The 56,094-nt window shown below is 74.5% G+C and carries 51 protein-coding genes and 4 pseudogenes; 28 read left to right on the top strand and 27 right to left on the bottom strand.

What is annotated here, in order from left to right; all coding sequences use genetic code 11:
• Positions 1 to 125 precede the first annotated feature (125 nt).
• From AB0399_RS08380 to AB0399_RS08365, 4 genes are all read right to left on the bottom strand, one after another.
• On the bottom strand, positions 126 to 1,535 hold the full coding sequence (locus tag AB0399_RS08380; protein WP_366410691.1) for a hypothetical protein: 1,410 nt from the start codon (positions 1,533 to 1,535) through the stop codon (positions 126 to 128).
• Positions 1,536 to 1,666: 131 nt separating this feature from the next.
• Positions 1,667 to 2,425, bottom strand: a complete 759-nt coding sequence (locus AB0399_RS08375) for a cytochrome b/b6 domain-containing protein (protein ID WP_366410690.1) — start codon at positions 2,423 to 2,425, stop codon at positions 1,667 to 1,669.
• Positions 2,406 to 3,071: a molybdopterin-dependent oxidoreductase gene (locus tag AB0399_RS08370; protein ID WP_329373679.1), complete on the bottom strand. Its 666-nt coding sequence runs from the start codon at positions 3,069 to 3,071 to the stop codon at positions 2,406 to 2,408. Before AB0399_RS08370 ends, AB0399_RS08375 begins: the two co-directional genes overlap by 20 nt.
• A 730-nt stretch (positions 3,072 to 3,801) precedes the next feature.
• Positions 3,802 to 4,650, bottom strand: coding sequence for an alpha/beta fold hydrolase (locus tag AB0399_RS08365; protein WP_366410689.1), 849 nt, complete (start codon positions 4,648 to 4,650; stop codon positions 3,802 to 3,804).
• A 147-nt stretch (positions 4,651 to 4,797) separates the two neighbouring features.
• Between AB0399_RS08365 and AB0399_RS08360 the strand changes: the two genes are divergently transcribed.
• The gene (locus AB0399_RS08360) at positions 4,798 to 6,138 is read left to right on the top strand and encodes a PLP-dependent aminotransferase family protein (RefSeq protein ID WP_366410688.1); all 1,341 of its coding nucleotides are present in this window, start codon (positions 4,798 to 4,800) and stop codon (positions 6,136 to 6,138) included.
• Between the two features lie 239 nt (positions 6,139 to 6,377).
• Positions 6,378 to 6,884, top strand: a complete 507-nt coding sequence (locus AB0399_RS08355; protein WP_329373681.1) for an ATP-binding protein — start codon at positions 6,378 to 6,380, stop codon at positions 6,882 to 6,884.
• Between the two features lie 289 nt (positions 6,885 to 7,173).
• On the opposite strand, the gene AB0399_RS08350 is transcribed toward AB0399_RS08355, so the two are convergent.
• From AB0399_RS08350 to AB0399_RS08340, 3 genes are read right to left on the bottom strand one after another with little or no spacing between them, the layout of a single operon-like run.
• Positions 7,174 to 9,789, bottom strand: coding sequence for an ABC transporter permease (locus AB0399_RS08350; protein WP_366410687.1), 2,616 nt, complete (start codon positions 9,787 to 9,789; stop codon positions 7,174 to 7,176).
• Complete coding sequence (locus tag AB0399_RS08345; protein WP_366410686.1) at positions 9,786 to 10,598, bottom strand: ABC transporter ATP-binding protein; 813 nt, start codon at positions 10,596 to 10,598, stop codon at positions 9,786 to 9,788. The genes AB0399_RS08350 and AB0399_RS08345 overlap by 4 nt, the downstream gene beginning before the upstream one ends.
• The gene (locus AB0399_RS08340) at positions 10,595 to 10,927 is read right to left on the bottom strand and encodes an SHOCT domain-containing protein (protein ID WP_366410685.1); all 333 of its coding nucleotides are present in this window, start codon (positions 10,925 to 10,927) and stop codon (positions 10,595 to 10,597) included. The genes AB0399_RS08345 and AB0399_RS08340 overlap by 4 nt, the downstream gene beginning before the upstream one ends.
• A gap of 221 nt (positions 10,928 to 11,148) precedes the next feature.
• Between AB0399_RS08340 and AB0399_RS08335 the strand changes: the two genes are divergently transcribed.
• A complete protein-coding gene (locus AB0399_RS08335; protein ID WP_366410684.1) occupies positions 11,149 to 12,060 on the top strand; it encodes a DUF2797 domain-containing protein in 912 nt (303 codons plus the stop codon).
• Positions 12,061 to 12,138: 78 nt separating this feature from the next.
• Here AB0399_RS08335 and AB0399_RS08330 read toward each other — a convergent pair whose 3' ends face one another.
• A complete protein-coding gene (locus AB0399_RS08330; RefSeq protein WP_366410683.1) occupies positions 12,139 to 13,623 on the bottom strand; it encodes an MFS transporter in 1,485 nt (494 codons plus the stop codon).
• Between the two features lie 126 nt (positions 13,624 to 13,749).
• On the opposite strand from AB0399_RS08330, the gene AB0399_RS08325 reads away from it, so the two are divergent.
• Together AB0399_RS08325 and AB0399_RS08320 are read left to right on the top strand one after the other, a co-directional pair.
• Complete coding sequence (locus tag AB0399_RS08325) at positions 13,750 to 14,283, top strand: helix-turn-helix domain-containing protein (RefSeq protein ID WP_366410682.1); 534 nt, start codon at positions 13,750 to 13,752, stop codon at positions 14,281 to 14,283.
• Between the two features lie 65 nt (positions 14,284 to 14,348).
• The gene (locus tag AB0399_RS08320) at positions 14,349 to 15,383 is read left to right on the top strand and encodes an NUDIX hydrolase (RefSeq protein WP_329362385.1); all 1,035 of its coding nucleotides are present in this window, start codon (positions 14,349 to 14,351) and stop codon (positions 15,381 to 15,383) included.
• 180 nt (positions 15,384 to 15,563) lie between these two features.
• On the opposite strand, the gene AB0399_RS08315 is transcribed toward AB0399_RS08320, so the two are convergent.
• Positions 15,564 to 16,937, bottom strand: coding sequence for a dipeptidase (locus AB0399_RS08315; protein WP_366410681.1), 1,374 nt, complete (start codon positions 16,935 to 16,937; stop codon positions 15,564 to 15,566).
• Positions 16,938 to 17,151: 214 nt separating this feature from the next.
• Here AB0399_RS08315 and AB0399_RS08310 point away from each other — a divergent pair, with 214 nt between their 5' ends.
• From AB0399_RS08310 to AB0399_RS08300, 3 genes and pseudogenes are all read left to right on the top strand, one after another.
• A complete protein-coding gene (locus AB0399_RS08310) occupies positions 17,152 to 18,402 on the top strand; it encodes a geranylgeranyl reductase family protein (RefSeq protein ID WP_328472285.1) in 1,251 nt (416 codons plus the stop codon).
• Between the two features lie 126 nt (positions 18,403 to 18,528).
• A pseudogene (locus AB0399_RS08305) lies at positions 18,529 to 19,692 on the top strand (sensor histidine kinase); the annotation flags it as partial.
• Positions 19,693 to 19,997: 305 nt separating this feature from the next.
• Positions 19,998 to 20,663 (top strand): response regulator transcription factor, encoded by a 666-nt coding sequence (locus AB0399_RS08300; protein ID WP_329362392.1) that lies wholly within the window; start codon positions 19,998 to 20,000, stop codon positions 20,661 to 20,663.
• Between the two features lie 66 nt (positions 20,664 to 20,729).
• Here the strand turns inward: AB0399_RS08300 and AB0399_RS08295 are convergent, their stop codons facing one another.
• Together AB0399_RS08295 and AB0399_RS08290 are read right to left on the bottom strand one after the other, a co-directional pair.
• Positions 20,730 to 21,248, bottom strand: coding sequence for a DUF6332 family protein (locus AB0399_RS08295; protein WP_366410680.1), 519 nt, complete (start codon positions 21,246 to 21,248; stop codon positions 20,730 to 20,732).
• Positions 21,249 to 21,483: 235 nt separating this feature from the next.
• A complete protein-coding gene (locus AB0399_RS08290; protein WP_366410679.1) occupies positions 21,484 to 23,040 on the bottom strand; it encodes an MFS transporter in 1,557 nt (518 codons plus the stop codon).
• A gap of 85 nt (positions 23,041 to 23,125) precedes the next feature.
• Between AB0399_RS08290 and AB0399_RS08285 the strand changes: the two genes are divergently transcribed.
• Together AB0399_RS08285 and AB0399_RS08280 are read left to right on the top strand one after the other, a co-directional pair.
• On the top strand, positions 23,126 to 23,518 hold the full coding sequence (locus AB0399_RS08285; protein ID WP_329362398.1) for a MarR family transcriptional regulator: 393 nt from the start codon (positions 23,126 to 23,128) through the stop codon (positions 23,516 to 23,518).
• Between the two features lie 383 nt (positions 23,519 to 23,901).
• Positions 23,902 to 24,357 (top strand): DUF5946 family protein, encoded by a 456-nt coding sequence (locus AB0399_RS08280; RefSeq protein ID WP_366410678.1) that lies wholly within the window; start codon positions 23,902 to 23,904, stop codon positions 24,355 to 24,357.
• 365 nt (positions 24,358 to 24,722) lie between these two features.
• Here the strand turns inward: AB0399_RS08280 and AB0399_RS08275 are convergent, their stop codons facing one another.
• From AB0399_RS08275 to AB0399_RS08265, 3 genes are all read right to left on the bottom strand, one after another.
• Positions 24,723 to 25,496, bottom strand: coding sequence for a maleylpyruvate isomerase family mycothiol-dependent enzyme (locus AB0399_RS08275; protein WP_366410677.1), 774 nt, complete (start codon positions 25,494 to 25,496; stop codon positions 24,723 to 24,725).
• A gap of 30 nt (positions 25,497 to 25,526) precedes the next feature.
• Positions 25,527 to 25,901 (bottom strand): hypothetical protein, encoded by a 375-nt coding sequence (locus tag AB0399_RS08270; RefSeq protein WP_366410676.1) that lies wholly within the window; start codon positions 25,899 to 25,901, stop codon positions 25,527 to 25,529.
• 152 nt (positions 25,902 to 26,053) lie between these two features.
• Positions 26,054 to 27,475: an MFS transporter gene (locus tag AB0399_RS08265; RefSeq protein WP_366410675.1), complete on the bottom strand. Its 1,422-nt coding sequence runs from the start codon at positions 27,473 to 27,475 to the stop codon at positions 26,054 to 26,056.
• 17 nt (positions 27,476 to 27,492) lie between these two features.
• Between AB0399_RS08265 and AB0399_RS08260 the strand changes: the two genes are divergently transcribed.
• The 3 genes and pseudogenes from AB0399_RS08260 (at position 27,493) to AB0399_RS08250 (ending at position 29,532) form a co-directional block, all read left to right on the top strand.
• Positions 27,493 to 28,716 carry an ROK family protein gene (locus AB0399_RS08260; protein ID WP_329362413.1) on the top strand — a complete coding sequence of 408 codons (1,224 nt, stop codon included), beginning with the start codon at positions 27,493 to 27,495 and terminating at the stop codon, positions 28,714 to 28,716.
• 163 nt (positions 28,717 to 28,879) lie between these two features.
• Positions 28,880 to 29,218 (top strand): annotated as a pseudogene (locus AB0399_RS08255) (Type 1 glutamine amidotransferase-like domain-containing protein); the annotation flags it as partial.
• Between the two features lie 62 nt (positions 29,219 to 29,280).
• Complete coding sequence (locus tag AB0399_RS08250) at positions 29,281 to 29,532, top strand: hypothetical protein (RefSeq protein WP_366410752.1); 252 nt, start codon at positions 29,281 to 29,283, stop codon at positions 29,530 to 29,532.
• Between the two features lie 445 nt (positions 29,533 to 29,977).
• Here the strand turns inward: AB0399_RS08250 and AB0399_RS08245 are convergent, their stop codons facing one another.
• The 3 genes from AB0399_RS08245 to AB0399_RS08235 all read right to left on the bottom strand — a co-directional run bounded on the left by AB0399_RS08245 (position 29,978) and on the right by AB0399_RS08235 (position 32,673).
• Positions 29,978 to 31,030, bottom strand: a complete 1,053-nt coding sequence (locus tag AB0399_RS08245) for a helix-turn-helix transcriptional regulator (protein WP_366410674.1) — start codon at positions 31,028 to 31,030, stop codon at positions 29,978 to 29,980.
• Positions 31,031 to 31,196: 166 nt separating this feature from the next.
• Positions 31,197 to 31,598 carry an NUDIX domain-containing protein gene (locus AB0399_RS08240; protein ID WP_329362419.1) on the bottom strand — a complete coding sequence of 134 codons (402 nt, stop codon included), beginning with the start codon at positions 31,596 to 31,598 and terminating at the stop codon, positions 31,197 to 31,199.
• A gap of 109 nt (positions 31,599 to 31,707) precedes the next feature.
• Positions 31,708 to 32,673: an ROK family protein gene (locus AB0399_RS08235; protein ID WP_366410673.1), complete on the bottom strand. Its 966-nt coding sequence runs from the start codon at positions 32,671 to 32,673 to the stop codon at positions 31,708 to 31,710.
• 403 nt (positions 32,674 to 33,076) lie between these two features.
• Here AB0399_RS08235 and AB0399_RS08230 point away from each other — a divergent pair, with 403 nt between their 5' ends.
• Positions 33,077 to 34,066, top strand: a complete 990-nt coding sequence (locus AB0399_RS08230; protein WP_329362423.1) for a LacI family DNA-binding transcriptional regulator — start codon at positions 33,077 to 33,079, stop codon at positions 34,064 to 34,066.
• Between the two features lie 81 nt (positions 34,067 to 34,147).
• Positions 34,148 to 34,336: pseudogene (locus AB0399_RS08225) on the top strand (helix-turn-helix domain-containing protein); the annotation flags it as partial.
• 150 nt (positions 34,337 to 34,486) lie between these two features.
• On the opposite strand, the gene AB0399_RS08220 reads toward AB0399_RS08225, so the two are convergent.
• The 5 genes from AB0399_RS08220 to AB0399_RS08200 all read right to left on the bottom strand — a co-directional run bounded on the left by AB0399_RS08220 (position 34,487) and on the right by AB0399_RS08200 (position 39,414).
• Positions 34,487 to 35,758, bottom strand: a complete 1,272-nt coding sequence (locus tag AB0399_RS08220; RefSeq protein WP_366410672.1) for an aldolase — start codon at positions 35,756 to 35,758, stop codon at positions 34,487 to 34,489.
• Between the two features lie 222 nt (positions 35,759 to 35,980).
• Positions 35,981 to 36,943 carry an electron transfer flavoprotein subunit alpha/FixB family protein gene (locus AB0399_RS08215; protein ID WP_329362427.1) on the bottom strand — a complete coding sequence of 321 codons (963 nt, stop codon included), beginning with the start codon at positions 36,941 to 36,943 and terminating at the stop codon, positions 35,981 to 35,983.
• A 67-nt stretch (positions 36,944 to 37,010) separates the two neighbouring features.
• Positions 37,011 to 37,796, bottom strand: coding sequence for an electron transfer flavoprotein subunit beta/FixA family protein (locus tag AB0399_RS08210; RefSeq protein WP_329362429.1), 786 nt, complete (start codon positions 37,794 to 37,796; stop codon positions 37,011 to 37,013).
• A gap of 189 nt (positions 37,797 to 37,985) precedes the next feature.
• On the bottom strand, positions 37,986 to 38,507 hold the full coding sequence (locus tag AB0399_RS08205; RefSeq protein WP_366410671.1) for a flavin reductase family protein: 522 nt from the start codon (positions 38,505 to 38,507) through the stop codon (positions 37,986 to 37,988).
• 493 nt (positions 38,508 to 39,000) lie between these two features.
• A complete protein-coding gene (locus AB0399_RS08200) occupies positions 39,001 to 39,414 on the bottom strand; it encodes a thioredoxin family protein (protein ID WP_328472240.1) in 414 nt (137 codons plus the stop codon).
• A gap of 182 nt (positions 39,415 to 39,596) precedes the next feature.
• On the opposite strand from AB0399_RS08200, the gene AB0399_RS08195 reads away from it, so the two are divergent.
• Positions 39,597 to 40,007 carry a DUF4395 domain-containing protein gene (locus AB0399_RS08195; protein ID WP_329362435.1) on the top strand — a complete coding sequence of 137 codons (411 nt, stop codon included), beginning with the start codon at positions 39,597 to 39,599 and terminating at the stop codon, positions 40,005 to 40,007.
• A 33-nt stretch (positions 40,008 to 40,040) separates the two neighbouring features.
• Here AB0399_RS08195 and AB0399_RS08190 read toward each other — a convergent pair whose 3' ends face one another.
• The 4 genes from AB0399_RS08190 to AB0399_RS08175 all read right to left on the bottom strand — a co-directional run bounded on the left by AB0399_RS08190 (position 40,041) and on the right by AB0399_RS08175 (position 43,982).
• Positions 40,041 to 40,640, bottom strand: a complete 600-nt coding sequence (locus AB0399_RS08190) for a transglutaminase family protein (RefSeq protein ID WP_366410670.1) — start codon at positions 40,638 to 40,640, stop codon at positions 40,041 to 40,043.
• A 68-nt stretch (positions 40,641 to 40,708) separates the two neighbouring features.
• Positions 40,709 to 41,827 (bottom strand): low specificity L-threonine aldolase, encoded by a 1,119-nt coding sequence (locus tag AB0399_RS08185; protein ID WP_366410669.1) that lies wholly within the window; start codon positions 41,825 to 41,827, stop codon positions 40,709 to 40,711.
• Complete coding sequence (locus AB0399_RS08180; RefSeq protein WP_328472232.1) at positions 41,806 to 42,561, bottom strand: SDR family oxidoreductase; 756 nt, start codon at positions 42,559 to 42,561, stop codon at positions 41,806 to 41,808. Before AB0399_RS08180 ends, AB0399_RS08185 begins: the two co-directional genes overlap by 22 nt.
• A 23-nt stretch (positions 42,562 to 42,584) precedes the next feature.
• A complete protein-coding gene (locus AB0399_RS08175; protein ID WP_366410668.1) occupies positions 42,585 to 43,982 on the bottom strand; it encodes a DUF6421 family protein in 1,398 nt (465 codons plus the stop codon).
• A 338-nt stretch (positions 43,983 to 44,320) separates the two neighbouring features.
• Between AB0399_RS08175 and AB0399_RS08170 the strand changes: the two genes are divergently transcribed.
• From AB0399_RS08170 to AB0399_RS08155, 4 genes are all read left to right on the top strand, one after another.
• On the top strand, positions 44,321 to 45,022 hold the full coding sequence (locus tag AB0399_RS08170) for a glycerophosphodiester phosphodiesterase family protein (RefSeq protein ID WP_366410667.1): 702 nt from the start codon (positions 44,321 to 44,323) through the stop codon (positions 45,020 to 45,022).
• A 181-nt stretch (positions 45,023 to 45,203) separates the two neighbouring features.
• A complete protein-coding gene (locus AB0399_RS08165; RefSeq protein ID WP_366410666.1) occupies positions 45,204 to 46,109 on the top strand; it encodes an ABC transporter substrate-binding protein in 906 nt (301 codons plus the stop codon).
• Positions 46,110 to 46,234: 125 nt separating this feature from the next.
• A complete protein-coding gene (locus AB0399_RS08160; protein ID WP_366410745.1) occupies positions 46,235 to 47,056 on the top strand; it encodes an amino acid ABC transporter permease in 822 nt (273 codons plus the stop codon).
• 200 nt (positions 47,057 to 47,256) lie between these two features.
• Positions 47,257 to 48,009 (top strand): amino acid ABC transporter ATP-binding protein, encoded by a 753-nt coding sequence (locus AB0399_RS08155; RefSeq protein WP_366410744.1) that lies wholly within the window; start codon positions 47,257 to 47,259, stop codon positions 48,007 to 48,009.
• 40 nt (positions 48,010 to 48,049) lie between these two features.
• Here AB0399_RS08155 and AB0399_RS08150 read toward each other — a convergent pair whose 3' ends face one another.
• Positions 48,050 to 48,583: a GNAT family N-acetyltransferase gene (locus AB0399_RS08150; RefSeq protein WP_366410665.1), complete on the bottom strand. Its 534-nt coding sequence runs from the start codon at positions 48,581 to 48,583 to the stop codon at positions 48,050 to 48,052.
• A gap of 293 nt (positions 48,584 to 48,876) precedes the next feature.
• Here AB0399_RS08150 and AB0399_RS08145 point away from each other — a divergent pair, with 293 nt between their 5' ends.
• The 8 genes and pseudogenes from AB0399_RS08145 to AB0399_RS08110 form a co-directional block, all read left to right on the top strand.
• Positions 48,877 to 49,539, top strand: coding sequence for a DUF5134 domain-containing protein (locus AB0399_RS08145; protein WP_366410664.1), 663 nt, complete (start codon positions 48,877 to 48,879; stop codon positions 49,537 to 49,539).
• Between the two features lie 108 nt (positions 49,540 to 49,647).
• Positions 49,648 to 50,586, top strand: a complete 939-nt coding sequence (locus AB0399_RS08140; protein WP_329362456.1) for a M56 family metallopeptidase — start codon at positions 49,648 to 49,650, stop codon at positions 50,584 to 50,586.
• A gap of 84 nt (positions 50,587 to 50,670) precedes the next feature.
• Positions 50,671 to 51,390 (top strand): annotated as a pseudogene (locus AB0399_RS08135) (HAD family hydrolase); the annotation flags it as partial.
• Between the two features lie 283 nt (positions 51,391 to 51,673).
• Positions 51,674 to 52,327: a helix-turn-helix domain-containing protein gene (locus tag AB0399_RS08130; RefSeq protein ID WP_366410663.1), complete on the top strand. Its 654-nt coding sequence runs from the start codon at positions 51,674 to 51,676 to the stop codon at positions 52,325 to 52,327.
• A 96-nt stretch (positions 52,328 to 52,423) separates the two neighbouring features.
• A complete protein-coding gene (locus tag AB0399_RS08125; protein WP_328472212.1) occupies positions 52,424 to 53,101 on the top strand; it encodes a uracil-DNA glycosylase in 678 nt (225 codons plus the stop codon).
• A gap of 26 nt (positions 53,102 to 53,127) precedes the next feature.
• Positions 53,128 to 53,979 carry a phospholipid scramblase-related protein gene (locus AB0399_RS08120; protein WP_329362463.1) on the top strand — a complete coding sequence of 284 codons (852 nt, stop codon included), beginning with the start codon at positions 53,128 to 53,130 and terminating at the stop codon, positions 53,977 to 53,979.
• A 3-nt stretch (positions 53,980 to 53,982) separates the two neighbouring features.
• Positions 53,983 to 55,041: a BadF/BadG/BcrA/BcrD ATPase family protein gene (locus tag AB0399_RS08115; RefSeq protein ID WP_366410662.1), complete on the top strand. Its 1,059-nt coding sequence runs from the start codon at positions 53,983 to 53,985 to the stop codon at positions 55,039 to 55,041.
• 136 nt (positions 55,042 to 55,177) lie between these two features.
• Positions 55,178 to 56,094 (top strand): hypothetical protein (locus AB0399_RS08110; protein WP_366410661.1); only part of this gene is annotated, 917 nt, incomplete at its 3' end.

The following is a 56,094-nucleotide window of genomic DNA, read 5'->3' as shown; positions in this document are numbered from 1 at the left end:
TACGGCTTCGACCCACCAATATACGTTCGCCGGGCGCCCGGCGGCGTGGCTCCCCCGGCTTCCCGGAAAAAGCCGGTCATCGCCGGCCCGGCGCCGCTCGCCCGCCGGGCACCGCTCAGCGGTACTCAGCGGTACTCGGCCAGCCGGGGCCGGACCGCCAGCAGGGCCAGCAGCGCGGCGGCGCCCAGCGCCCCGGAGGGCAGCGCGGGCCAACCGGCCAGATCGCTCCGGGCGTCGGCGGCGTGCGCGGCGAAGTCGTCGAGCTGCTGCCCGGCGAGGTCGTCCAGGGTGGTCGCGAAGTCCCAGAAGTCGAAGGCGATGTCCCCGCGCCCGACCGTGGTGAGCAGCACGGCCGCCTGGTCGGTCTTCCCGTCGTTCGTCAGGCGGCGCAGCGTGGTGTCGTCGGAGCGGAAGCGGTGGTAGCGGGTGAGCACGTCCTCGTACGCCGGGCGTTCGCGCGCGGTGGCGTAGCCGTCGGGCGTCAGCAGGGTGTCGAGGCGCTTGGTCAGCGTGGTGAACAGGGCCGCGTCGCTCCGCCCGAGGTCGTCGCCCTGCACGAACCAGCGGCTCTCCGCGGCCGCGGCCTGCGCGGCCACGGCGCTCGCCTCGGCCAGCCGAGACCAGGGCCGCAACCCCTGGCGGTCGGCGGCGCCGGCGCCGCTCGCGCAGGAGGTCAGGGCGAGCACGCCGGCCAGGCACACCGCGAGCACCGCGGCGGTGCCGGCCACCAGCGGCGGGCTGAGCAACCGCCGGTAGTCGCGGGCCAGTTCGCGCTGCCACCACAGCAGGAACAGCAGCGTGGCCAGGCCGAGCAGGCCCACCACGAGCGCCCAGCGCCGGGTGTCCGCGCGCACCCGGGCGGTGTCGTGGTCGGCCTGCAACTGGTAGTCCGCCGCGAGCTTGTCGGCGGTCGGCAGCAGCGTCCGGGTCATCACGGCGGCGGCCTGCGCGTTCATGGCGACGGTGACCGCCGGCGGGTGACCGGCGAGCCGGTCGGGCGCCTGCTCGTCGGCGTAGGACGCGCGGCCGCTCAGGTCGTCGTAGTGGCCCAGGCCGTCGAGGAGTTCGCCCACCAGGTCGCCGTGCGCGCCGTCGCCGCTGAGCCGTCGCAGCGCGTCGCTGACCTGGGCGCGCCGCTGCTGCGCGGTGATCAGGGCTTCGAGCTGGTTGCCGACGTACGTGCCGCTGCCGTCGGCCGACATGCCCGGCGCGAGGGTGTCGGCGTGCTGGGCGTCGAGGTCGGCCAGCGCGAACCTCAACTGGGTGGCGACGGCGGCCCGGTCGGAGACGGTGGTGCGCAGCCGCGCGGTGTCGCCGCGTACGGTCACCGCGCCGATCACGGCGGTGGCGCACAACGCGGCGAGCAGCAGCAGCGCCAGGGCGGCGCGGGCGCCCAGCCGACGCGGCCCGTTCAGCCGCAACCGCACCCGCCGCCGCGCACGGTGGGGCTCGGGTGGGGCGGCGGGCGGCTCGGACCGCGCCTCGGACCCGGCCGGATCGGCGGCCCTCCGGCTCGTCAACTGCGACGTGGTCATACGGTGACGCTAGGTGCGGGCGGCGAAACCCCGGTGGCCCCGGGGCATCCGTGGAGTGTCCTGGCTGTAACGGAACCGAACCGGCCCTGGGGGAAGGGTTGTCGGCGGTTCGGCGGGCTACGGTGGCGCCGTCAGCGGGTGTCCGCGTCGTCGGTGCCGCGGGAGGTCGCACCGGGTGCGGGAGAGGCGGGGGCGGCGGGCGGCGGCGTGGGGGTCGGGGAGGATACGGAGGGCGCGGGCGGCTCGGGGGAAGCGGGTGCGGGCGGCCCGGTGTGCCACAGCGGGTGCTCCCGGCGCGCCCACCAGTGCGAGACCCGGCCGGTGCGCAGGCCGCGACGGGCTTCCGGGTCGCTGCTGGCCAGCCACACGTGCCCGGTGATGACGGCGGCGACCAGCAGCGCGAGCCAGTCGTGGACGAAGGTGGCGCCGGTCCGCCACAGCAGCGGGGTGAGCCGCGGGAACCACATGATCAGGCCGGTGCCCATCATGATCAGGATCGCGCCGACCGCGAACGCGGCGTAGAGCTTCTGACCGGCGTTGAACTTGCCCGCGTACCGCGAGTCGCGCCGGCGCCTGCGGGCGGCGATGCGCAGCCACGTCCAGTCGTGCGGGAAGAACCGGCCCAGCCGCCGGGTGTCGGCGCGGTAGGCGCGGGAGGCGAGGCCGAGCACGAGCGGTACGGGCAGCAGGATGCCGGACCACTCGTGCACGGTCACCACCAGCCGGCGGCGGCCCACGATCTCGGCGAGCGGCGGGAGGTAGAGGCACGCGGCGGTGAACACGCAGACGGCCATGAGGGTGTTGAGGGTGCGGTGCACCCAGGTCTCGGCGCGGGTGAAGCGCCGTACGGTCCCGGCCGGGGCCGGGCGGTCACGACGTCGGCGCGTCATGGCGGCCGTTGGACTTTCCGACCCATCCGTCGACGTCATATCCGTAGTGCTCCCAGTAGCCGCGTTCGACCTTCTCGGTGACGGTGATGCCCGACAGCCACTTCGCCGACTTGTAGAAGTACATCGGGGCCGCGTAGAGCCGGACCGGGCCGCCGTGCGCGGCGGTGACCGGCTTGTCGTCCATGGTGAGGGCCACCAGCATGTCGCTGCGCCGGGCCTGCGCGAGCGTGAGGCTCTCGGTGTAGACGCCGTCGAAGCAGGTGAAGTGGACGGCGCCGCCCGGGGACTTGACGCCGGCCGCGTCGAGCAGCGTGGACAGCCGCACCCCGGAGAACGCGGTCTTGGGCACCCGCCAGCCGGTGACGCACTGCACGTCCCGCACCAGCCGGGTCTGGGGCAGCGCCCGCAGGTCGGCGAGGCGGTACGACGCGGGCTTGTCCACCAGCCCGCCCACCGTCAGCCGGTAGTCGCTCTCGCCGCGGTGCGGGATGGAGTCGGAGACCGAGTAGAACCGGAAACCGCCGCCGCCGGGCAGCAGTCCGGTCACCCCGGTCGGGTCCTTCGCGCTCACCGAGGCGAGGATCGAGTCGAGCCGGCCCTGCACGGCGCCGCCGACCCCCACGCCGACCGCGCCGAGCCCGAGCATGCCCAGCACGACCCGCCGCCCGACCGGTGCGCCGCGGCCCTCCTCCGCGCCGGGCTCGGCGCCGGGTTCCGTCCCCGTGCCGCCGTCCGCGGCGGCTTGGCCGGCGGTGTGGTTGTCCATACAGCGATTCGAGCACGCGCGACCGCCGAGAACCAGGGCCTGCGGCCGATGTCAGCGTTTCGTCATATCTCAGGGTTCGCGCCGCGCGCCCCACCTCGGGCACGAACAGACCCCGTGGCAAGCCCGACCCCGGGCACGGACAGAGCGCGGGAGCGGGCGGGGGCGTGGGAGCGGGCAACGGGCAGGGGCGCGGACACGGGCACAGGCACAGGCGCGGGCGCGGGCGCGGGCGCGGGCAAGGGCACGAGCGGGACCGGAAGCTCAGCAGCGGTTACGGACACGGCCCCGTCCACGGCCGCGGGCGCGGCTGCGGGCCACGCTCCAGGCGTGGGGCCGAACTCCCTTACGGCGCGGGCCAGTTGCCGTACGCCGTCGGCCCGGTCCGGCCTTCGGCAGAGGAGGCACCCGCACGTCGCCACACGGTCATGCGTCTCCCGACCGCCAGGCCAGGGGAGATCGCCCTCTCACCAGGCGTACCCGGGCGGCTCCGCCGACGACGGGGGCGCTCCCCCCGCCTCGCCGGAAGCCCCCCGCCCGGCAAAGGCAACGGGAGAGGTGCCATGCCGCGCACCGCCGGCCGCCCACCTGTGGGCGCTTCCGGTCGCGGCCCCTACCGTTCCGCCACCGCCGTGAGCAGTTCCGACAGCGCGGCGTTGAACGCCTCGGGTCGTTCCAGGTTCGGCAGGTGGCCCGCGGCCTCCACGATCGCGAGCCGCGAGCCGGGGACGTGTTCGTGCAGGAACCGCGCGTCCGAGACGGGGGTGAAGACGTCGTCGCGGCCGACGACCACCAGCGTCGGCACCGCGATCCGCGCCAGGGTCGGGGTGTAGTCGGGGCGTTCGGCCCGGCCGCGCAGCGCGGCGGCGGCGCCCTCGGGCGGCGCGGCGAGCATCATCCGCAGCACGTGCGCGGCGACGTCCGGCTGTTCGCGGACGGTCGCGGGGGCGACCATCGAGTCCAGCACGCCGTGCGCGTAGTGCGCCATGCCGTCGCGCTCCAGCGCCTCGGCGCGGGCGTACCGCTCCCGGCGGCCCGCGTCGGTCTCGCCCTGGGCGAAGGTGTCGGCGAGCACGAGTCCGGCGACGCGCCCGGGGAACAGCCGGTGGAACTCCAGCACGATCTGGCCGCCCATGGACAGCCCGCACAGCACGGCCCGGGGCACGCCGAGGGTGTCGAGCAGGGCGGCGAGGTCGCGGGCGAACACGTCGAGCCCGGTGCTGCCGGGCCGTACCGAACTCGCCCCGTAGCCGCGCAGATCGGGGACGATCACCCGGCGCCCCGCGCCGAACGCGGCGGTCTGCGGGTGCCACATGGTGCGGTCGAAGGGGTGGCCGTGGACCAGCAGCAGCGGGGCTGGCTCGGCGTGATCCGCGCGCTTCGCGGGCCCCTCGTGCGGGCCCCGGCCGTCGGCCGTGTCGTCGTAGCCGATCGTGATCCCGTTGACGATGACCGTACTCACCTGGGGTTTCTCCTCTGCTCCTCCGGTATGCCGATGCTAGGGAGCGGGCAATCGCGAGGGCAATACACGGCATTGATCTCGGTGCAATAGGCTGCGGGCGGGCGGGCAAGCGGACGGGCTTCGACCGCGGATCGGGGGGGAGGGCGCGTGCGGGACTTCCGGCGGGTGGCGGACGCGGTGGCCGCGCGGATCGCGTCGGGGCAACTGCGGGCCGGGGACCGGCTGCCGACGCAGCGGGCGTTCGCACGGCGGCACGGCATCGCGGACTCCACGGCGGGCCGGGTCTACGCCGAACTGGTGCGGCGCGGGCTGGTGGTCGGCGAGGTCGGGCGCGGCACCTTCGTACGGGCCGCGCCGCCCGCCGCCGGACCCGCGCTCGCGGAGCCCGCGCGGCAGCGGGTCGACCTGGAGCTCAACTACCCGGTGGTGCCCGGGCAGTCGGAGTTGCTGGCCGCGAGTCTGGCCCGGCTGGCCCGGCCCGACGTGCTCGCCGCGGTGCTCGGCCCGGGTGGCGCGCGGGGCACCGGCGCGGCCCGCGAGGCGGTCGCCGCGCTGCTGGCCCGGCCGGGCTGGCAACCGGCCGCGGCGGACGTGCTGTTCGCCGGAAGCGGCCGCCAGGTCATCGCGGGCGCGCTCACCGCGCTCGTCCCGGTCGGCGGGCGGATCGGGGTGGAGGAGTTCACCTACCCCGTGGTCAAGGCGCTGGCCGCACGGCTGGGGCGCACGGTGGTGCCGCTGCCCTGCGATGCGGAGGGGCTGCGGCCGGACGCGCTGGTCGCCGCGCACCGCGAGGGGCCGCTGCACGCGGTGTACGCGCAGCCCACGCTGCACAACCCGCTCTCCCTGACGATGTCCGACCGCCGCAGGAGCGAGGTCGCCGACGCGCTGCGCCGCACCGGCACCGTGGCGGTGGAGGACGCGATCTGGTCGTTCCTGCGGCCGGACGCTCCACCGCCGCTGGCCGCGTACGCGCCGGAGCGGGTGGTGCTCGCCGACAGCCTCTCCAAGCGGCTCGCGCCCGGCCTGACCGCCGGGTTCGCGGTCGTCCCGGCCGGGTGCGCCGAGCGGGTGGCGGCGGCGCTGCGCTCGGGCGGGTGGGGCGTGAGCGGCTACGCCCTGGAGGCGCTGGCCGGGTGGGTCGGCGACGGCACCGTGTCCCGGCTGTCGGCGGCGAAACGGGCGGAGGCCGCGGTACGCCAGACGCTCGCCGCGGAGGTGCTGCACGGGTTCGCGGTGCGCGCCGACGCGTACTCCTGCTTCTGCTGGTGGGACCTGCCGGAGCCGTGGCGGGCCGACACGTTCGTGGCCGCGGCCGGGCGCCGGGGCATCGCGGTCACGCCCGCGGCATCCTTCGCCGCCGGGTCGCGCCGCGCCCCCGACGCGGTGCGGATCGGCCTCGCCTCTCCCCCGCGGGACGTCCTGCGCACCGCGCTGGCCACCCTCGCGGACCTCGCCCGCACGCTGCCGGAGGACTCGGCGCCGGAGTAGCCCCGCGGCGCCCCCGGAACCGCCTCCGGACCCCGGATCAGGAACCGCTCGCCGCCGCGATAAACGCGCCGTAAGACTCCGAGTTGCGGCAACCCCCGCAACGGGTGAACCTGATTACGCATCACGGAGTACTGCAGCAGTCACTCTACGCATTCCCGCTCAAGTGTTCCCATCGGAGCGGTGAAGCCCGGCCCCGTACGGGAGCCGGCCCCACCGCGGAGGGAGTCGCAGCCGTGATCATGCAATCCGACCAGACCGACCCAGCCATGCGCGAGTGCGCACTCGAACTCGAAGCGCACCCCTACCGCATCCAGCAGATCCGCCGCATCGTCTCCGCCCAGCTGCGCTACTGGCGGGTGGAACCCCTCGTCGACGCGGCCTCCACCGGCATCAGCGAGCTGCTGGCGAACGTCCACCGCCACGCGAGGCCCGACAAGCAGTGCGCGGTGAAGATGACCCTGGTGCCGGACCGCCTGACGGTGGCCGTCGCCGACCACGACACGCGGCTGCCGCACCTCCAGCCGATGGAGCCGACCGCGACCACCGGCCGCGGCCTGGCGATGGTCGAGGCGATGTGCGACGGCTGGGGCACCGACCTGCTGCCCGACGAGACCGGCAAGGTGGTGTGGTTCGTGCTGCGCACGCCCACCCAGCAGCCGAAGCTCGTCCCGCTGCGGACCGCCGCGGTACCGCTGGAGGAGACCGTCCCCGAGGAGCGTGTCGCGGTCGCGGTCTCGGTCGCCTGACCGCCTCTCGGACCGCCGTCGGACCCCGTGTCCGACACCGCGCCTGACGCGGACCGCGCGCACGCGCGCAGACCGCAGGCGTACGCCGTAGATGTGAGCGCCGGACCGGCCGCCGCCTCCCGTGATTGGGAGGAGGCGGCCGGTCCGGCATCCGGAGGCCCAGCGGACGGGTCTGCCGTCTCCGGCCGCCCGCACGGGACTTGGCCCCGCGCCGGACCGCACCCAGCGCCGGGCCACGCCCCGCACCGGACCACGCCCCGCGCGGGACTCCGCTCCCCCGCGCGCCGCTTCACTCCGCCGCGATCGCCCGCAGCACGTCCAGGCGGGCCGCCCGGCGGGCCGGGCGCCAGCCGGCCAGTACCCCGGCCGCGACGCCGACCAGCACGACCACCGCGAGCTGCGCCGGCGGCAGCGTGAACGCGCTGATCCCGTCGCCGTCGGCGGCCCGTACCAGCGCCCAGCCGAGGAACGCGCCGAGCCCGAGCCCGCCCGCGGTGCCGAACGCGGCGACCACCACCGACTCCCAGCGCACCATGGCCCGCAGCTGGCCGCGGGTCTGGCCGACCGCGCGCAACAGGCCCAGCTCGCGGGTGCGTTCGTGCACCGCGAGGGTGAGGGTGTTGGCGATGCCGAGCAGGGCGATCAGCACCGCGAGCGCCAGCAGGGCGTAGATCAGGGTGAGGAAGGTGTCGATGCCGGCGGCCGACGACGCGGCGTACTCGCTCTTCGTCTGCACGTCGGGCGAGCCGAAGGGCACCACCGCCTTCTGTACGGCGGCCTTGCCCGCGGCCGTGGACACGCCGTCCTTGAAGCCGATCGCGACGAGGGTGTCCTTGTCCTGGATGTGGTGGGGCGCCCAGGCGGCGCGGGTGATCAGGTAGTCGCCCGCGAGGTCGGCCCGGTCGTAGACGGCGCCGACGGTGAACGGCAGCCGCTGCCCGTCCGCGAAGCCGACCGTGATGCTGCTGCCGGGGCGCCAGCCGTGCCGGTTCGCCTCGTCCTTCGCGACCGCGATCCCGTGCGTGCCCAGGCCCGCCAGGGAGCCGCGGACCGTGCCGAGGTCGAGCAGCCGGGAGAGCGTGACCGGGTCGGTGACCGTCAACTGCCGCCCGGCGCCGTCGATCTCGCCGACCCCGCGGCCGAGTCCGACCGACGCGCCGACCTGCGGCAGCGCGGCCACGGTGGGGGCGATCCGCGGGCTGAGGCCGGCGCCGCCCGCGCCGTAGACCTGCGCGCTGATCGCGACGTCACCGGCGAAGGAGCGGTCGACGGTCCGGTGCATCGTGGTCTTCATCGACGCGCCGAGCACCGTGAACAGCGACACCACCGCCACTCCGATCATCAGCGCGGTCGCGGTGGCCGCCGTCCGCTTGGGGCTGCGCAGCGCGTTGCGCCGGGCGAGAGTGCCGCTCACCCCGCGCAGCCGGCCGAGCGGCGCGCCGAGCACCCGCACCGCGAGCGAGGAGGCGACCGGGCCGAGCACCACGAACGCGGCCAGGGTCAGCGCGGCACCCGCCGCGGCCGGCGGCAGCGTCGGGCCGGCCACACCGGCCACGGTCAGCGCGACCCCGGCCACCGCCATGGCCGCTCCGGTCACGGCCCGCCGCCGGGACCCGCCCGAGGTGTCGACGGCGCTCTCCCGCAGCGCCGCCAGCGGCGCGGTCCGGCCGGCCCGCAGCGCGGGCAGCAGCGCCGATCCGACGCAGACCGCCAGCCCGACCGCGAGCGGCACCGCCATCGACAGCGCGTGGATCACCAGGCCGCCGCCGGGGAAGGGGAACCCGACCGCGGGGAAGAGCGCCTGCAGGCCGGCCGCGATGCCGATGCCGCCGAGCAGGCCCGCCGCCGAGGAGACCACGGCGACGGCGGTGGCCTCGGCGAGCGTGGCCGCCAGCACCTGGCGGCGACTGGCGCCGAGCGCCCGCAACAGGGCGTTCTCCCGGGTCCGCTGGGCCACGACGATCGCGAAGGTGTTGTGGATGCTGAACGTCGCCACGAGCAGCGCGATGCCCGCGAAGACCACCAGCAGGCTGGTGAAGAGGGTCAGGAACGTGCCCGCGGTGGCCTCCTCGGTCTCGTCGCCGGCCTGCTTGCCGGTGATCGCCTGGTACCGCGCCGGCAGCGCCGCGCCGACCCGGTCGGTCAGTTCCCGCTGGCCGATCTCCGGTCCGGCCCTGACCTTGATGGCGCTCGCCTCACCGGGTCGGGGCATCAGGTAGCGCTCGGCGTCGGACCGGGTCAGCCCGGTGAAGGTGGTCTGGCCCTCGCCGCTCTGGCCGCCGAAGGTGGCGATGCCCACGATCGTGATCGGCACCGGGTCGGGCGTGCGCAGCAGCGTGTGGTCGCCGACCTTCAGCTTCGCCTGGTCGGCCGCGCCGCGGTTGATCACCGCCTCGCCGGGGCGGCTCGGCGCGCGGCCCTGGACCAGCCGGTAGGGGTTGAGCTTCGGGTCGGCGATCCAGTTGCCCGCGTTGGTGGGGCCCTTGGTCTGCAGGGTCCTGCCGTCGTGGGCGACGATCTCGCCGGCGCCCTCGATGTCGGGCTCGGCCGCCGCGACACCGGGCACCTTCCGGATGGTGGCGATCAGGTCGGTCGGCACCGGCGGGCGGGTGCCCACGCCCCGGCCCGCCTTGATCTGCTCCGCGCCGCGTACGACGGTGCCGGTTCCGCTGTCGGCGTCGGCGAACAGCGCGCCGAAACTCGCCCGCAGGGTGTCCCCCATGACCATGGTGCCGGCCAGGAACGCGACGCCCAGGAAGACGGCGACGAAGGTCCCGGCGAAGCGCCGCTTGTGGGCGCGCAGACCGGTCAGGCCGAGGCGCAGCGCCGTACGGTTCGCGCCGCCGCTGCCGGCCGCGCCCGGCGGGGTCGACGCTGTCGCTCCCGTCGTCGTCGGGTCGGTCATGGTGTGCCCTCGCTCGGGGCGAGGGCACCGCCGGTGCGGGTGTCGAGCGCCTTCATCCGGTCGAGCACCCGCTCGGCGGTGGGCCCGGTCATCCGGTCCACCAGGCGGCCGTCGGCGAGGAAGACCACCTCGTCGGCGTGCGCGGCCGCGTTCGGGTCGTGGGTGACCATGACGACCGTGCGGTCCATCGCGTGCACGGCCCGGCCGAGCAGGTCGAGCACCTCGCCGCCGGACCGGGAGTCCAGGTTGCCGGTGGGCTCGTCGGCGAACACCACGTCGGGCCGGCCGGCCAGCGCGCGGGCCACCGCGACCCGTTGCTGCTGGCCGCCGGACAGCTCGCTCGGCCGGTGCGCCAGCCGCCCGCCGAGGCCGACGACGTCGATGAGCGCGTCCACCCACTCCCGGTCGGGCCGCTGCCCGGCCAGGTCCGTCGGCAGCGTGATGTTCTCGGCGACGGTCAGGGTCGGCACCAGGTTGAAGGACTGGAAGACGAAGCCGATCCGCTCGCGGCGCAGCAGCGTCAACTGCCGGTCCCCGAGCGTGCCCAGCTCGGTCTCCCCGATGTACGCCGTGCCCGAGCTGAGGGTGTCGAGCCCGGCCGCGCAGTGCATCAGCGTGGACTTCCCCGAGCCCGACGGGCCCATGATCGCGGTGAAGCGCCCGGCGGGGAACGCGACCGTCACCCCGTCGAGCGCCCGCACCTGGGCGTCGCCCGTGCCGTACACCTTGGTGGCGGCGGCGACCCGGGCGGCCGCGACGCCGCCCGGGGCTGCCACGTCACCGGGGGCGGCGCCGGCCACCGGACTCACGCCGCACCGCCCTTGCCACCGGGCCGGCCGCCGCCCGCGGTGCCGCGCGGGTCCCTGGCGAAGTGCTCCTCCAGTACGGACATCCGCCGCCAGTACTCCTCCTCGTCGATCTCGCCGGAGGCGAACCTGCGCCCGAGCACCGCCATCGGCGAGTGCTCGCCGCCGACGCCGCCGCGCTGCTGGTAGTGCCACGGCCCGCCGCCCCAGCCGCGCCGCCATCCGACCCGCCGCAGCGTCGTGACCACCACGGCGACCACGGCGACCCACACCAGCGGGAAGAACAGAATCCACGGGCCGGGCCCGCCGTCGTGCCACGCCAACGTGTCCATCGTTCGTCATCTCCTCGATCGGTGCCGGACCCTCTGGCCGGTCCGTCGTCCGGCTGTTCCGACATCACCGAGCCTGGTCCGCGCCCACCCCCCGCGTCGTCGTCCGGCCAGCGACACCTCCGCTGCTCCCGGGGCAGTACCCGGCGGCCGGCGACCTGCTCCCCGCCCCCCGCGCGGCCGGGCCCGGCACGTTGTCGGTGGGTCCGCCTACGGTGGACGCCATGTGGCGGAGCACGGGTACGCGCTGGCGGGAGGAGGGGGCGCGCTGGATGTGGTGGCACCCCTCGCACGGAGTACGCGCGAGCCCGCTGGAGCTCGGCGCCCCGCTCCACCTCGTGCTGGACGGCTCCGCGGTCCGGCGCTGCGCGGGCGTGTGGCGCGCGTCCCGCAACACCCCGTGCCCGTACGCCGCCGAACTCCCGCCGGGCGCGCGGCGCGACCGGTGCGAGGCGTGCGCGGCGCTGGACCGTACGTCGTCGGTCGCCGCGGACACCGTGCCGGACGACGGGCAGCCGTACCGCGTGTACCTGGCGTACTTCGGGCCGGGCCTGCACAAGGTCGGCATCACCGCCGCCGCCCGCGGACGGCTGCGGCTGCTGGAGCAGGCCGCGGTGTGCTTCGCCTTCCTCGGCGAGGGCCCGCTGATGGCGGCCCGCCGGACGGAATCGGTGCTGGGCGCCGCCCTCGACCTGCCCGACCGGATGCTCGACCCGGCCAAGCGCGCGGCCCGGCACCGCCTGCCGGGACCGGCGGCCCGCGCCGCCGAACTGGCCGCCCTGCACGCGCGGGTGACGGAGCTGCGCGGCGCGCTGCCGGAGTCGCTGGCCCCGGCCGCCCTGCGCTGCGTGGACCACGCCGAGGTGTTCGGGCTCAGCGCCGAGCCGCCGCCTCCTGCCCCGGTCGCCGAGGTCACCGCGCTGCTGCCCGGCCGCGCCCTGGCCGGCACGGTGCGCGCGATCGCGGGCCACGACGTGTACCTCGACACGGCCGACGGCCCGCTGCTGTTCGACGCCCGCCTGGCCGCGGGATGGCCGCTGCGCCGCCCCGCCCCCGGCGAGGACCTCTCCTCCGCCCGCCCCGCCCCGACCGCGCCCCTGCGCCCTCGACAACCGGAGCCGGAGCCGCTGTTCTGAGCGCCCGGCGGCGAGCGGGGGTCCCCTGGTCGGCCGGTCGCCGTCATGGCCCGTCGCGCGGCCGACCCGCCTCCGGCGTCACCGCCCGGGCCGCTCCCGCCCGGCCAGCAGGACCACCGCGGCCCCGGCGGCGCAGACCGCCGCGCTGACCAGGAACCCGCGGTTCGCGCCGGCGGCCAGTGCGGCCGCCGGGGTGCGCCCGTGCGCGGCGCTCGCCACCGACACCGTCAGGGCCAGCCCCAGCGCGGAACCGACGTACCGCGCGGTGTTGTTCGCGCCGGAGCCCATGGCGCTGCGGTCGGCCGGAACGCTGGAGACGGCGAGCCGGGCCAGTGCCGCGTTGAGGACGCCGCCGCCGATTCCGGCGACCGCGAGGCCCGGCACGAGGTGGCCGTAGGAGCCGCCGGCCCGCAGGCCGTACAGCGCGGCCTGGCCGGCCCCGGACAGCAGCAGGCCGAGCGCGACCTGGGCGGCGGCGCCGATTCGGCCGGCCAGGTGGCGGGCGAAGAGCGCGGTGACCGCGGACACCCCGGCCCAGACGATGAACAGCAGGCTCGCGGCGAGCGGGCTCATGCCGAGGACGAGTTCGAGTTCGGTCGGCAGGTAGCTGAACAGTCCCACGACGGCCAGCCCGGTGCTGAACGCGCCGGCGCCCGCGGCCAGGAAGGCGCGGCTGCGCCACAGCGCGGGATCGAGCATCGGCTCGCCCACCCGCCGCTCGACGGCGCCGAAGAGCGCGAGAAGCGCCGACCCGGCGGCGAGCGGCACCAGGACCGCGGTCCGCGTCCAGCCGCTGCGGCCCTCGCCGAACGCCGCGACCAGGCAGGCGATCCCGGCGCCGAGCACGAGCGCGCCGCTCAGGTCGAGGCCGCGGGCCCGCTCGGCCCGCGACTCCGGCACGGAGCGGGTCGCCACGGCGGTGACCGCGGCGAGCACGGCCAGGCCCCAGTACAGCGAGCGCCAACCCCAGACCTGCGTGAGCAGCGCGGCGTAGGCCGGGCCGAGCGCGATGCCGGCGCCGAGGGTGGCGCCGAAGAAGCCGAGCGCGCGCACCCGGTGCGGCCCGGCGGGGTGGGTCTGGGCGATCAGGCCGAGACCGGACGCGAGCACGGCGGCACTGGCGGCGCCCTGGAGTATCCGGCCGGTCAGGAACAGCGCCGTGTCGGGAGCGGCGGCCGACAGCACGCTGGCCAGGACCAGCAGGACGGCGCCCGCGCCGAACACCCGCCGCCGGCCGCGGGCGTCGGCGGCCGACCCGGCGGTGAGCAGCAGCGCGGCGAGCCCGACCGGGGTCCCGGTGAACATCCAGGTCTGGGCGACCGGCCCGGCGTGCAGGCCGCCGGCGGTGGCGGCGAGCGTGCTGGCCGGCGCGGTGAAGGCCATCAGCGTCACCAGGGTGCCGAGCCCGACGGTCAGCAGCGTGGCGACGGCCCCTGGCGCGCGCTCCGCCCCGGCCGCGTCCGTACCGGCCCTTTCCGCGCCGCTCGCCGCGGTGTCCTCCACCCCCGCTCCCGCACCCGGCACGGGTGGCACCTCGGCGCTGTGTGCGGCCTGAACGTCCATACGGGGCTCCTCCGTCGAGGGCTGCCGACCCACCCGAACAGGTAGGTCTGGTGAATGAACTCACGAGCGGGACGGCAGCCTAGCAGCCTGAGTCTGTTCACCGAACCGAGCAGTACCCTGTCCCCCATGGCCCTCGGCACCGACTACGCCCAGCAGGACTGCTCCCTCGCCCGCGCCCTGGAGGTCGTCGGCGAGCGCTGGAGCCTGCTGATCCTCCGGGACGCCTTCTACGGCGTGCGCCGGTTCAACGACTTCCTGGTCCACCTCGACATCCCGCGCGCCGTGCTCACCACCCGGCTCGCCGCCCTCACCGAGGCGGGCGTCCTGAGCCGGGTCGCCTACCAGCAGTCCCCGCGGCGCCACGACTACGTACTGACCGACGCCGGCCTCGAACTGTGGCCCGTCGTGCACGGCCTGGCGCTGTGGGGCGGACGGCACGCCACCCCGGGCGGCCCGTCGCGCACCTTCCACCACGCGCGGTGCGGCACCCGGCTCGACGCCGGCGGCGGCTGCCCGCCGTGCGCGGTGCAGCCGGTGCCGCCGCAGGACGTGGAGATGCGCTCGCACTTCGGCCCGGAGGGCCCCGGCCGGGACGACCCGGTCTCCGCGGTGCTCGCCGGCCGGTGGCGGCTGCTGCGGCCGGTACGTGCCACCACGTGACCGGGTGCGTTTGCCGGTGCCGATGATCCGGGCAATTCGTAGGGGTCAACGGAGAAGGGGGCACCGTGATCATCTGGGTGAACGGGGCGTTCGGCGCCGGCAAGTCCAGCGCGGCACGCGAGATGCTGGACCTGGTACCGGAGAGCACCCTGTACGACCCCGAGGCGCTCGGCGGCTGCCTGCGCCAGCTACTGCCGGAGAAGCGGCTCCAGGAGGTCACCGACTACCAGGAACTGGCGATCTGGCGGCGGCTGGTGGTGGAGACCGCCGCCGCGCTGCTCGCCGAGGTCGGCGGTGTGCTCGTCACACCGATGACGCTGCTGCGCCAGGAGCACCGGGACGAGATATTCGGCGGGCTGGCGGCCCGGGGCATCGAGGTGAAACATGTGCTGCTCGACCCGGGAGAAACGATCCTGCGCGCGCGGATCGCCGCCCGGGCCGACGCTCCCGACGACCCCGGAGCCGACGACGCCGCCCGGCGCTGGGCACTGGACCGTATCGCCGACTACACCGCGGCCCTGCCGTGGCTCACCGGCGACGCGCACGTGGTCGGCACCGGCGGGCTCGACCCGCGGCAGACGGCGGTGGCGGTCACCGAGGCGGTCGGCCGCGGCCAGGGCGTCTGCGGGATCATCCAGACGCCCGAGCCGCGCGCGGAGACGGTGGCCGCCGGGGTGCTGCTCTTCGACGACGCCGACCGGGTGCTGCTGGTCGACCCGACCTACAAGCCGGGTTGGGAGTTCCCCGGCGGCATCGTGGAGCGCGGCGAGTCGCCGGCCCGGGCCGGCTACCGCGAGGTCGCCGAGGAGTTGGGCATCGAACTGACCGGCGGGCTCGAACTGCTCGTCGTGGACTGGGAACCGCCGCACCCGCCGGGCCACGGCGGTCTGCGGCTGCTCTTCGACGGCGGCCGGATGCCCTCCGCGGACATCGGCCGGCTGCTGCTGCCCGACGCCGAACTGCGCGGCTGGCGCTTCGTCACCGAGGACGAGGCAGCCGGGCTGCTGCCCCCGGTCCGGCTGGACCGGCTGCGCTGGGCGCTGCGGGCGCGGGAGCAGGGCCGCGCCCTCAACCTGGAGGCCGGGCACCCCGCGCCGTGACCCGTCCGCGGACCCGTCCAGCGGGGCGTCGGACGCGCGCCGGCCGACGCCCCCGCCCGTTCCCCCGGCCTCGGCCCGGACCACTCCTCCGGCCGGGCCGTTCCCCGTCCGGGGCCGACATCCCGGCCCCGGACGGCTTCCCGGCCCCGGACGGCTTCCCGGCCCCGGATTACTCCCCGGTCAGACTCCCTGGCCGGCCGAGTGCGCCGCCGCGTACCGGCGCAGGAACAGCGCCTCGGTCAGCGCCATCCGCTCCAACTCCTCCGGCGAGACGCTCTCGTTGACCGCGTGGATCTGCGCCTCGGGCTCGCTCAGCCCGATCAGCAGGATCTCGGCGCTCGGGTACAGGGTGGCGAGGGTGTTGCACAGCGGGATCGAGCCGCCCTGCCCCACCACCGCCATCTCCTGGCCGTACGCCTCCCGCATCGCCTCGGCCATCGAGGCGTACGCCGGGCTGCCGGTGTCCGCGGCGAACGGCTGACCGCTGCCGCGCCGGGTCACCTCGACCTTCGCGCCCCACGGCGCGGCCGCCCGCAGGTGGGCCTCCAGCACCTCGGCGGCCTTGGCCGCGTCGACGCCCGGCGGCACCCGGACGCTCACCAGGGCGCCCGCCTCGGCCTGCACCGACGGGGTGGCGCCGACCACGGGCGGCGCGTCGATGCCCAGCACGGTCACCGCCGGCCGGGCCCACAGCCGGTCCGCGACGGCGCCGCCGCCGACCAGTTCCACACCGTCGAGCACCTTGGCGTCGCGGCGGAAGTCGGCCTCCTCGTACGCCAGCCCCGACCACTCGCCGGAGCTGTCCAGGCCGTCGACGGTAGTGGCGCCGGACGCGTCGCGCAGCGTGGCGAGCATCTGGATCAGCGCGGCCAGCGCGTCGGGGGCGGCGCCGCCGAACTGCCCGGAGTGCAGGTTCCCCGCGAGGGTCGCCACCCGGACCTCGGTCAGCACCATGCCGCGCAGCGAGGAGGTGACCGTCGGCAGGCCGACCCGGAAGTTGCCGGTGTCGCCGATCACGATGGCGTCGGCGGTCAGCAGGTCGGGGTGGGCTTCGGCGTACCGCTCCAGGCCGCCGGTGCCCTGCTCCTCGGAACCCTCCACGATCACCTTGACGTTCAGCGGGACGCCGCCGTGCTCGCGCAGCGCCCGCAGCGCGGTCAGGTGCATCACCAGGCCGCCCTTGCAGTCGGCCGCGCCGCGCCCGTACCACCGGCCGTCCCGTTCGGTCAGCTCGAACGGCGGGGAGAGCCAGGCCGATTCGTCCAGCGGCGGCTGGACGTCGTAGTGCGCGTAGAGCAGCACCGTCGGCGCGGCGGCCGGGCCGGGCAGCACTCCGTAGACCGACTGGGTGCCGTCGGGCGTGTCGAGCAGCGCCACTTCCTCGAAGCCCTCCTCCCGCAGCGCCGCCACGATCCAGGCCGCCGCTTTCTGCGACTCGCCGCGGGGGAACTGCCGCTCGTCGGCCACCGACGCGAACGACACCAGCTCGGCCAGTTCGGTCCTGGCGCGGGGGATCAGCGACGCGACGGTCTCGGACAGCGGGACTGACGTCATGAATGCTCCTGGTAGGGACGGACGAGGCCGACACGACGGCGACGAAAGCCGACAAAGGATGACAGGCACCGGCAGACCGGCGCCCCCGCCGGGGGCCGGCGGGCCGTTGCCGATGGTGCCACAGCGAGCCCTTGGCCACGGGCGCAATAGGATGCTTGTGAACAGCGCTGAACAGCGAGGACAGCCGAGCGTGGCGAGCGGGAGCGAAAACGACGTGAGCGGTGAGCAGGCGGCCCAGGGCAGCGGTGCGGAGAACGACGGGACCGAGCCGGTCTGGGACGTCGTGGTGATCGGCGCGGGTCCGGCAGGCGCGTCTGCCGCCCACGCGGCAGCCGTGACCGGTCGGCGGGTCCTGCTGCTGGAGAAATCCGAACTGCCGCGCTACAAGACCTGCGGCGGCGGCATCATCGGGCCGTCCCGGGATTCGCTGCCCCCAGGCTACGAACTCCCGCTGCGCGACCGCGTGCACGCGGTCACCTTCAGTCTCAACGGCCGGCTGACCCGCACCAAGCGATCCCGGCAGATGCTCTTCGGCCTCATCAACCGGCCCGAGTTCGACAACGGGCTGGTCGAAGCCGCCCGCGAGGCCGGCGCCGAAGTGCGTACCGGGGTGACGGTCTGCCGGGTCGAGCAGCACGGACCGGGCGTGCCCGACCGCAGGACCGTCGCGGTCGTGGTGACCGGCGGCGCCGGGGGCAAGCGCGGCGAGGAGGAGACCCTCTACGCCCGCGCGGTGGTGGGCGCCGACGGCAGCGCCAGCCGGATAGGAGCACACGTCGGGGTCAAGCTCGACCAGGTCGACCTCGGCCTGGAGTCCGAGATCCCGGTGCCCGCCTCGGTCGCCGAGGACTGGGCCGGCCGGGTGCACATCGACTGGGGCCCGCTGCCCGGCAGTTACGGCTGGGTCTTCCCCAAGGGCGACTCCCTCACCGTCGGCGTGATCTCCGCGCGCGGCGACGGCGGCGCCACCAAGCGCTACCTGGACGACTTCATCGCCCGGCTCGGGCTGGCCGGTTTCGAGCCGAGCGTCTCCTCCGGGCACCTGACCCGCTGCCGCGCCGACGACTCCCCGCTCTCCCGCGGCCGCGTCCTGGTCTGCGGCGACGCGGCCGGACTGCTGGAGCCGTGGACCCGCGAGGGCATCTCCTACGCGCTGCGCTCCGGCCGGCTGGCCGGCGAGTGGGCGGTGCGCATCGCCGAGGCGCACGACGCGGTGGACGCCCGCCGGCAGGCCCTCAACTACGCGTTCGCGGTCAAGGCCGGGCTCGGTGTCGAGATGGGCGTCGGACGGCGGATGCTGGCACTGTTCGAGCGGCGCCCCGGTCTGCTGCACGCGGCGCTGACCACCTTCCCGCCGGCCTGGCGCGCGTTCGCCGGGATCACCCGGGGGAAGCGCTCGCTCGCCGAACTGGTCCGCACCCACTCGATCGCCCGCCGCGCGCTGGACGCGTACGACCGCACCTGACCGAGGACGGCCCGGCACCCCCGGTTTCCGGTGCCGGCGCCGACCCGGAGTACTTCGTACGGAGTACCCGCGCCGCCGACCGCCGGTGGACGCCGGGCCGTCGGGTGGCGGTCTAGCGTGGGACGCATGACGTACGAGGACCGGCCGGAACCGCGGCGGCGCGGGCTGCTCGGCACCCGGCGCGTCTGGGTGCCGGTGATCGTGCTGGCGTTCGTCCAGCTGGTCGGGTCCAGCGTCGCCGGGCGGCACCAGCCGAGCCGCACCGAGCTCGACGCGCTGGGGTACACCCTGCTGCTGGCCGGGCCGGTCATGCTCCTGTTCCGGCGGCAGCGGCCGGTCGCCGTGGCCGCCGGCACCGCCGCGGTCACGCTGCTCTACGTCATGCTCGGCTACCCGTTCGGGCCGGTGTTCGCCTCGATGGTGGTGGCGTTCTTCAGCGCGGTGGCCGCGGGCCACCGCAGAGCCGTGCTGGTCATCGCGGCGGCGGCCTACGCCGCGCACATCCTGGTCGGCGCCTGGCTCTACCAGTGGCTGCCGTCGTCCGGCAGCCAGCGGCTGACGTGGGCGGAGGCGTCGGGGGTCGGCGCGTGGCTGCTGGCGGTGCTCGCCGGCGCCGAGCTGTACCGGGTCAGACGGGAGCAGGTCGCCCGGGACCGGCGGGAGCGCGCGGAGGCGGAGCGCCGCCGGGCGGACGAGGAGCGGCTGCGGATCGCCCGCGAGCTGCACGACGTGCTCGCCCACAGCATCTCGGTGATCAACGTCCAGGCGGGCGTCGCCCTCGCCCTGATGGACGAGCGGCCCGAGCAGGCGCGGACCGCGCTGACCACGATCAAGGCGGCGAGCAAGGAGGCGCTGGGCGAGGTGCGCCAGGTGCTCGGCACGCTGCGCGCGCCCGGCGAGGCCCCCCGCTCCCCCGCGCCCGGCCTGGACCGGCTGCCCGAGCTCGTGGAGCAGGCGACCGCCGCGGGCCTGGCCGCCGAGGTCGCGGTCGAGGGCACCCGTGTGCGGCTGCCGCCGGGCGCGGACCTGGCCGCCTTCCGGATCGTCCAGGAGTCGCTGACGAACATCGTGCGGCACTCCGGTTCCCGCACCGCCCGGGTCCGCCTGACCTACCGGACGGGGGCCGTCGAGGTGCTGGTCGACGACGACGGCCCGGCGGTCACGGGCGGCGAGACCGGCGGCGGCAACGGCCTGGTCGGCATGCGGGAACGGGTGGGCGCGCTGGGCGGTGAGCTACGGGCCGGAACGCGGGAGGACGGCGGCTTCCGGGTTCGCGCGGTGCTGCCGCTGGGTGGGGAGAAGCGGGCCGGCGCGGACCCTCCGTCCGGCCCGGACTCTCCGTGCGACCCGGACTCTCTGCCCGGCCCGGACTCTCCGTGCGACCGGGGGCGACCGTCCGACGAGAGGCGGCCGTCCGACGAGAGGCGGCCGTCCGGCCCGGGCCACTTGTCCGACCAGGGGCGGCCGTCCGACCCGGGCCACTTGTCCGACCAGGGGCACCCCTCCCCCTCAGGGCGCCCCTCTGCCGCTGACCGTCCCTCCGGCTCGTCCGATCCCTCCGGCCCCAGCGGCCTGACCTCCGCCGAGGAGCGCACATGATCCGCGTACTGCTCGCCGACGACCAGCTTCTGGTCCGGGCCGGCTTCCGGGCGCTGCTGGACGCGCAGCACGACATCGAGGTGGTCGGCGAGGCGGCCGACGGCGGGCAGGCGGTGCGCATGGTGCGCGAACTGGCCCCGGACGCCGTGCTGATGGACATCCGGATGCCGGTGATGGACGGGCTGGTCGCCACCCGCACGATCACCGCGGACCCGGCGCTCGCGCAGGTGCGGGTGGTGGTGCTGACCACCTTCGAACTCGACGAGTACGTCTTCGAGGCGATCCGGGCGGGCGCCTCCGGGTTCCTGGTGAAGGACACCGAACCGGCCGAACTCCTGCGCGCGGTCCGGGCGGTGGTCGGCGGCGACGCGCTGCTGTCCCCCGGCGTGACCCGCCGGCTGATCGCCGAGTTCGCCGCCCGTTCCAAGGAGCCGGCCACCGCCGCCGACCTCGAACAGCTCACCGACCGGGAGCGCGAGGTGATGGCGCTGGTCGGGATCGGCCTGTCCAACGACGAGATCGCCCGCCGGCTGGTGGTCAGCCCGCTCACGGCGAAGACGCACGTCAGCCGGGCGATGGTGAAGCTCGGCGCCCGCGACCGGGCCCAACTGGTGGTGCTCGCCTACGAGTCGGGGCTGGTGCGGCCCGGTTGGCTCGGCTGATCCGACACTGATCGCGGCGCTGATCCGGCGCTGATCCTGCGGCGCCCCCGCCGCCCGCGCCCGCGCTCAGCCGATCCGGTCGGCGCCACCCCGCGCGCCGCCCCTGCCGGCACCACTGCTCGCGGCCTGCCGCACCACCCGCCGGGGCCGGTACGGCGTCACCACCGGCGCCAAGGGCGCGGCGCCCGGGTCCGTACCGCCGTCGCCGCCACCGTCGGCGCGCCCGCGGCCGTACCCGGAACCGTGGTCGTCCCCGTGGCCGGCCGGGCTGCGGGTCGGGTCCCACGGGTACGGCGGCGGGGCCTGCCGCCGCTCCCGGGCGCGGCGTTCGAAGCGGTGCAAGGTCAGCACGATCCGGCCGAAGAAGAGCCCGGCCGCCACGATCACCGCGGCGCTGACCCACCCGTCGCGGGCCGAGCCGTGCGCCGCGCCCGCCATCACCGGGGTGGTCACGACGAGGAAGCCGGCCGCGCCGAGCACCGCGGCGGTCACCACCGCGTACATCGCCTCGACGGACGCGGCGTCGCGTTCCGCCTGCGTACGGCGCCCCGTCACGCCCCGGCCGCCCGTGCCCGCCCCGCTCATCTCCACCGCCTCCCGCACTCGCGTCCGCCGCTTCCCGGCCACCGCGCTAGACGCCGTACGGTACAGCCGCGTTCCCCCGAGTCCGCCCGGAATCCGCGGCGCGTGGGCGGCAGTCGGCGGGAGGGTGCCCGGCGACACGGGGGCACGGCGGGGCGCGCGGACGTGGACCGGCCCCGCGCGTTCCCTCCTCGCGCGGGGCCGGTCGGTCGTTCGGGAGCGGCGGGGACGGGCCGGCTCAGTCGCGTGCGGTCACGCGGCCGTCGCGGACGTCCCGCTCCGTGCCGTCGGTGGCGTCGGCGCCCTGGACGGCGGTGGCCTTGCCGGGCGCCTCCGTGTCCGAGGAGGCGACGAGGATGCCGTAGGAGGGACGGCGGCGGCGCAGCCCCGAGAGGGTGAGCAGCAGCCCGGCGAAGCCGACGCCGGTGACGACCCACAGCCCGGGCCGGTAGCTGTCGAGGGTGGCCTGCGGGCTCGCGGGGTGACCGCCGGCGCTGGAGGTGACCACCGCCGTGACGACGGCGAGGAAGATCGCGCCGCCGACCTGGAAGGACGTGTTCAGCAGCCCGGAGACCATGCCCTGCTCCTCGTCGCGCACCCCGTTGGTGGCCTGGATGTTCAGCGACGGGAAGGCGGTGGCAAAGGCGGCGCCGAGCAGCAGCATCGAGGGCAGGATGACGGTCGCGTAGTTCGGGTGCAGGCCGATCCGCAGGAACAGGACGTACCCGACGACCAGCGAGGTGAAGCCGGCCGCGATCACCCGCGGGGTGCCGAAGCGGTCGACGACCGGCCCCATCCGGGTGGAGAGGATCGCGACGAGCGAGCCCGCGGGCAGGAAGGCGAGCGCGGTGTGCATGGCGCTGTAGCCGAGGACGTTCTGGAGGTACTGCGTAACCAGGAACTGGAAGGCGACGTAGGACCCGAAGAAGGTGGCGGCGCCGAGGTTGGCGCGGACCTGGCTGGAGTCGCGCAGCACCCCGAGCCGGACCAGCGGGTGGGACGAGCGCTGCTCGATGACGGTGAAGGCGGCCAGCAGGGCCGCGACGGCGGCGAAGGAGCCGAGCGTGCGGGCCGAGGCCCATCCGACCGACGACGCCGAGACCACGGTGAACACCAGCAGCAGCATCGCGCCGGCGCCGGTGATCGCGCCCGGCAGGTCGAAGCCCCGCCCGTCGGCCTTCTCGCGCGGCGTCTTCGGGATCAGCTTCAGCCCGGCGATCAGGGCGATCAGGGCGACGGGGGCGGGCAGCAGCATCGTCCAGCGCCAGCCGGCCTCGGTCAGGAACCCGGAGAGCACCAGGCCCATGGAGAAGCCGGTGGCGCCGCAGCTGGAGTAGATGGTCAGCGCCTTGTTGCGGACCGGGCCCTCGGCGAAGCTGGTGGTGATGATGGACAGGCCCGCGGGCGCGGTGAACGCGGCGCTGAGGCCCTTGACGAACCGGGTGGCGATCAGCAGTTCGCCGGAGTCGACCAGGCCGCCGAGGAGCGAGGCCACCGCGAAGACCGCGAGGGCGATCAGGAAGACCCGGCGCCGGCCGAGCAGGTCGGCCGCGCGGCCGCCGAGGAGCAGCAGGCCGCCGTAACCGAGGATGTAGCCGCTGACGACCCATTGCAACGAGGACGTGGACAGGTGCAGGTCGCTGCCGATCGAGGGCAGCGCCACGCCGACCATCGAGACGTCGAGGGCGTCGAGGAAGAGCGCGGCGCACAGCACGAGGAGGGCGCCCCATTGCAGGGCGCTCCATCGCTGGTCGGAGCGGGGGACGGTAGGGGACGGGACTGACGGAGAGGTCATGCGGAACAGACTACATGCACGCGCATCCAATGCAAGCGCATTTAATGCCCGTGCATAGGGGTCGGTTTTCTGCTAACGTTGTGTCATGACCGGCGACAAGGGTGAGCGCGCGCTCGTGCAGGAATGGCGGGACATCCTGGCCGTTCACGCCCGTACGGCTTGCGAGATCGACCGCGAGCTGCACCGGTACGGACTCGGCGCCAGCGACTTCGAGGTGCTGGACGTCCTGATCGGCGACGACGCGGAGGACGGCTGCACCTTCCGCGTCCAGGAGCTCGCCGACCGCGTCCACCTCAGCCAGAGCGCGCTGTCCCGGCTGGTGGCCCGCCTTGAGAAGGAGGGCCTGGTCGACCGCGGCATCTGCAGCGAGGACCGGCGCGGGGTGCGGGTCGCCATCACGGAGGCCGGCCGCAGCCGCTACGAGCAGGCCCGCCCGTGCCACCGCGCGGTGCTGGAGCGGATGCTCGTCAAGTCCTGAGCCGACGGGGCGGCTGGGCGCCGGCCGATGCCGCGGCCCCTCGCGCTTCGGCGAGCGCCGCTCCCCTCCGGTGGACGGACCCTTGAGCTGCGCTTACGCGGGCCGGTTGGTGTGCTGGCGGGCCCAGTCTCCGCGCGCTTCGATGAGTGCGTGTCGTACGTGGGTGTCCAGCACCTCGGCGTGAGCGGAAGAGCTCGCCGCGGAAGTGAGGGCCGCGGGACTGCGGGAGGTCGAGGTGTTCGGCATCGAGGGCCCCACCTGGTGCCGGCAACGAGCACGTACTCACGATGTGGATTGTTTCCAGCCGCGAAGCCTCGATGGTTTGGCGTGATCGCCAGAACATTGAACGGTGCCCAGCCTCGCTTGCGAACGAAGGAGAAGGCATGGAGCCCTGCACGGAGTGCGGTGCGCCGATGAACCCGCGGTCCTGTGAGGAGCTATTCCACGCCTTGCTCGCATTGGACCATTCGCGGCGGGCACCGTGGGGGCCGCTGCACGGCGTCTCCGTCGCTTGCTTCCTGCTCCAACACCCCAGCCGGCTACCCACCGACGACGGTGCGATGGCTTGGGCGCTCCTGCGCGCATACATCGACGGCGGCCTGGACGAAGTGAACCAGCTCGTTGGCCAAGCTCGTCGTGGCAACTCCCATTGTGTGAAGGGCCGGCCTTCCCGAGTCGCGCTGGACGGGGCGCTGCCGCACCGGGGCACGCCGCCATCTCGTTTCGCCGTCACGATCGAAGACGTCGCCGTCGACGGAACTTTCCCCTCCGCAAAGTTCACGGAACGCGTCGGGTCTTGGGCCGCTGCAACGGTCGACGCGTGGAGCCGCGGCGAGTGATCGAAAAGACCTAGGGCCTGCCGAAGGCAGTGCGCCCTCCTACCCGTTCGGCCTGTCCACGACGCACGCGTAGACGACGCTGGTCCGCCTGGCGCCCAAGGCGCTGGAAACGAGGGCTTCCAGGGCGAGCACGGCCGGGTACCGGAACCCGCGCTATGACACGCGTACTCCCCTACCCGAATCAGCCGTAGCTTGCGTCCGCTGGACAGCCGTTCAGCGCGATGCCGATACCTTCCTCGCGCACCCGGCTATCGCCCGAGTTCCGGCGGTTGCGGTGCCCTGAGGCACCCACGTTGTGAGGGCGCCACAGGCCGCTTCGGTGCGACCGCATCCCTGAGCGGACGGAGGATCAGGTCACGCGCTCGTCAGGACGCGGCGCCGGAGGACAGCCAGAGGTCCATGACGTCGCGGTCGCCGCGCAGCGACAAGTGGTCGTGGGGCAGCCGGTTCCACAGCGCCAGGTACAACTCAGCGGCCGGCGCGCTCACTTCGCAGTCGGCGCCGCCGTCCGCACCGCCTCGCTCCCAGCGCGGCGGGTCCGGTGTGAAGTGCAGGGTCCAGCCGCTGTCCCCCGCCACGTCCTCGGTACGCACCCGCAGCGTGCGCGGCTGCGGGCTGCGCGCCCGGTCACGGCCCTTGCCCTCGAACCGGAGCATGAGTTCGTCCACGCCGTCCGCGGCGAAGGCGGGGTCCACCGCTGACGGGGCCAGGCCGGCGGCGGCCTGGGCGTCGACGCGGTGGACGGTGGTCTCGTGTGCCTGGCGGCGGACCCAGAACTCCAGCGGCGAGGGCGCGGGCATGAAGGTCCAGCAGACCAGGTCCGCCGGGGCGTCCTCCAGCACCTCCACCAGCCGGGCGTGCGAGAGCCGGTACCAGTCGACGAGTTCGCCGCCGTCGGAGCCGGTGCCGTTGCTCCCCGTGCCGCTCGGCGCCGTGTCGTCGAGTTGGGCGGGCTCGGTACGCCCCTCGGCGACGAACCCGGCCGCCCAGCGGTGCACCGCCCCGGTGTGCCGCAGCAGGTCGCGGACCTGCCACTTCGGGCAGGTGGGCACGGACGCGTCCAGCCCCGCGCGCTGTGCGGCGTCGGCCAGCAGGGGTCCCTCGCGGCGCAGCGTCTCGATGAACTCGGCAGTCTCCATAGGGGAATTGTGCCGGGTCGGCGGCGCCGGTCAACGTGCGGCGACACGGCGCCGGGCGGCGCGCACCCCGTATCCGATCAGCACGGCGTCCAGGGCCGCCGCGACGATCGCGGCGACCACGGTCAACGTCCAGCCGGTCCACCCGCTCGCGGCCGACGACACGTCCAGCCCGCCGACGGCCGCGAACAGCCGCCACAGCGCCGGTGTCCAGGGCAGCGTCGCCAGTTCGAGCAGCACCCCGCTGAACGACAGCGCCGGGCCGCCCGCGATCGCGGTCTGCAGCAGCGTCAGCAGCAGGCACACCGCGACCACGCCCAGATAGATCCGCGCCGCCCGCTCACCGGCCACGACACGAGCGGCACGAACCGTACGGGCGGTACGGCCGGCCCAGGGCGGCATGCGCATCGGCTCCTCCTGCGGTGCGTACGGGCCCCCGCGCGGGGGCACCTGCGGGCTCGTACCGGCGGCGACAGGCCGCAACGGCCTTACGCCACCGCGACGTTCCGCGGGGCCACCAGCATGCCGCCTCGACGCCGTTCGCGCGCCTGTGATGTACGTCAAGCCGACCGGGGCGGCGAGGTGTGCCGTACCGACCAGGCGATCACCGCGGCGACGGCGGCGAGCGCGGAGACCGTGGTCAGCGCGGTGGGCAGGCCGACCGCGTCGGTGAGGAAGCCGATCGCGGGCGGGCCGAGCAGCATCCCGCCGTAGCCGAGCGTGGAGGCGGCGGCCACTCCGCTCGGACCGGTCAGCGCGCCGGCGCGCGCGATGGCGGTCGGGAAGAGGTTCGCCAGGCCGAGGCCGGTCAGCGCGAAGCCGACCATCACCAGCGCGGTGAACGGCGCGAGCGCGCCCAGCAGCATCCCGCCGCATGCGGTCAACCCGCCGAACACCAGCGCGCGGCTCTGCCCGAGCCGGGTGATCAGCGCGGCGCCGGTCAGCCGCCCGATGGTCATCGCCGAGGTGACGCAGGCGTAGCCGGCCGCCGCGATCCCGGGACCGTTGTGCAGGTCCTGCTGGATGTGCAGCGCGCCCCACTCGGCGAGCGCGCCCTCGCCGTACGCCGAGCAGCCCGCGATCAGGCCGAACACGGCGACCAGCAGGGTCGTACGGTGGCCGGCGGTTCCCCGCTTCCCGGCCGGCGCCGTCCCGGCGAGTGCCTTTCCGGCGGGCGCCGTCCCGTCCGGCGCCAGCGTCGTACGCTCCGGGTCGACCCCGGCCCCAGCACCGGCCTCGGCACCCGTTCCGGCCTCGGCCTCGGCACCCGCACCCGCACCCACACCCGCACCCGCACCCGCACCCGCACCCGCACCCGCACCCGCAGAACCCTCCCGCGCCGCGGCACCCCGTCCGCCCCCGTGGCTGAGCGGATGCGCCACCAGCACCCGCCCCGCGAACAGCACCGTCAACAGGCCGATCGGCGTGAGCAGCATCAGATGGGTGGCGGGCGACAGGTGCGACGCCAGCAGCCCGCCGATACCCGCGCCGAGCAGACCGCCCATGCTGTAGGCAGCGTGGAAACTGGACATCACCGGGCGGCGCAGCGCGGCGACCAGGTCGACGGCGACGCTGTTCATCGCGACGTTGAGGCCGCCGTAGGACGCGCCGAAGAACAGCAGCACCAGGCCGAGGGCGAGGGCCGAATGGGTACGCGGCGGCAGGGCCACGCTGACCGCCAGCATGGCCGCGGTCACGACGGTCACCCGCTCGTTGCCGAAGACACGGCACAGCCGGCCGGTGAGCACCATCGTGGCGATCGCCCCGACCGAAACGCCCAGCAGCGCGAGCCCCAACTGCCCTGCGGACGCGCCGACCTGGGCCTTGATGGCGGGGATGCGCACCACCCACCCGGCGAACAGGAACCCGTCCACGGCGAAGAAGACCGTCAACGCGACGCGCAGCGCGCGCAGGGCCGGGTCGGGGGCGAATGTGTGGTGGGATCGGGACAGCGCCGTCCCTATTTTGTTCAGCGTCGGCACAAAGTGAGAATAGAGTGGTGACACAGATTCGGACAAGGCTTGAGCGCGGCCGAGGCGCGCTCGGTCCAGCGCTCGGCCTGGTACACACCGGCCGCGCGCCGACCCGCGCCCTGCTCACCGCGGAACTGGGCGTGACCCGCGCGACCGCCGGGGCGGTGGCGGCCGAACTCGAGGCGCTCGGTCTGATCCGGGTCGACACCCGGCCGACCGGGCCCTCCGGCGCGCAGGGCCGCCCCTCCCACCGGCTGGAGGTGGCCCCCGAAGGACCGGTCGCACTCGCCGCGCAGGTGCACGCCGACGGCTTCCGCGCCGCGCTGGTCGGCCTCGGCGGTGAGACGGTGGCGACCGCGCCCGGCTGCATGACGGTTCCGGCCGACCCCGCGCACGTGCTCGGCGAGGTGGTGGCGGCCGGCGCGGAACTGCTGCGCGCCCACGGGCGGGAGTGCGTCGGCGCCGGGCTCGCGGTGCCGTCCGCGGTCGCCGAGCCCGAGGGCGCCGCGCTCAACCCGCTGCACCTGGCCTGGCCGGCCGGCGCGCCCGTGCTGCGGGTGTTCACCGAGCAGGTGGCCAAGGCCGGTATCACCGGTCCCGGCGGGCGCCCGGTGCCCTGCTTCGTGGGCAACGACGTCAACGTGGCGGCGCTCGCCGAACACCGCCACGGGGCCGGCCGCGACGCCCAGCACCTGCTGGTGGTCGCCTCGGGCCACCGCGGGGTCGGCGGCGCCCTCGTGCTCGACGGCCGCCTGCACACCGGCAGCGCGGGGCTGGCCCTGGAGGTCGGCCACCTGACCGTCCGACCGGACGGGCGGCCCTGCCACTGCGGCTCCCGCGGCTGCCTCGACGTCGAGGCCGACCCGCTCGCCTTCATCGAGGCCGCCGGACGCCCGGCGGGCCCGGAGATCTCGCTGCTGGAGCAGTCCCGCGACCTGCTGCGCACCGAGTACGACGACCCGTCCGTACGCCGCGCCGCCCATATCCTCATCGACCGGCTCGGCACCGGTCTGGCCGGACTCGTCAACGTGCTCAACCCCGACCGCATCCTGCTCGGCGGCCTGCACGGCCACCTGCTGGACGCCGACCCCGACCGGCTGCGCGCGGTCGTCGCCGACCGCAGCCTGTGGGGGCGCAGCGGAAGCGTGCCGCTGCTGGCGTGCGCGCTGAACCACAACAGCCTCGTCGGCGCCGCCGAACTCGCCTGGCAGCCGGTCCTGGACGACCCCTTGAGCGCGCTCGGCGGCTGAACGACCACGTGCCCCGGACCGCGGGTGGAGGGCCGGTGGGACGCGATCCGGCGACGGCCTCGGACGCGGCCGCCTCGGCTGCCCCGGACCTGGCCCATCGAGGTCCGGCGGGGCGGTACGGTGTCGGCCACTTCCGTTGTGCAGCCAGTTGGGGGCGGACATCGTGCGACTTCTTCTCACTTCCGCCGGCATCACCAACCAGAGCATCCGGGACGCGCTGGTCGACCTCCTGGGCAAACCGGTCGCCGAGGCCCACGCCCTGTGCATCCCCACCGCGGGGTACGGGAGTTCCTTCGGCCCGGTCGGGCCCTGGCGCTTCCTCCGCGGGGCCGATCTGGGGTGGAAGTCCGTGGGGGTGCTGGAGCTCACCGCGCTGCCCAGCATCGACCGGGAGCGCTGGGTGCAGTGGGTCCGAGCGGCCGACGTCCTGCTGGTGAACGGCGGCGACACCCTGTACCTGAGCCACTGGATGCGGGAGTCCGGGCTGGCCGACCTCCTGCCGTCGCTGCCCGAGACGGTCTACGTGGGAATCAGCGCCGGGAGCCTGGTGCTGACCCCCGCGTCGTGCGGGACTTGGACGACTGGATGCCGCCCACCGGTGACGACCGCACGCTCGGGTTGGTCGACTTCTCGATCTTCCCGCACCTGGATCGCCCGGACATGCCGGAGAACACCATGGCCGCGGCGGAGAGTTGGGCGGCCGAGATCGGGGGGCCGGCGTACGCGATCGATGACGCCACCGCCGTCAAGGTGGCCGGCGGCGCCGTGGACGTCGTCTCCGAAGGGAACTGGAAGTTCTTCACGCCCGCCCCGTGAACGCCCGCCCCGTCAACTCCCGCCCCTGTGAACTCCCGCCACATGAACGCCTGTCCCATGAACGTCAGCGACTGAAGGTCAGCGGCCTTCCGTACGCACCCGGCGGCTGGTGAAACACGGCCGGGGCCGCCCGGTCGGCGCGAGGCGGCCGGCCCGACACCGGCGAGGACGAGATCGACCCCGGCCGGGAACTGCTCGCCGTCGTCGTGCTCGCGCGGCTGATCCGCGACCGGTTCGGGTGAGCGGATACTTCTCCGGGTCCAGCGCCTCCCACGCCTTCGCGACGCTGTCGTGGAACGTGGCGCGGTCCATGTCGGGCCCGAACGTGCGGGCGCTCGCGGCGTTCGCGGCGTGCCGGCCGGTGGCGCCGAGGATGTAGTGCACCAGCACCGAGGTCGCCGTGGGCCAGCCGCCCTCGGGCACGACCGGCGCGGGCGGAAACCGCTCAGGAGACGCGCGGAGGCACCGGCCGCGCGGGCCGCGGCGACGGCACGGTGTGGCTCGGCGCCAGCCCCACCGAGTCCCCGTCGGCGCCCATGACGCGGGCCAGTTTCAGACCGGCCTCGAAGCGGCTGGTCGCGTTCAGCCGCTCCATGAGCTTGGCCACCGCGCGCTGCACGGTCCGGCGGTGCACACCGAGCTTGCGGGCGATCTGGTCGTCGCTGAGACCGCTGGCCATGAGCCGTACGACCACCCGCTCCTGGGCACTGAGCGCGGTCCGCTCGGACTGGGCGACCGCCCGAGGGTAGGGCACCGCACGCAGCCAGTAGTCCTCGTAGAGCGCCAGCTGGGCGATCACCAGGGCAGAGCCGCGCAGGAGAGCCACGCCCTGCGAGTGCGTGCCCGGAGCGGCCGGGATGAAGGCGAGCAGGCGATCGAGCACGACCAGGTCGTAGGCCGCGTGGTCGATCAGCCGGATCTCGACGCCGGCCTGCGCCAGGTCGTGCAGATAGCGCGCGTGCTTGGGGTTCTCGAGCAGTGCCTGCCGGTACATCGCCCGGCACCGCACGCCCCGTTCGACGAGGCCCCTGTCCTCTGCCAGCGACCGGTTGAGCACGTCCATCGACGGCAGCGCGCCGGGGTGCAACGCATCGACGCTCGACTTGACCCCCGCGCCCAGCTCCTGCAACCTCCGGTCCTTCAGGCGCGGTTCGGTGATCAGCTCCACCTCGGCCTGGGGTGCGTTCGCCGAGAGGGTCGGCTGATAGAGCGTCAGCAGCACGTGCGCGAGCTGCTCCAGGTCGCTGACGCTCGCCGCGTGCGCCGCGGCAGTCGCCTGGTGGGCCTGCGCCTTCCCGAGCAGCGCCGCGTTGGCTTCGACGGGCTCGATCGACTCCTGCACGTCACGTACCAGGCCCAGCCGGCGCAACTGCCGTATGCCGCGCTCCACCTGATCGAGATCGAGTCCCGTCTCGGCGGGCAGGTCGGCCACCGCCGCCTTACCCACGGTCCGCAACACCTGATAGGCGGAGAGTGCGTACTTCTCGTCGTCCTCCATCGGCCCCCCTGCTGTCTTGCCGTGTCATCGCCTGCGACCGGTTCTCCGCAGTGGCGGGGAAACAGTATGCCGGGTCCGTATCCTCGCCCCCGCGCCGGCGACGCCCGCGTCCTGGCCGCCGCGCGCGGGTCGGCGCGTACGGTCGGCGCGCGGGTCGCCTCCCCGGTCAAGGAGTGCGGACGGACGGGAGGACGTGGCCGAAGAACTCGCGATCGCCGGGGAAGACCGGGGTGAGGGTGAGGAACTCGCGCGGCGTCACCCAGCGGACCTCGGCGACCTCGCGAGGGTCGGGGACGACCTCACCGTCATCGACGCGGGCGGTCCACCAGTGCAGCAGGAACACGCCGTCCGCGGCCCGCGACTCCCAGACCTTCGCGGCCGGGGCGACCGTGAGGCCGACCTCCTCGCGCATCTCGCGGACGAGCGCGTCCTGCTGGCTCTCACCCGGTTCGAGCGTGCCGCTCGGCGGCGCCCAGTAGCCGGGCATACGGGCGCCGGGCCCCCGTCGGATCACCAGCACCCGCCCGGCCCGCGGCAGGACCGCGACGACCGCCTCACGCCCGGCCATGACACCCGTCCACGACGCCCTCCCGTGAAGTCCGGAACCGAAGCCCGGGACCGCAATCCGGGACCGCAATCCGGGACCGAAGCCCGGGACTCGAAGTCCGGGACGGAGCCTACGCGGTGGTGGGGAAGAGCTGAAGCGCCTGCGCGGCGGCCGCGGCGGCCCCGACCAGCCCCGCGTCGGTGCCGAGCTTCGCGGGCACCACGTCGACACCCGCCGCGAAGGACAGCGTGGCGTAGCGGGACAGGTGCACGCGCAGCGGGTCGAAGAGCAGCGGCCCGGCCGCCGAGACACCGCCGCCGATCACGGCGACGTGGATCTCGACGAGCGTGGCGGTCGCCGCGATGGCGGCGGCGAGGGCCTGGGCGGCGCGGTCGAACGACGCCAGGGCGACCGGATCGCCCTGGCGGGCGGACGCGGCGACCGCGGCGGCGGTCGGCTGCGCGCCGGCCGGCGGGCGCCAGCCCTCCTCGACCGCGCGCCGGGCGATGTTGGGGCCGCTGGCGATCCGCTCCACGCAGCCGCGCGACCCGCACGGGCACGGGTCGCCGTCGAGGTCCACGCTGATGTGCCCGATGTGCCCGGCGTTGCCGGTCGGCCCGGGCAGGAGGGCACCGCCGAGCACCAGACCGCCGCCGACACCGGTGGACACCACCATGCACAGCGCGTTGTCGTAGCCGCGGGCCGCGCCCTGCCAGTGCTCGGCGGCGGTCATCGCGACACCGTCGCCGGTCAGTACGACGGGCAGGCCGCCGGCCGCCGCCGAGACCCGCGGTACGAGCGGGAAGTCGCGCCAGCCGGGCACGTTGACCGGGCTGACGGTGCCCTGCGCCGCGTCCACCGGACCGGCGCTGCCGATGCCGACCGCGACGGCCCCGGGCCAGTGCGGGGCGGCGCGCAGTTCGGCGAGCACCTCGTCGACCGCGGCCATCACCCGCTCGCCGTCCGCGCTGCCGGGCGTCGGGCGCAGCGCGCGCGCCAGCAACCGCCCCTCGGCGTCGATGAGGGCCCCGGCGATCTTGGTGCCGCCGATGTCCAGTGCGGCCACGATCGGACCGGTCGCGCTGTCAGGGTGCATCGCTGCGGCGTCTCCTTGTGCGTTGTGCGTGCGTCGTGCCCGCGGTGGGCGCTTCGTCATGCGTCGTGTGAGTGTGGGGGGGTTGTGGGGGCGGGTGTGGCGGGGGTGAACAGGGGCGTGGTGCGTGGTGCGTGTGGTCGGCGAGCGGCGGACCGCGGTCGGCACTCGGTCCCCACTGCGGTCTGTCCCTTCGTGCGTTCTGTGTACGTTCTGTGGCGGTCGGATGTGCGCGGAGCGTAGATATTCGGTCGCTGGGCGTTCGTACTACGTGGGTTGTAGGGGCCGTATCGACAAGGGTGCGGACGAGGGTAGTCTCGCCTGATCGTGACAACGTTGTCCATCTCTTGTCGCAGGGAATACTACGACCGTGACCCAAACACCAGGACGTACCCCCCGGCCCACGATGAAGGATGTCGCCGCGCGGGCGGGCGTCGGCCTCAAGACGGTGTCGCGGGTGGTGAACGAGGAACCCGGCGTGACACCTGATACCGCCGCCCGCGTTCAGGCCGCCATCGACGCGCTGGGGTTCCGGCGCAACGACAGCGCGCGACTGCTGCGGACCCGGCGTACGGCGAGCGTCGGCCTGGTGCTGGAGGACCTCGCGGACCCCTTCTACGCGGCGCTCAGCCGGGCCGTGGAGGACGTGGCGCGCTCGCACGGCGCGCTGCTGTTCACCGGGTCCAGCGCGGAGGACCCGCGCAGGGAGCAGGAGCTCGTGCTGGCGTTCTGCGCGCGGCGGGTGGACGGGCTGGTCGTGGTACCGGCCGGGGACGACCACCGCTACCTCCTGCCGGAGATCGCGGCCGGGGTCGCGACGGTCTTCGTGGACCGGCCGGCCGGGCGGCTGGACGCGGACGTGGTGCTCACGGACAACGCGGGCGGCACCCGGGAGGGCGTCGCGCACCTGATCGCGCACGGCCACCGGCGGATCGGGTTCATCGGCGACCAGCCCGGCATCCACACCGCGGGTGAGCGGCTGCGGGGGTACCGCGAGGCTATGGCGGCGGCCGGGCTGACCGTACGGCCCGAGTGGTACGCCATGGGGCCGACCACGCCGGAGCGGGTCGAGGCGGCGCTCGACGCGATGCTGAACGGGGTGGAGCCGGTGACGGCCCTCTTCGCCGGGAACAACCGGGTGACGGTCACCGCGGTGCGCGTACTCGCGGGGCGGCCGGAGCGGATCGCGCTCGTCGGGTTCGACGATTTCGAGCTGGCGGATGTGCTGGACCCGGCGATCACGGTGGTGGCGCAGGACGCGCCGGGCATCGGGCGGGTGGCCGCGCAGCAGTTGTTCCGGCGGTTGGACGGGATCGCGACGGACGGGGCGAGCCGGACCGAGCTCCCGGTCCGGCTGATCGAGCGCGGCTCGGGCGAGTTCCCGCCCGAGCGGTGAGCGATCCGCCCGGGTTTGCCGGAGCGGCGGTCGAACGCGGACAACACGTGGGCCCGGGGCCCGTCGGCGTACCGTCAGGGTGTGGCGAGCCAGGACCTGGGACGGACGCTGCGGCGCTTGCGGCGGCTGGCCGATCTCACGCAGGAGCAACTGGCGGAGCGTTCCGCCGTGTCGGTGGACGCCATCCGGCAGTCGGAGCAGCGGCGCGAGCACTCGGCGCGACTGCCCACGTTGCACGCGCTCGCCAACGGCCTGGGCGTGGAGCTGACGCCGATCAATGCGTGGTGACCATGTTCCGCCTGATTCGACCGCATCTCAGGAACTCGACCGTGCGTGATCTCTACGAGCGGGCACAGCTCGCAGCGCCGTCGCTGGCAGCCTGAGCGGCGCTTCGGGCCCCCGGGCGGGCGACCGCCCGCGTTACCGGCCGGCGAGGGCTGCGAGGGTGGTCGGGGCGGGGAGTTCGTCGGGGGTGAGGGCGCCGCAGTCGAGGCCGCGCAGGAGGTAGGCGGCGAGGGCCCGGGCGGTGGCGGGCTCGTCGAGGACCGCGGAGGTCGCGGCACCCGCTGAATCCGCGGTGCCGGCGGAGTCGGCCGTGTACGCGGCGAGGCGGGCGGTGGCGGCGGCCAGGCCCTCGCGGTAGAAGGCGTAGGTGGCCGCGTAGCGGGTGGGGAGGTGGGCCGGGTGCATGTCCCAGCCCTGGTAGTACGCACGGGCGAGGGAGCGGCGTACCAGGCCGTGGTGGAGCCGCCAGGCGGAGTGCACGTCGGCGGTGGAGCCGACCGGGAGCACGTTGGTGGAGCCGTCGGAGAGGCGTACGCCGGTGCCGGCCGCGGCGACCTGCATGACCGCCTTGGCGTGGTCGGCGGCCGGGTGGTCCAGGGACTGGTGGGCGGCGCTGACCCCGCAGGCGGCGCTGTAGTCGAAGGTGCCGTAGTGCAGCGAGGTGGCGCGGCCGCGGGCGGCGTCGATGAGGCGGGGCACGGTGGCGGTGCCGTCGGGGCCGAGGATGGCCTGGGTGGTCTCGATCTGGATCTCGAAGCCGAGCCGCCGCTCGGGCAGCCCCGCGGCCCGCTCGAACTCCTCGCACAGGTCGGCCATCGCGGCGACCTGCTCGGGGAAGGTCACCTTGGGCAGGGTGAGGAGGAGCCCGTCCGGCAGCGCGCCGCCGTCGAGCAGGGTCGTCAGGAACAGGTCGAGCGTGCGGATGCCGCGGTCGCGTACGGCGGCCTCCATGCACTTCATGCGGATGCCGAGGTACGGCGGCGCGGTGCCGTCGGCGACGGTGGCGGTGACCGTGCGGGCGGCGGCGACGGCCGCGGCGTCCTCCTCCGCGTCCGGGCGCACCCCGTAGCCGTCCTCGAAGTCGATCCGCAGGTCCTCGACGGGCTCGCGGCGCAGCTTGGCGCGGACCAGGTCGTAGACGTCGGCGGCGAGTTCGCCGTTCAGGCCGAGTACGGCGCCGAACACGGCCGGGTCGGGTGCGTGGGTGTCGAGCGCGGCGAGCGCCTGGTCGCCCCAGGCGCGCACGGTGCCGGCGTCGAAGGCGTCGGCGGGCACGTACACGGTGTGCACGGGCTGGCGGGTGGCGCGGTCGCCGGGGTAGCGGCGGGCCAGCTCGGCGTCGGTGCCGGCCAGCGCGGCGCCGATCCGCGTGCGTACGGCGTCTGCGAGTGTCGTCACGGCCGGCATCTGCACCCTCCCGGAATTCAACAAATCGTTGAAGTGCAAGCTAGCGGGGGTGTACGCGCCGGTCAACAGGGCGGCGGCTCGCGTCGGTCCGGGCCGCGCGGGGGCGTATCGGCCCCGCGGACACGCGTATCGACGCCGCGGACGCGCGCATCGGCCTCCCCGGGCGCGCGTCGGCCCCCGCGCACCGCAGCCGCGCGGGGGCCGACAATGCGTTCAAGCGGCTCAGCCCTTGCGGGCCTTGACCTCTTCGGTGAGCTGCGGGACGACGTTGAACAGGTCGCCGACCACGCCGTAGTCGACGAGGTCGAAGATCGGCGCCTCGGCGTCCTTGTTGACCGCGACGATGGTCTTCGAGGTCTGCATGCCGGCCCGGTGCTGGATCGCGCCGGAGATGCCGTTGGCGATGTAGAGCTGCGGGGAGACCGACTTGCCGGTCTGGCCGACCTGGTTGCTGTGCGGGTACCAGCCGGCGTCGACCGCCGCGCGCGAGGCGCCGACCGCGGCGCCCAGCGAGTCGGCGAGCGCCTCGATCACGGAGAAGTTCTCCGCGCCGTTGACCCCGCGGCCGCCGGAGACCACGATCGCGGCCTCGGTCAGCTCCGGCCGCCCGGAGGACTTGCGCGCGGTGCGCGAGACGACCTTGGTGCCGGTGGCCAGCTCGCCGAAGGCGACCGTCAGCGGCTCGACGGTGCCGGCGGCCGGCGCGGACTCGACCGGCGCGGCGTTCGGCTTGACGGTGATCACCGGAGTGCCCTTGCGCACCGTGGACTTGGTGGTGAAGGCGGCGGCGAACACCGACTGGGTGGCGACCGGGCCGTCCGCGCCGGCCTCCACGTCGACGGCGTCGGTGATGATGCCCGAGCCGAGCCGCAGCGCCAGGCGCGCGGCGATCTCCTTGCCCTCCGCGGAGGACGGCACCAGCACCGCGGCCGGGTTCACGGCCTTCGCGGCGGCTTCGAGCGCGTCGACCTTGGGGACGACGAGGTAGTCCGCGAACTCCGGTGCGTCAGCGGCCAGTACGCGGGTCGCGCCGTGCTCGCCGAGCACGGCCGCGGCGGCCTCGGCGCCCGGGCCGAGGTGGACCGCGACGGGCTCGCCGATCCGGCGGGCGAGGGTGAGCAGTTCGAGGGTCGGCTTGCGGACGGCACCGTCCACGTGGTCGACGTAGACGAGGACTTCAGCCATGGGAATCGTTCTCCTGCGAATTCGGGAAGGGGCGGCGGGCCATCAGGTGGGGCGGCGCGGCCGAGGCTCAGATGAACTTCTGCGCGGCCAGGAACTCGGCGAGCTGCTTGCCGCCCTCGCCCTCGTCCTTGACGATCGTGCCCGCACTGCGCGCGGGGCGCGCCGTGGCGTCCTGCACCGCGGTCCAGGCGCCGCCCAGACCCACCTCGGCCGCGTCCACACCGAGGTCGGACAGGTCGAGCGTCTCCAGCGGCTTCTTCTTCGCGCCCATGATGCCCTTGAAGGACGGGTAACGGGCCTCGCCGGACTGGTCGGTGACCGACACCAGCGCCGGCAGCGCCGCCTCCAGTTCCTCGCTCGCCACGTCGCCGTCACGGCGCCCGGTGACCTTCCCGTCGGCGACCGCGACCTCCGACAGCAGCGTCACCTGCGGGACGCCCAGCCGCTCGGCCAGCAGCGCCGGCACCACGCCCGCGGTGCCGTCGGTGGACGCCATGCCGGTGACGACCAGGTCGTAGCCGATGTGCTCGATGGCCTTGGCCAGCACCAGCGAGGTGCCGATGATGTCGGTGCCGTGCAGCGCGTCGTCCTCGACGTGCACGCCCTTCGCCGCGCCCATCTGCAGCGCCTTCAGCACCGCGCCGCGCGCGTCCTCGGGGCCGATCGTGACCGCGGTGACCTCCGCGTCGTCGGCGGCCTCCGCGATCTGGAGCGCCTGCTCCACGGCGTACTCGTCAAGCTCCGACAGCAGGCCGTCGACCGCGTCGCGGTCGGTGGTCAGGTCCTCGGCGAAGTGACGGTCACCCGTGGCGTCGGGCACATACTTCACTGCGACTACGATCCTCAAGCTCACGCCTGCTCTCCTACTGCTTCCGTCCTGCACGTCTTCGTGAACTGCCCAGGTTAGGCGCCCGCCGTGGCGGCTCCCTGCCAGGGCACGACTACTACCCCGCCGAATATATTACTCGTCAGTACACAGAGGTACCTACCCACGCGCAAGGCCCTTGAACTGTGACGTGCCCGACGCGCCCACCTGTCCCGTTCAGTGGAACAACCGGTGGTACCCGCCCTGATGGTGGACAAGCGGCCCGCCCGGCCCGTGCGGGTCGCCGGCGACGGCCCGGGCCACCACGATCCGGTGGTCGCCGGCCGGCACCCGGCCCACCACCCGGCCGACCAGCCAGGCGGCCACGCCGTCGAGCAGCGGCACTCCGTGCGGGCCGGGCGACCAGCCGGTCGGCGGCCCGAACCGGTCCGCCCCCGAGCGGGCGAAGACCGCGGCGAGTTCGCGCTGGTGGTCGCCGAGGACGTGCACGCCGACGTGCTCGGCGGTGGACAGCGCCGGCCAGCAGGAGGACCCGACGCTGACGCCGAAGGAGAACAGCGGGGGTTCGACGGCCACCGAGACGAGTGAGGTCGCGGTGAAGCCGACCGGACCGCGCACGCCCTGCGCGGTGACCACGGCGACGCCAGCGGCATGGCGGCGGAAGACCGAGCGGAAGACGTCCGGGTCGATGTCGGGGACGTCCGGGCCGGCCGAGGCGAGGTCGTGCGTTGCGGTCACGGGTGGGTACGTCCTTCCGCGGCGAGCGGGCGGGGCGGCGGCCCCTCGGGCCGGGCCGACCGTCGGGGCTGGGAGGCGGCGGTGCTCAGCGGACCGGGCGGCACACGCGGGCGTGTCGGCCGGATGCGGCAGCGGCAGGAGGGCTCTGCGGCGAGTCTCGGGACATCACGTCAGACTGACGATTCGCGGCGTCAACCGTCAAGAGCGCACGGGCAGATGCAAGGACCGTCACACCGTCCCCGCGTCGCGCCGGACGGGTGCCAAAGCGACCCGATGCCGCCCCCGCGACCGGCCCCGCCCCCGCCGCCGCCGACCGCGCTCCGGTTCACCGCGCCCGCCGCCGACCGCGCTCCGGCTCACCGCCCCGTGCGCCCGCCGCGCTCACCGCCGCGGAACGGCGTCCGCGGACCGCCGCGCCCAGACCCCCCGCGCTCAGAACCCGCGTTCAGACCGCGGAACGCCGTCCGTGGACCCCGCGTTCAGACCCCCGCGTTCAGACCGCGGCGCCCAGCGCGGCGATCACGTCGGCCGTACGCGGCTGTCCTGCCGCCCTGCGCACCACCGCGCCCTGCGCGTCGAGCACGAACACGGTCGGGGTCTTCAGCACGTCCAGCCGCCGCACCAGTTCGAGATGCGCCTCGGCGTCGATCTCCACGTGCCGCACGCCGTCCACCATGCCCGCCACCTCACCCAGCACCCGCCGGGTGGCGCGGCAGGGCGCGCAGAAGGCGCTGGAGAATTGCACCAGCGTGGCCCGCTCCCCCAGCGGCTCCCCGAGGTCGTCGGCCGTCAGCCGCTGCCCGCCGTCCTTGGCCCGCACCCTGATCCTCCCGTCCCGGCGCCGGTGCACGATCCCGTAGCCGCTCGCGGCCACGAGCACGGCCAGGCAGACGATCAGTCCGGTCACGGCGGTCGCGCCTCCCTCGTCGTTCGTTCGCGCCCCGTCGCGTCCCTCGCGCCGCGGGCGTCCTCGCACCACGTGCCTACGGGCCCGCCGGCCACGCCGGCAAGCCCACCGTGGGCAGCGTTCACGCGACCGCAATGATTCCCGCGGGTGCGGCACGCCGTCCTTGGGCGATGATTCCAGCCATGCAGATCGATGTACGAGGGCCCCGCTTCGGTGCCGCGGTGACCACGGTCGTCCTCGCGGTGGTGCTGGTCACCGGCAGCGGCTGGCTGCTGGCGGCGCAGGCGGTCGTCTTCGCCGTCGGCGCGGCGGCCGGCGTGTCCAGGTCGCCCTACGGATGGGCGTTCCGGGTCCTGCTCCGGCCGCGGCTCGGGCCGCCGACCGCGACGGAGGACGCGGCGCCGCCGCGTTTCGCGCAGGCCGTCGGGCTGTTCTTCGCGGTGCTCGGCACCATCGGCTACCTGGTCGGGCCGCAGTGGCTGGGCCTGGCGGCCGCCGCGTGCGCGCTGGCCGCCGCCTTCCTCAACGCGGTGTTCGCCTACTGCCTGGGCTGCGAGATGTACCTGCTGCTGAAGCGGGCCACGGCCGCCTGAGCGGGGACCGGCCGGGGTCCGGGACCGCCGGTCTCACTCCAGCGCGGCCGGCAGCCGTGCCGCCAGTTCCGTACGGTCGGCGGACTCCCGCAGCGCGGCGAGCACCGCTGCGGGCGGGGCCGCGTACACCGTCGGGTAGTCGTAGTCGCCGCTCTCGGGCCGCACGGGGAAGGCCAGCCGCTCGCGGCCGAGGGAGAAGTGGGCGTCGACACCGGGTTTGTTGCCGCGCGGGTCCTGCCGGGTCCAGCGGTCGCCGCCGGGCAGCAGCAGCGCGACGAGCCCGTGCACGACCGGCCGGCCGTCGTCCTCGGTGAGGCGCTGGTAGCACAGCCCCGCGGGGATGCCCTCGGCGCGCAGCAGGGCGGCCAGGGCGTGGGACTTGGCGTAGCAGATCCCGTTGCGGGTGCGCAGCACCTCGGAGGCGCGCCAACTGACGCGGTCGTCGCCGCTGTCGAAGGAGTGCGGCACCTCGTCGCGCACGTAGTCGTACGCGGCCTTCGCATACTCATACGGCGTGGGTGCGGCGGAGCGCAGCAGCGCGGCGGTCTGCCGGACCTGCGGGTGGTCGTGGTCGAGCACCTCGTCGGCGCCGAGATACGCGGAGAGGTCGGTGGTTTCCGGGATGGGCTCCATGCTGGAGGAGCCTACGGAGCCACCGACCTCTCGATCAATCACTTTACGAAGTTACGCATATTCATGCGCTATCCGGCTCGCATCTCCTCGGCGATCGCGGCGGCGAAGCCGTCCACGTCCTCCTCGGTGGTGTCGAAGGAGCACATCCAGCGCACCTCGCCGGTCGCCTCGTCCCAGAAGTAGAAGCGGTAGCGCTTCTGCAACCGCTCGCTGACCTCGCGGGGCAGCAGCGCGAACACCGCGTTGGCCTGGACCCGTTGGGTGACCGTCACCCCGTCGATGTCCCGCACCGCGCGCTCCAGGCGGCGGGCCATCGCGTTGGCGTGCGAGGCGCTGCGCAGCCACAGGTCGCCGGCGAACAGCGCCTCGAACTGCACGGACACGAAGCGCATCTTGGACGCGAGCTGCATGGACAGCTTGCGCAGGTGCTTGAGCGCGCGGACCCGCTCGGGGTTGAGCACGACCACGCACTCGCCGAGCAGCAGGCCGTTCTTGGTGCCGCCGACCGACAGGATGTCCGCGCCCGCGTCGGTGGTGAAGCTGGACAGCGGCTGCCCCAGGCTCGCGGCGGCGTTGGCGATCCGGGCGCCGTCGATGTGCACGGCCATGCCCAGCGCGTGGGCGTGGTCGCAGATCGCCTTGATCTCCTCCGGGGTGTAGCAGGTGCCCAGCTCGGTGCTCTGGGTGATCGACACCACCTGCGGCTGCGCGCGGTGCTCGTCGTCGAAGCCGTACGCCTGCCGGTCGATCAGCTCGGGGGTGAGCTTGCCGTCCTCCGTGGGCACCGTGAGCAGCTTCAGGCCGCCGACCCGCTCGGGCGCGCCGCACTCGTCGACGTTGATGTGCGCGGACTCCGCGCAGATCACCGCGCCCCAGCGCTCGGTGACCGCCTGGAGGGAGGTGACGTTGGCGCCGGTGCCGTTGAAGACCGGGAAGACCTCGGCGGTCGGGCCGAAGTGGCCGCGGAAGAGCTCCTGGAGGTGGTCGGTGTACGCGTCGGCGCCGTAGGACACCTGGTGGCCGCCGTTGGCCAGGGCGAGGGCGGCCAGCACTTCGGGGTGCACCCCGGCGTAGTTGTCGCTGGCGAAGCCCCGGGTGCCCGGGTCGTGGCGCCGTATGGCGTCGGTGTCGCCGGTGGGGGTGGAGGTGGGGTCGGTGGACTCGGTCACGGTCGGGGCGTCAGCCACTGTCGGGTCCCGTTCACTTGCTGAGGGCTTGCGTTCCACACGTCCGCGATGGCCTCGGCGAGGTCGCGCACGTCGGTGAAGCCGGCGAATTTGGCGTTGGGGCGCTGGGCCCGCATCTCATCGTGCACCAGGGCCTTGATCACCAGTACGGTGGCCGCCGCGCTGGGGGCGTCACCGCCGAGCTTGCGGAACGAGTCGCCCATGGCCAGCGTCCACGCCTCGGCGGCGGCCTTGGCGGCGGCGTACGCCGCGTTGCCGGCCGTGGGCGCGCTGGCGCCGGCCGCGCTGATCAGGACGTACCGGCCGCCGGGGCTGCGCAGCAGGCCGTCGTGGAAGGCGAGGGTGGTGCGCTGGACGGTGCGCACCAGCAGGTCGTGCAGCACGTCCCAGTCGGCGAGTTCGGTCTCGGGGAAGGACGCGGAGCCGCGCCATCCGCCGACCAGGTGCACCAGGCCGTCGACCCGGCCGTGGTCCTTCTCGATCCGGCCGGCCCAGTCCTGCGCGGCCTCCAGGTCCAGCAGGTCCACCACCTCGCCGGTGATGTCGGCGCCGCCCGCGTCGTAGCGCGCGGCGTCGACCGCCTGCGCCAGCCGCTCGGGGTCCGCGTCGGCCGCGACCACATGGCTGCCGGCCCTGGCCAGCCGCTGGAGCACGGCCCGTCCGGCCGGTCCCGCCGCGCCCGCGACCGCGATCACCGCGCCGTCGAGCCCGCCTGTGTACGTGTCGGTCGTCATCTCCGCCTCCTCGCCTGCACCGGTCACGCGGCACCTCGCAGCGCGCTGTTCCCGGTGATGCCCCGGGTCGAGGCAATCGTCTCGCGGAGCTTCTTCGCAAGGGCCTCGTAGAACATGCTGAGCGGAAACTCGTCCGGCAGCACGTCGTCCACCAGCTTGCGCGGCGGGAGCGAGAGGTCCAAGGCGTCCGCGCCCTTGGCCCAGACCGAGCCGGGGTTCGGCGAGAGGTAGGTCGCGACCAGGTCGTAGGCGGCCAGCCAGTGCACGAGCTTGGGCCGGTCGATGCCGTCGCGGTAGAGCGTCTCGATCTCGCCGCACAGCTGCGTGGTGACCTGGGGCGCGCGCTCCCAGTCGATGTGCAGGGTGTTGTCCGTCCAGCGGACGGCGTCGTGCTTGTGCAGGTAGGCGAAGAGCAGCTGGCCGCCGAGGCCGTCGTAGTTGCGCACGCGCTCGCCGGTGACCGGGAAGCGGAAGAGCCGGTCGAAGAGGATCGCGTACTGCACGCCCAGGCCCATCGGGTGGCCCTCGGCCTGGAGTTTGACCGCCTCCTTGAAGGTGGTCAGGTCGCAGCGCAGCTCCTCCAGGCCGTACATCCAGAACGGGGCGCGCTGCTTGATCATGAACGGGTCGAACGGCAGGTCGCCGTGGCTGTGGGTGCGGTCGTGGATCATGTCCCACAGCACGTAGGTCTGCTGGGCGAGCTTCTGGTCGTCGACCAGGCGGGCGGCGTCCTCGGGCAGGTCGAGGCCGAGGGTGTCCACGGCGGCGGAGGTGACCGCGCGGAAGCGGGCGGCCTCGCGGTCGCAGAAGATCGCGCCCCAGGTCCAGCGGTCGGGCGCCTTGCGCACGGCGACGGTCTCGGGGAAGAGCACCGCGGAGTTGGTGTCGTAGCCCGGGGTGAAGTCCTCGAAGGTGATCGGCACGAACTGCGGGTTGTCGTAGCGGGTGCGCTCCAGCTCGGCGAGCCACTCCGGCCACACCACCCGGAAGACGACCGCTTCGAGGTTGCGGTCCGGGTTGCCGTTCTGGGTGTACATCGGGAAGACGACCAGGTGCTGGAGGCCGTCGCGCCGGTCGGCGGCGGGCTGGAAGGCCAGCAGCGAGTCGAGGAAGTCGGGTACGGCGAAGCCGCCCTCGGCCCAGTGGCGCAGGTCGGTGGTCAGGGCGCGGTGGTACGCCTCGTCGTGCGGCAGCAGCGGGGCGAGCTGTTCGAGGGCGTCGACGACGCGGCCGAGAGTGCGGGCGGCGTCGTCGCGGGTGGGCGCGTCCTCGGCGTCGAAGTCGATCGAACCGTCCTTGCGCTGCCAGGGCCTGATCGCCTCGACCGCCTGCTTCAGCACGGGCCACTGGGGGTGTCCGAGCACGCCTTCGCCGGATATCCCGCCTCCGGTCGCCACCTTCGACGAAAGAACTTCGCCCATGACCCCTCCTCCACAAAAGAAACTGTCGTGCGAACAGCGTAGCCATGGCCGGGCCCCGTCTTCAAGGCCACTTCCTTGAGATTGTGCGGTCAAGGCCGCTGAAGGCCGTAGTTTTTACGGCTCGACTCCAGGATGGGGCGCTAAAAGTTGCGGTGGGCGCCGAGGTGTGCCCGGGGCGCGGCAAGGCCGGACCGAGACCCGTGGCGGCACCCGGGAGGGCCGTCCGGGACGAGCCCGGGGCGGGCGTCGTGGCGGCGCCGGGGGCGGCGTCCGCCAGGCCGCTCAGGGGCGCCGGGGCGGTCGGCCGGCAGGCCGGACGGTGGCACTAGGGTGCCCTCATGAGCTTCCTCACCGTGGGCCATCGCGGGGTCATGGGCGTCGAGCCGGAGAACACCCTGCGGTCCTTCCGCCGCGCGGAGCGCGAGGGCGTGGACCAGGTCGAACTGGACCTGCACCTGAGCAAGGACGGCGCCCTGGTCGTCATGCACGACGCCTCGGTCGACCGCACCACCGACGGCACCGGCCCGATCCGCGACCTCACCCTCGCCGAGATCCGCCGCCTGGACGCGGGGCAGGGCGAGGGCGTACCGGTCTTCGAGGAGGTCCTGGACCGCGTGACGTGCCCGATCCAGGCCGAGATCAAGGACACCGCGGCCGCAAGGGTGCTCGCCTCGGTGCTGCGCGAGCGCGACGAGACCGGCCGGGTCAGCGTGCTGTCCTTTCACGACGACGCCCTCGCCGAGATCCACACCCTGCTGCCCGAGGTCGCCACCGTGCTCGTCGCGAGCGACCTCGGACCGGACATCGTGCCGCGCGCCCAGGCCGTCGGCGCCCGCCTGGTCAGCCTCGACCTCACCCAGCTCACCCTCGACGTCGTAGGCCGCTGCCACGCGGCCGGGATCGCCGTCATGGCCTGGAGCGTCAACACCCCGCAGGACTGGGCGCTGACCCGCGCGCTGGGCCTGGACGGCGCCGCCACCGACCTGCCGCCCGCGCTGGGCCGCGACCGCGCACCGACGGACGGAGTCTCGGCGCCGTAAGGCGTCAGCCATACGGCGTACGGCATGATCCCTAAGCCGTCAGCGGTCAGCGGTCACCTGACGCGATGGCATCGCGACCGACCGCGTACGGCCGGAAACACCGCGGACACAAAGGTCCGGCATCCGGACGGAGTGCCGAATGGCGTGGACAGATCGGCCCACCGGGTGCCAAGGTCCCGCCATGCGTCCCGCGATCCTCCCGTCCCGTCATCGCGCGGCCCTCGCCGCGGCCGCCCTGCTCACCCTGGCCCTGGCCGCCTGCTCCCCGCAGGACGACGGCGACTCCTCGGCGGCGTCCTCGCCGTCCGGCAGCGCCTCCGGCACGACCGCCGGCGCGTGCAGCCCCGGCGGGCTCGCCACCCGCACGGCGGGCAAGTTCACCGTCGGCACCGACAACCCGGCGTACGACCCCTGGTTCGTCGACGACAAGCCGTCCAACGGCAAGGGCTACGAGTCGGCCGTCGCCTACGCGGTGGCGAAGCAACTCGGCTACACCGGCGACCAGGTGGTCTGGCAGAAGGTGCCGTTCAACAGCGCCTTCTCGCCGGGTGCCAAGAACTTCGACGTGGACATCAACCAGGTCTCGATCACCCCCGAGCGCCGCAAGACGGTGGACTTCTCCCCCGGCTACTACGACGTGCGGCAGGCGGTCGTCGCGCCCAAGGGCTCGAAGATCGCCGGGGCGCACTCGCTGGCCGACCTGAAGAACGCGAAGCTCGGCGCCCAGGTCGGCACCACCAGCCTCGACGTCATCGACGACCTGGTGAAGCCCACCAAGCAGCCCGCGGTCTTCCAGCGCAACGACCTCGCAGTGGCCGCCCTCAAGAACGGCCAGGTGGACGGCATCGTGGTCGACCTGCCCACCGCCTTCTACGTCACCGGCGCCCAGGTCACCGACGCCAAGGTGATCGGGCAGTTCTCCACCACGGGCACCGCACCGGAGCAGTTCGGGCTGGTGCTGGACAAGGGCAGCAAGCTCACGCCGTGCGTCTCGCAGGCGGTCACAGCGCTGCGCAAGGACGGCACGCTCGCCGCGCTGGAGAAGAAGTGGCTGTCGGACGCGGTGAACGCCCCGGTGCTCAAGTGACCGTCCAGGACGGGCCGGAGCGCGGCGGCGGGGACGTCGCCGCGCCCGCGCCACCGGCCGCGGCGCGGGACCTCGGCGGCGGTACGACGAGTGCCCCGGACGAGTACCGCCCCTCGGCGCGGCGGATCGCCCGGGAACGTTACCGGCGCACCCGCACCCGCCGCGCGTTCGCCGTCGCCACGGCCAGCACCCTGGCGACGGCCGCCGTGCTGTACGCGCTGATCGTCAACTCGCCCGGCTGGGACCGCACCCGGCAGACGTTCTTCGACGCCCACTACGCGCGGATCTCCCTCCACCCGATCCTGCACGGCCTGTGGCTGAACCTGCGGCTGCTGGCGGTGTGCGGCGCGGTCGTCCTGGCCGCCGGGCTGCTGATGGCGCTGCTGCGCACCCTGCGCGGCCCGGTGTTCTTCCCCGTCCGCGCCCTGGCGACGGCCTACGTGGACTTCTTCCGCGGGCTGCCGCTGATCATCTGCATCCTGCTGTGCGTCTTCGGCATCCCCGCGCTGCGGCTGACCGGGGTGACCAACAACCCCGTGCTGCTCGGCGCGTTCGCGCTCTGCCTGACCTACACCGCCTACGTGGCCGAGGTGTTCCGCGCGGGCATCGAGAGCGTGCACCCCAGCCAGCGCGCCGCCGCCCGCTCGCTCGGCCTCAGCAACGCCCAGGCGATGCGCTACGTCGTGCTGCCGCAGGCCGTCCGCCGGGTGGTGCCCCCGCTCCTCAACGACCTGGTCTCCCTGCAGAAGGACACCGGCCTGGTCTCGATCGGCGGCGCGGTGGACGCGGTCTACGCCGCGCAGATCATCGCCAGCCGCGACTTCAACTACACGCCCTACGTCATCGCGGGCCTGATCTTCGTGGCGATCACCATCCCCATGACGCGCTTCACCGACTGGGTGGCCGCGCGGATGAACCGGCGGCAGTCGCAGGGAGGCGCGGTATGAGCGCGGAAGGCCGCCCGGCGGACGGGCCGAAGACCGGCGGGGCCGAGACCGGCAAGGCGAAGACCGGCGGGGCGAAGGAAGCCGGGGTGCACCCCGGTGGGGCGAAGGACATCGGGGCGGCGGGCCTCGGGGACGGGCCCGGCGACGCGGGTGGACGGCCGGCCGCCGCACCCGTACCCGTGCCCGGGGCTGAACCCGCGTTGAGCGCCGAACCCGTGCTGCGGCTGGAGGCCGTCCGCAAGACCTACGGCGACACCGTGGTGCTGCGCGACATCGCGCTCGACGTGCCCGCGCACACCGTCACCGCGCTGATCGGTGCGTCCGGCTCGGGCAAGTCCACGCTGCTGCGCTGCGCGAACCTGCTGGAGGACGTCGACGACGGCGCGATCTTCCTGGACGGCGAGGACATCACCGACCCGCGCACCGACGTCGACGACGTACGGCGCCGGATCGGCGTCGTCTTCCAGGCGTACAACCTCTTCCCGCACATGACGGTGCTGGACAACATCACCCTGGCGCCCCGCCGCGTGCACAAGGAGCCGCGCCCGCAGGCCGAGGCCCGGGCCCGGGAACTGCTGGAGCGGCTCGGCCTGGCCGACCGCGCCCGCGAGTACCCGGACCGGCTCAGCGGCGGCCAGCAGCAGCGGGTCGCGCTGCTGCGGGCGGTCGCGACCCGGCCGCGCCTGCTGCTCCTCGACGAGATCACCGCCGCGCTCGACCCGGAACTGGTCGGCGAGGTGCTCGCGGTGGTCCGTGACCTCAAGGAGGAGGGCATGACGATGGTGATCGCCACCCACGAGATGGCCTTCGCCCGCGAGGTCGCCGACCAGGTGTGCTTCCTCGACGGCGGGGTGATCCTGGAGCGCGGCACCCCCGCCGAGGTCTTCGGCGCCCCGCGCGAGCGGCGTACCCAGGACTTCCTGCGGCGCATCACGGCGGCCGGGCGGCTGTGAGCGCGGCGCCGGGCCGAGGCCGTACGGCAGGCGGCCGCGGTCAGCCGAGCCGCTTCGTCAGCAGCTCGAACTCCAGGTCGTCGCGGGTGGGGCGGCCGAACCGCTCCTGGCCGTAGGGGAAGGGCGACATCTCGCCGGTGCGGGAGTAGCCGCGGCGCTCGTACCAGGCGATCAGCTCCTCGCGGGCGCTGATCACCGTCATGTGCATCTCGGACACGCCCCACTCCTTCGCGGCGACGTGCTCGGCCTCGGCGATGATCACCTTGCCGAGGCCGGCGCCCTGGAGCGCGGGGCGGACCGCGAACATGCCGAAGTAGGCGTGCAGGCCGCGGTGTTCGAGCTGGCAGCAGGCCACCAGTTCACCGTCGCGCTCGACCACCAGCATCATGCCGTCCGGTTTCTCCACCACGTCCAGCACGCCCTGCGGGTCGGTCCGCTGCCCCTCGATGAGGTCCGCCTCGGTGGTCCACCCGGTGCGGCTGGTGTCGCCGCGGTAGGCGGACTCGACCAGGGCCACGAGCTCGGTCACGTCGGCGGGGGTCGCGGGGCGGAAGCTGAGGGATGCGGTGTCCATGCCGGTCAGGCTACCGAAGGCGGCCACCGTCGCCGAGGCCCGTGCGCCGGCCGGCGGGCGGCACCCCCGCGCGTGGCGCCGCCCCCGCCGAGGGGGCGCGCGCCGGTTCGGCGCACTCCCCCGGGCGATCCCGTGCGCTCGGCTGCGCGCCCGCCTGGCCGGGTAGGACCCGAACGGACAGGCGGACCGGACCGGACGGGACCGGGCCGCGGCCGTGCCGGGGTGGGGTGGGGCGTGCCGGTCGGGGCGGCTCGGCACGGCTCGGAGCAGGGCGGACGGGAGGGGGATCACCGATGCGCGAACCGCTGCTGGTCGCATGGCTCCTCGTGGCGCTGAGCGCGGCCGCCGCCGTGTCGTGCCTGGTGCGCGCCGAGGACAAGGACGAGGCGGTGATGGGCGCCGGCATGGCGGTGATGGCCGTGCCGGTCTCCGTGCTCGACCCGCACCGCTGGGCCGCCCCCGTCTTCGCGGTCGTCTACGCGATGGCCGCGCTGCGCGCCGTGCTCCCCGGCCGGCACGCCTCGGGGCACCGGGTGCACCACGTGGTCTGCTCGGCCGCCATGGTCTACATGGCGTTCGCCATGGCGCGGGCCGCGCCGTCCGGCGCGGGGCACACCATGGTGATGGGCGGCGCGGGCAGCTCCGCGCTGACCGGCCTGTTCCTCCTCTACTTCGCGGTCTACGTGCTGCGTACGGGCGTGCGGCTCGCGTACGCGCCCGTGCCCGTGCCCGTTGCGGCGCCCGGCGGGCTGATACCCGGCGCCGCGACGGTCGCTGCCACGGTCGCCGGACCTGCCGCCGGACCGGCCGCCGCGCCATCGGGCGGAGCCTCACCCGGACCGTCGCCACACGCGCCGTCGCGCGGGCGGGTACAGCTGCGGCACGCCCCCGAGGTGGCCGTCGCCTGCCGGGTCTCGATGGCGCTGGGCATGGTCGTCATGCTGCTCGTCATGTGAGCCGCGCGGCCCGGCCGGTCCCGACGGCCGCGCGGACCCGGTGAGTCGTGCGTCACATCGGCGCGCTGCCACGTCCCTGTGAGCAAGGCGACTCCTAGGGTGATCAGCATGACGGTCCCGTTCGTGCTGCTGGTTCTCGGCGCACTGGCGGCGGCGACGGCGCCGCGTCTGCTCGCACGTGCCGACTGGCCCGAGCGCGAGCCGGTACTCGCCCTGTGGGTGTGGCAGTGCGTGGTCGCCGCGGTGCTGCTGTGCTGCGTGTCGGCGATGGCGCTCACCGCCTCGGCCGCCTGGGTGGCGGTCCGCGGCCACGTCTTCGCGTTCGCGCCGCGCGGCGTCGAGGACGCCTACGGGCTGCCCGGATACGGCCGGTGGGCCGGCGCGCTCGCGGTCCTGCTCGCGCTCGGCGGCGTGTGGACCGCGGCGATGCTCACCCGCGAGGTGCGCACCGCCCGGGGCCGGCGGCGCTCCCGCCGGGCCGAACTCCAGGTGCGCGCGCCCCGGCTGCCCGGCGAGTCCGTGCCGCCCGGCGAGCGGCTGGTGGTGCTGGAGGACCCTCGTTCCGACGCGTGGTGGCTGTCCGGCGCGGAGCCGCGACTGGTGATCACCACGGCCGCGCTCGGCCGGCTCAAGGGACGCCAACTCGACGCCGTCATCGCCCACGAGCAGGGCCACGCCCGCGCCCGGCACGACCTCCTGCTGCACTGCGCGGGCGCGCTCGCCGGCGGGTTCCCCCAGGTCCCCGTCTTCGCCGCCTTCCGCGACCAGGTCCACCACCTGATCGAACTCGCCGCCGACGACACCGCGTCGCGCCGGTTCGGCCGCCTCACCACCGCCCTCGCGCTGGTCGAACTCAACGAGCCGCGCGGGGTCTTCGGCCCCTCCCCCGGGCCGCTCGCCGAACTCCCCGGCCGCGTCAACCGCCTGCTGGCACCGGTCCCGCGGCTCCCCGTCGCGCAACGGCTGCGGCTGACCGTCCTGTCGCTGCTGGTCCCGGCCGTCCCCCTGATCATCACCTTCGGCCCCGGCCTGCACGCCCTGACCTGACCTGCCGGGTGCGGCGACCAGCCCCGCCGGCCCGGCCGTCCGAAAACACACCGTGCACCCGAACCGCCCCGGAACGCGTCTGGAATGCTGGAGCCGAGCGACCACTACCGGGGAGGCACCATCAAGGCGGTCATGTTCGATTTCTCGGGCACCCTGTTCCGGATCGAGCCCTGCGAGCGATGGCTCAGGGGCGCGCTCGCGGCCGAGGGCATCGAGGTCGCGGACGACGAAGTCATCAAGTACGCACAGGAGTTGGAGCGGGTCGGCGCGCAGCCCGGCGGGCAGTCGCCCACCGCGGTGCCGGCGGACCTGGTCGAGGTGTGGCAGGCGCGGGACCTGACCGCGGAGCTGCACCGGGAGGCGTACACGGCCCTGTCCCGCGCGGCGGGGCTGCCGTGGGACGTGCACGACGCGCTGTACGAACGGCACCGCACCCCGGCGGCGTGGCAGCCGTATCCGGACACCGCCCAGGTGCTGGCCGGGCTGCGCGAGCGCGGGGTGCCGGTGGCGGTGGTGAGCAACATCGGCTGGGACCTGCGCCCGATCTTCCGGGTGCACGGCGTGGCGGACGACATCGACGCCTTCGTGCTCAGCTACGAGCACGAGGTGCAGAAGCCGGACCCGCGGCTGTTCCAGGTGGCGCTGGAGGCGCTCGGCGTCACCGGCGACGCGGTGCGGGAAGCGGTGATGGTCGGGGACAACGCGGCCGCCGACGGCGGCGCGGCGGCCCTGGGCTGCCGGTTCCTGCTGGTGGACCCGCTGCCGGTCGCGGACCGGCCCGACGCGCTGCTCGCCGTGCTGGACCCGCCCGTCGGTACGGAGCCGGACGGTGCGGAGCCTGTCGGTACGGAGCCGGACGGTGCGGAGCCGGACGGTGCGGAGCCGGACGGTGCGGAGCCGGACGGTGCGGAAAGCGCTCACCGGGAGCCGGAGCGGCACGAGCCGTAGGGAGTACATCGGGCGCCCGCTCCGGCGATCCCCCGTGTCGCCGGAGCCGGCGCCCGATCCCCGTACACCCGCCATCCATCTGGCCCGGCGAGCCGCGTTGAGTATATTGGCTCGCAGCCAGTCAACGCAGGAGTTCATCATGTCCCCTCGTAGCGCATCGGTCAATGAAGCGATGCGTCAGCGTTCGATCGATCGCCTCCTGCAGGCGACCGTCGAACTGGTCGAGGAGCGCGGCTACGAGGCCACGACGCTGGCCGACATCACGCGACGGGCCGGTTCCGCCCGCGGCCTGGTGTCGTACTACTACTCGGGCAAGCGCGCGCTGGTGCAGTCCGCGGTGCACCGGTTGATGAACCAGGAGCTGACCGCGGCGCTGGACGCGGAGCCGGCCCCGGCCGACGGCGACGAGGTGCTGGCGCGGGCGATCGACGCCATCCTCGGGCTGACCGTCACGCACACCAAGCTGATGCGCATCCACATGGCCCAGATACTCGCGGACGAGGGCTTCATCCAGTGCCCGGAGCAGCAGCGGCTGGCGGCGCTGCTGGAGCTGGCGGTGACGCGGTGGGGTGCGCAGGCGCCGCAGGAGGAGTACCGGCTGCTGCGGGCACTGCTGATGGGCGCGACCGTGGCCCTGCTGCTGCCGGGGGCGCCGATGCCGGTGGCCCGGCTGCGGGCGGAGCTGTTCCAACGGTACGGCCTGAACTGGCAGGCGGGCTCGCCGCCTTGCCCGCAGGACCCGCGCGACCAGCAGGACCGGTCCGGGACCGCCCGCGCCGTCGAGGGCTCCTGACCGGGGCCCGGTACCTGGGAACGGGCCCGGCACCTGGCACCTTGATCGCGGACTCCGGTACACGGCACGGCTGTTGAGCCAGTAGAGTGACGGACCGTGACTGCGCGACCGTTGCACGAAATCGTCGAGGCGGGCTGGGCGAAGGCGCTCGAACCCGTGGCGGACCGGATCGCGGCGATGGGGGACTTCCTCCGGGCCGAGATCGCCGCCGGCCGCACCTACCTGCCGTCGGGGGCGAACGTGCTGCGCGCGTTCCAGCAGCCCTTCGACGAGGTGAAGGTGCTGATCGTCGGCCAGGACCCGTATCCGACACCGGGGCACGCGGTCGGCCTGAGCTTCTCGGTGGCGCCGGACGTGCGGCCGCTGCCGGGCAGCCTGGAGAACATCTTCCGCGAGATGCACGGCGACATCGGCGCCCCCCGGCCGTCCAACGGCGACCTGACGCCCTGGACGCAGCAGGGCGTGCTGCTGCTCAACAGGGCGCTGACCACGGCGCCGCGCCGCCCGGCCGCGCACCGCGACAAGGGGTGGGAGCAGGTGACCGAGCAGGCGATCAGGGCGCTGGCCGGCCGCGGCCGCCCGCTGGTGTCGATCCTGTGGGGCCGCGACGCGCGCAACGCGCGGCCGCTGCTGGGCGAGCTGCCCGCGATCGAGTCCGCGCACCCGTCGCCGATGTCGGCGGACCGGGGCTTCTTCGGGTCGCGCCCCTTCAGCCGCGCCAACGATCTGCTGGCGCAGCAGGGCGCCCAACCGGTGAACTGGCAACTGCCCTGAGCCGCGCCCCACGGTAGTCTGCCCGGGTGACGACGCACTCCAACACCCCGGCCGGCTGGTACGCCGACCCGCAGGGCACTCCGAATCTGCTCCGGTACTGGGACGGCGCCCAGTGGACCGAGCACACCAACCCCGGCCAGGTCCCGGGCCAGCAGGGCGCGCCCAAGCAGGAGGGCGGCAACGCCTGGGAGCTGGACGTCAGCCGCACGCCCGACCCGTCGAAGATCCAGCACCAGGTCCAGGGCCAGGCCGGTGTGATGTCGCCCGGCTACGGCGGCGGCACCCTGTTCACCGAGCCGGTGCTCGTGGTGAACCAGAAGGCCAAGCTGATCGAGCTGGTCAACGAGTACACCGTCTTCGACCAGAACGGCCGCACCCTGGGCTCGGTGGTGGAGGTCGGCCAGAGCACCGCCAAGAAGGTGCTGCGGTTCGTCTCCAGCGTGGACCAGTTCCTCACCCACAAGCTGGAGGTGCGGGACGCCCAGGGCCAGCCGCACCTGGTGCTCACCCGCCCGGCGAAGTTCATCAAGTCCAAGGTGCTGGTGCACCGGGCGAACGGCGAGCCGCTGGGCGAGATCGTCCAGCAGAACGCCTTCGGCAAGATCAAGTTCGGCTTCATGTACAACGGCCAGCAGATAGGCGCGATCAAGGCCGAGAACTGGCGGGCCTGGAACTTCGCCATCGTGGACCACACCGACACCGAGATCGGCCGGATCACCAAGACCTGGGAAGGTCTGGCCAAGACGATGTTCACCACGGCCGACAACTACGTGCTGCAGATCCACCGGCAGCTCGCCGACCCGCTGCTGAGCATGGTCGTGGCGTCCGCGCTCACCGTGGACACCGCGCTCAAGCAGGACTCGCGCGGGCTCGGCTGAGGCGTGCGGCACTCCTCCTCCGACGCCGGCCCCTCCTGGGTGCTGGGCGTCGACTCCGGCGGCTCCGGCGTGCGGGTGTCCCTCGCGCCCGCCGACGCGGTCACCGGCCCCACGCGGTCGGCGGACCGGACCGGGGCGCCCGCCACCGTGGACACCTCCGTGGCGACCGTTGCCGCCGCCGACCGCCCCGCCGTCACCGGGCCGCGCGGCATCGACGCGGCGAGCCTGCTGGAGCGCGTCCTGCCGCTCGTCGAGGGGCTGATGGCCGCCGCCGGGGCGCGGCGGATCGCGGCCGCCTGCGTCGGCGCGGCCGGGATGGCCACCCTCGGCGACGACCTGCGCGACCGCCTGCCGGACGCCCTCGCCGACGCCTTCGGGGTACGGCGCCTGGCGCTGGCCGGCGACGCCGTGACGGCGTACGCGGGCGCGCTCGGGCTGCGCCCCGGCGTGGTCGTAGCCGCGGGCACTGGCATGATCGCGCTCGGCACCTCGGCGGATGACGGCGGTTGGCGCCGCGCGGACGGCTGGGGCCATCTGCTGGGCGACGCCGGCGGCGGCGCCTGGATCGGCCGGGCCGGCCTGGACGCGGCGATGCGCGCCCACGACGGGCGGGCCGGCGGCTCGCCGGCGCTGCTGGCCGCGGCCGAGAAGCAGTTCGGGCCGCTGGACGCGATGCCGGGCCGGCTCTACCCGCGGCCGGACCGGGCGGCGGTGCTCGCCTCGTTCGCCCCGCAGGTGGCGCGCCACGCGGGCGACGACCCGGTGGCCGCCGGAATCCTGCGGCAGGCGGCGCGGCACATCCTGGAGTCGGCCGCCGCCGTACGGCCCGGCACCGGCCCGGTGGACGTGGCGCTGGCCGGCGGGCTGTTCAGGACGGGCGAGCCGCTGCTGGGGCCGCTGCGGGAACTGGCGGCCGAACTGCTGCCCGGTGCCACCCTCGTGCCGGCGGCGGGCGACCCGCTGGACGGCGCGGTGCTGATCGCCGGCGCCGCCCACCACGGCCACCTCACCCTGCCGCTCGACCCGGGGCTGCTCACGGTGACGGACCGCCCGGGCGCGTGAGGCCGGCGCCGCCCGTACCGGTCGGGCTCGCCCACTGACCGAACGTGACCGGTGAAACGGACACTTCTGGACAGGTCTGACCTCCTTCGCACCCGGGCGAACAAGCAGGTGGCGCAAGGCGTTAGCATGCGTCGCCATGAGCAATGCCACAGGGCCCGCCTCCGGCCTCCCCGTTCGAATGCCGCGTCCGCGCCAGCCGGGACGACACCGCCGCCCGGAGGCGCTCAGCGCGCCCGAGGGCTCGCCGGTGCTGGTCCTCGCCGTGCCGGGCACCCCGACCGCAGCGGCGCTCAGCCTGGCCGAGGAGGTCGTGAGCATCGCGCGCTCCGAGCTGTCCGGGCTCGACCCCCGGATCGCCTTCGTGGACGGCGAGGACGGCGACCTGGACGAGTTCCCGTCGCTGCGGGGCGTGCTGGACCAGGTGGCGGTGGAACGGCCCGGAGAGGACACCTCGGCGGTCGTGGTGCCGCTGCTGGCCGGCCCCGAGGCGGCCGTGCTGCGCCGGATCAAGCAGGCGATGGTGGACAGCAAGGCGCAGGTGGAGCTGACCGACGTGCTCGGCCCGCACCCGCTGCTCGCCGAGGCGCTGCACGTCCGGCTGTCGGAGGCGGGCCTGGCCCGCGCCGACCGCGCCCGGCTGTTCACGGTCGCCACGGCGGCCGACGGCATCATCCTGGCCACGGTCGGCGGCGAGGAGGCGGCGCAGGCCGCCGGCGTGACCGGGCTGCTGCTGGCCGCGCGGCTCGCGGTGCCGGTGCTGGCCGCCGCGTTGGACGTGGACGGCGCGATCGCGGGCACCGCCGAGCAGTTGCGGTCCTCGGGCTCCTCCACGCTGGCGCTCGCGCCGTGCCTGATCGGCCCGGAGATCGCCCCGCAGCTCCTGCACACCGCGGCCGCGGAGGCGGGCTGCTCGGGCGCCGACGCGCTCGGGCCGTACCCGGCGGTCGGCAAGCTCGTGGTCTCGGCCGCACCTGACGCGGGCTGGGGAGCGGCCCGCGTGATCGTCGCGCTCGTGGCCGGTGCGCTCCTGCTCGCGGCGTTCGTGTCCATCGA

This window comes from Streptomyces sp. NPDC088194 (genome assembly GCF_040702025.1).
Lineage (GTDB): Bacteria > Actinomycetota > Actinomycetes > Streptomycetales > Streptomycetaceae > Actinacidiphila.
This window is presented reverse-complemented; position numbering and strand designations above follow the sequence as displayed.

Coding starts and splice junctions, on each gene's coding strand:
- AB0399_RS08130 (WP_366410663.1), top strand. CDS start 51,674: ATGTCCCCTCGTAGCGCATCGGTCAATGAAGCGATGCGTCAGCGTTCG.
- AB0399_RS08180 (WP_328472232.1), bottom strand. CDS start 42,561: ATGACGACCGACACGTACACAGGCGGGCTCGACGGCGCGGTGATCGCG.
- AB0399_RS08280 (WP_366410678.1), top strand. CDS start 23,902: ATGGAGCCCTGCACGGAGTGCGGTGCGCCGATGAACCCGCGGTCCTGT.
- AB0399_RS08295 (WP_366410680.1), bottom strand. CDS start 21,248: ATGAGCGGGGCGGGCACGGGCGGCCGGGGCGTGACGGGGCGCCGTACG.
- AB0399_RS08165 (WP_366410666.1), top strand. CDS start 45,204: ATGCGTCCCGCGATCCTCCCGTCCCGTCATCGCGCGGCCCTCGCCGCG.
- AB0399_RS08325 (WP_366410682.1), top strand. CDS start 13,750: ATGGCCCTCGGCACCGACTACGCCCAGCAGGACTGCTCCCTCGCCCGC.
- AB0399_RS08350 (WP_366410687.1), bottom strand. CDS start 9,789: ATGACCGACCCGACGACGACGGGAGCGACAGCGTCGACCCCGCCGGGC.
- AB0399_RS08275 (WP_366410677.1), bottom strand. CDS start 25,496: ATGGAGACTGCCGAGTTCATCGAGACGCTGCGCCGCGAGGGACCCCTG.
- AB0399_RS08300 (WP_329362392.1), top strand. CDS start 19,998: ATGATCCGCGTACTGCTCGCCGACGACCAGCTTCTGGTCCGGGCCGGC.
- AB0399_RS08140 (WP_329362456.1), top strand. CDS start 49,648: ATGACGGTCCCGTTCGTGCTGCTGGTTCTCGGCGCACTGGCGGCGGCG.
- AB0399_RS08220 (WP_366410672.1), bottom strand. CDS start 35,758: ATGCCGGCCGTGACGACACTCGCAGACGCCGTACGCACGCGGATCGGC.
- AB0399_RS08290 (WP_366410679.1), bottom strand. CDS start 23,040: ATGACCTCTCCGTCAGTCCCGTCCCCTACCGTCCCCCGCTCCGACCAG.
- AB0399_RS08215 (WP_329362427.1), bottom strand. CDS start 36,943: ATGGCTGAAGTCCTCGTCTACGTCGACCACGTGGACGGTGCCGTCCGC.
- AB0399_RS08235 (WP_366410673.1), bottom strand. CDS start 32,673: ATGCACCCTGACAGCGCGACCGGTCCGATCGTGGCCGCACTGGACATC.
- AB0399_RS08175 (WP_366410668.1), bottom strand. CDS start 43,982: ATGGGCGAAGTTCTTTCGTCGAAGGTGGCGACCGGAGGCGGGATATCC.
- AB0399_RS08340 (WP_366410685.1), bottom strand. CDS start 10,927: ATGGACACGTTGGCGTGGCACGACGGCGGGCCCGGCCCGTGGATTCTG.
- AB0399_RS08150 (WP_366410665.1), bottom strand. CDS start 48,583: ATGGACACCGCATCCCTCAGCTTCCGCCCCGCGACCCCCGCCGACGTG.
- AB0399_RS08285 (WP_329362398.1), top strand. CDS start 23,126: ATGACCGGCGACAAGGGTGAGCGCGCGCTCGTGCAGGAATGGCGGGAC.
- AB0399_RS08380 (WP_366410691.1), bottom strand. CDS start 1,535: ATGACCACGTCGCAGTTGACGAGCCGGAGGGCCGCCGATCCGGCCGGG.
- AB0399_RS08355 (WP_329373681.1), top strand. CDS start 6,378: ATGCAATCCGACCAGACCGACCCAGCCATGCGCGAGTGCGCACTCGAA.
- AB0399_RS08335 (WP_366410684.1), top strand. CDS start 11,149: ATGTGGCGGAGCACGGGTACGCGCTGGCGGGAGGAGGGGGCGCGCTGG.
- AB0399_RS08370 (WP_329373679.1), bottom strand. CDS start 3,071: ATGCTCGGGCTCGGCGCGGTCGGCGTGGGGGTCGGCGGCGCCGTGCAG.
- AB0399_RS08245 (WP_366410674.1), bottom strand. CDS start 31,030: ATGGAGGACGACGAGAAGTACGCACTCTCCGCCTATCAGGTGTTGCGG.
- AB0399_RS08230 (WP_329362423.1), top strand. CDS start 33,077: ATGAAGGATGTCGCCGCGCGGGCGGGCGTCGGCCTCAAGACGGTGTCG.
- AB0399_RS08190 (WP_366410670.1), bottom strand. CDS start 40,640: ATGGAGCCCATCCCGGAAACCACCGACCTCTCCGCGTATCTCGGCGCC.
- AB0399_RS08330 (WP_366410683.1), bottom strand. CDS start 13,623: ATGGACGTTCAGGCCGCACACAGCGCCGAGGTGCCACCCGTGCCGGGT.
- AB0399_RS08170 (WP_366410667.1), top strand. CDS start 44,321: ATGAGCTTCCTCACCGTGGGCCATCGCGGGGTCATGGGCGTCGAGCCG.
- AB0399_RS08315 (WP_366410681.1), bottom strand. CDS start 16,937: ATGACGTCAGTCCCGCTGTCCGAGACCGTCGCGTCGCTGATCCCCCGC.
- AB0399_RS08145 (WP_366410664.1), top strand. CDS start 48,877: ATGCGCGAACCGCTGCTGGTCGCATGGCTCCTCGTGGCGCTGAGCGCG.
- AB0399_RS08270 (WP_366410676.1), bottom strand. CDS start 25,901: ATGCGCATGCCGCCCTGGGCCGGCCGTACCGCCCGTACGGTTCGTGCC.
- AB0399_RS08375 (WP_366410690.1), bottom strand. CDS start 2,425: ATGACGCGCCGACGTCGTGACCGCCCGGCCCCGGCCGGGACCGTACGG.
- AB0399_RS08240 (WP_329362419.1), bottom strand. CDS start 31,598: ATGGCCGGGCGTGAGGCGGTCGTCGCGGTCCTGCCGCGGGCCGGGCGG.
- AB0399_RS08195 (WP_329362435.1), top strand. CDS start 39,597: ATGCAGATCGATGTACGAGGGCCCCGCTTCGGTGCCGCGGTGACCACG.